This is a genomic window from Micromonospora matsumotoense, assembly GCF_050951065.1.
GTDB classification, from domain to species: Bacteria; Actinomycetota; Actinomycetes; order Mycobacteriales; family Micromonosporaceae; genus Micromonospora; species Micromonospora matsumotoensis.
In genome coordinates this window covers 4,342,794-4,400,464 of sequence record NZ_CP192025.1, presented here as the reverse complement: position 1 = coordinate 4,400,464, position 57,671 = coordinate 4,342,794, and the positions used below count along the sequence as shown (strand labels likewise).

The following is a 57,671-nucleotide window of genomic DNA, read 5'->3' as shown; positions in this document are numbered from 1 at the left end:
CTCCACCACCTTTCCGGCCGCCGCGCACCTGCCGGTGGTCACCCCGGCCGGGCACGACCTGTCCGCCGAGGCGGTGCTCGCCCTCGCCCCGACGGTGATCCTCGCCGACGACAGCATCGGTCCACCCGAGACGCTGCGGCAACTGCGCGCCGCCGGCATCCCGGTGGTCCTGGTGGCCGCCGAGCAGAGCCTCGACGCCGTCCCCGGGCACGTCCGGGCCATCGCGGCGGCGCTCGGTGTCGGCGCGGCCGGCGACCGGCTGGTCACCCGGATCGAGGGGGAGATCGCCGCCGCCCGCGCCGGGGCGCCCGACGGCCCGGCCCCCCGCGTCGCCTTCCTCTATCTGCGCGGCACCGCCGGGGTCTACCTGATCGGCGGGCGGGGCGCCGGCTCCGACGCGATGATCGAGGCAGCCGGGGGAGTGGACGCCGGCACCGCGATCGGCCTGGCGAAGTTCCGCCCGCTGACCAGTGAGGGCCTGATCAACGCGGCCCCGGACGTGCTGCTGGTGATGAGCGGTGGACTGGAGTCCGTCGGCGGCGTCGACGGACTGCTCAAGCTCCCCGGGGTGGGGCAGACCCCGGCCGGGGCCGCCCGCCGCGTCATCGACATGGACGACGGCGTCCTGCTCACCTTCGGCACCCGCTCCGGCCGGGTGGTGCGGGCCCTGGCCGACGCGCTGCACTGCCGGGGCCCGCGATGACCGCCACCGACACCCGACCGGCCACCGGGGACACCGGTGTCGGCCGGGACCGCCGCCGTCCGGTCCGGCGCGGGCCGGTCCTGCTCGCCGGGCTCACCGCCGGCCTACTGCTGGTCGCCCTGATCGCCGCCGGCCGGGGTCAGGTGGCCGTCGCCCCGGCCGAGGTGCTCGGCTCGGTGCTGCACCGCCTCGGCCTGGACCTCGGCCCCCGGCCCGCCGCCCCGCACGGCGAGAGCGCGCTGTGGCTGGTCCGCTTCCCCCGGGTCGCGCTCGCCGCCGTGGTCGGCGCCGCGCTCGGCTGTGCCGGTGCGGTGATGCAGGGGGTGTTCGGCAATCCGTTGGCCGAACCGGGCATCATCGGCGTCTCGGCGGGCGCGGCGGTCGGCGCGGCGCTGGCCATCGTCACCGGTGTCACCGTCCTCGGTGGCTGGACGGTGCCCGCCGCCGCGTTCGCCGGTGGCCTCGCCACCGCCTGGCTGGTCTACCTGCTGGCCCGCTCCGGTGGCCGGACCGAGGTGGTCACCCTGGTGCTCACCGGGGTCGCGGTCAACGCCGTCGCCGGTGCCGCCATCGGGCTGCTGATGTTCGTCGCCGACGAGTCGGGCGTGCAGGCCATCGCCTTCTGGAACCTCGGCAGCCTGGCCCAGGCGAACTGGTCGGCGGTCTCGCTGGCCGCGCCCTGCCTCGCGGTCGGGCTGCTCGCCACCCTCGCCGACGCCCGCCGGCTCGACCTGCTCGCCCTGGGCGAGCGGTCCGCCCGCCACCTCGGGGTCGACGTGGAACGGTTGCGGACCCGGATGATCGTGGTCACCGCGCTGCTCGGTGCGGCGGCGGTCGCCTTCACCGGCATCATCAGCTTCGTCGGCCTGGTCGTGCCGCACCTGGTCCGGATGGTCGCCGGCCCCGGGCACCGACTGCTGCTGCCGGCCAGTGCCCTCGGGGGCGCGATCGTCGTCATCGTCGCCGACCTCGCCGCCCGGACCCTCGTCGACTACCAGGAGCTGCCGTTGGGGGTGCTGTCCGCGATCGTCGGCGGGCCCGCCTTCTTGTGGCTGCTGCGGCGCACCCGGGACCGCGCCGGAGGTTGGGCGTGAACGGCTGCGGGGCGTCGACCCGTACCCACCCGGGGAGGCCGTGATGACCGTACGCGTACGTCGGCGGCGAGGTCCGCTGCGGCTGCTCGGCCGTCGGTCGGCGCCCCGGGTGCCGACCGCCACGACGTCGGGCAGCACCCGGGTCCGGGTCACCGGGGTCCGGGTCGAGCGCGCCGGCCGACCGGTGCTCGACCAGGTCGACCTCGCCATCCGCGCCGGTGAACTGCACGCCCTGCTCGGCCCGAACGGTGCCGGCAAGTCCACCCTGCTGGCCGCCGTCAGCGGTGACCTGCCGCTCGCCGCCGGGACCGTCGAGGTGGACGGTCGTCCGCTGGCCGAGTGGTCGGCCGTGGAGTTGGCGATGCGTCGGGCGGTGCTGACCCAGCGCAGCACCCTGAGCTTTCCGTTCGCGGTGGTCGAGGTGGTCCGGATGGGCCGGGTGCCCTGGGCCGGCCGCCCCGAGGAGGCCCACGATGATGCGGTCGTCGCCGAGACCATGCGACGCTGTGACGTGATCCGGTTCGCCGCCCGACCCTTCCCGTCGCTCTCCGGGGGCGAGCAGGCCCGTGCCGCCCTGGCCCGGGTGCTGGCCCAGCAGACCGGGGTGCTGCTGCTCGACGAACCGACCGCCGCCCTCGACCTGCACCACCAGGAGCTCGTCATGCGGATCGCCCGGGACCGTGCCGACGCCGGCGACGCGGTCGTGGTGGTGCTGCACGACCTCGCCCTGGCCGGGGCGTACGCGGACCGGATCACCCTGCTCGCCGACGGGCGGGTACGGGCCGCCGGCCCGCCCGACGCGGTGCTGACCGCGCCCCTGCTCAGCGAGGTCTACCGGCACGACATCGAGGTCGTGCCGCACCCGGACACCCGCCTGCCGCTGGTCGTGCCCCGCCGTCGGGGCCCGGCCCGGAACGTCCCCCTCACGGAGGAATAGATGGACACACCACCCATGCCGTTCTCGGCCCGGCTGCGGGCTGCCACCCAGGGGGCCCACTCCGCCGCCGAGAGCCAGCGCTACGTCTCCGCGCTGGTCGCCGGCGAGCTGGACATCGCCGGCTACGTCGACCTGGTGGTGCAGCACCACGCCCTCTACCAGGCATTGGAGTCGGCCGCCGAGGCGATGCGCGCGGACCCGCTCGCCGGTGGCTTCGTCGACGACGCGCTGACCCGCTTGCCCGCGCTGGAGGCGGACCTGACCCAGCTCGCCGGGCCGGACTGGGCGTTGCGCACCGCCCCGCACCCGGCGACGGTGGCCTACGCCGACCGGATCCGGGCCGTCTGCGGCACCTCCCCGGTGCGGTTCATCGCCCACCACTACACCCGCTACCTGGGTGACCTCTCCGGCGGCCTGTACATCGGGCGGGCGGTGTCCCGGCGGTACGGGTTGACCGACGGGTCCGGGGTGGCCTTCTACGCCTTCGACCGGATCACCCGGCCGAAGGCGTACAAGGAGGCGTACCGGGCGCGGTTGGACGCCCTGCCGTTGAGCGCGGCCGACGAGGCGGCGCTGCTGGACGAGGTGCTGGTGGCGTACCGGCACAACATGGCGGTCTTCTCCGCCCTGGCCCGGCACGTGCCGGACGGCCCGGAGATCACGGAGGCGGTGGCGTGACCGGGCAGCCGTTCGACGCCGACGTCGTCGGGGCGGTCAGCCGGCACATGAACGACGACCACGCCGGGGACTCGCTGCTGATCTGCCGCACCCTCGGTGGCTGCCCGGACGCCAGCCGGGCGCGGGTGACCGGGCTGGACGCCGACGGGATGGACTTCGCCGTCACCCTCGACGACATCGAGGTGCCGGTGCGGGTCCCGTTCGCCCACCGGCTCACCGAGCGGGCCGAGATCCGCCGGGAGGTGGTCCGGATGTACGAGCAGGCGTGCGCCGCGCTCGGTGTGCCGCCGCGTCGCGCCGACTGAGCGCCCACCCCCGCCGGCCGACGTCACGGGGGTCGGTCCTGCGCGGGCCTGTCCTGCGCGGGCCGGCCCCCGCGAGCGGGGTCGACCACGTCAGGTGGCGGGGCGGTGGGTGGCGGGGTGCCGCCGGCCGCCTCAGGCCCGGGTCAGCTGCTCCGGCAACGGCTTGCGGTGCAGGATGACCAGTTCGCCGACGGCCCGGGTCAGGGCGACGTAGAGCCGGTTCATCCCCCGGGGTTCGGCGGCGACGATGTCGGCGGGTTCGACCAGCACCACCCGGTCGTACTCCAGGCCCTTGACCTGACTGACCGGGATCGCGTGCAGGGCGGCGGCCAGGTGGTCGGGGGCGATGACCGTCCCGGTCTCCCGGGCCACCGCCTCGGCTAGGTCGTCGACCCGGCGGATCTCCAACCGGCCGCCGGGCCGGAACGACCGGGTCGGCGCGATGCCGGGCGGCAGGGCCCGGGCCGCGAAGTCGGCGATGACCTCGGGGACCCGGTAACCGGTGGGCAGGTCCAGCGTCCGGGCGGTCCGCTTGCCCAGCCGGTGCACCAGCTCCGGCCACGAGCCGGCGGCCAGCGGATGGGTCGCCTGGCCGAGGTCGCCCACGATGGTCATCGAGGCGTACGTGGCCCGGCGGGCGATCATCCGGCACTCCATCGGCGACAGGTCCTGCGCCTCGTCGAGGATGACGTGCTGGTAGGTGTCCTCGACGGGCTCCTCGGCCGCCGCCACCGGCAGCGGCTCGGACAGCACCGGCACGTGCCCCTCCTCGCCGTACGGGTCGAACCCGTCGACCCAGCCCACCACCTGGTGACCCTCCCGCAGGATGATCGCCGCCGCCCAGCGCTGGGCGCCCCAGTGGCCGCTGTCCAGCGACTGCCCGGACTGCGCGATGGGGGTGGCCAGGCCGGGCGCGAAGAGCTGCCACCCGTCGCCGAGGCTCAGGCTCAGCACGAAGGTCTCCGCCAGTCGGGCGCCGCTGCGCAGCTCCCGGCGCTGCCACTCGGGCCGGACCTCGGCCACCCGCTGCGGCCGACCGAGGATCTCGGCCAGCTCGTCGAGCAGCGGGACGTCGTCCACCGACCACTGGCCCTGTTGGGCGGGCAGGACGTCCTGCGGGGTCAGTGACGGCCACCAGGCGGTCAGGAAGGCGGCCGGGACCTCCCGGCCGTCCAGCAGCTCCGTGAGCACCGTCGCGGCCTGGGCCCGCGCGGCGTTGGGGGTGATCCCGGCGGCCTCGCACCTGCGGCGGACCTCCCGGCGGGCCCGCGCCAGGTCGTCGGCGTCGAGACCCCACAGCCGGTCCGGCGCGTTCGGCGGGGTGTCCCAGGCCAGGTCGGTCAGCACCCGCACCATCCGCAGGTCACCCTTGGTGCGGGCCACCTCGGCGTTGTCCCGTCGGGTGGCGACGACACCGTCGAACAGCTCACCGATCGCGCGCAGGTGGACGCTGTCCTCGCCGAGGCCGGGCAGCACCCGGCCGATGTAGGCGGTGAACACCGTCGACGGGCCGACCACCAGCACCCGGCCGTCGGCGAACCGGCCCCGGTCGCGATAGAGCAGGTAGGCGGCCCGGTGCAGGGCCACCTGCGTCTTGCCGGTCCCCGGACCGCCGGTGATCAGGGTGACCCCGGCGGCGGGTGCGCGGATCGCCTCGTCCTGTTCGCGTTGGATCGTCGAGACGATGTCGCGCATGTGTGCGCCGCGTTCCCGGATCAGCGACGCGAGCAGGGCGCCCTCGCCGACCACCCCGTCGACCGGCGTGTCCGTCAGCACCTCGTCGTCGAGGCCGACCACGGTACGGCCGGTGCAGGTGATCACGCGGCGACGAGCCACCCCGAGCGGTTCGCCGGGGGTGGCCCGGTAGAACGGCGCGGCGGCGGGGGCCCGCCAGTCCACCACCAGCGGCTCCCGGTCGGCGTCGCGGACCCCCAACCGACCGATCCGGTACGTCTCGTCGTCGTCGAAGTCGAGCCGGCCGAAGACGATGCCCTCCTCCTGGCCGTCGAGATCGGACAGTCGGGCGGCGGCGCCCAGCACCATGGCGTCCCGCTCGACCAGCCCGGCAACCGGTCCGCCGCCGGCCCGGCGGTGTCCCTCCTCGTTCAACTGTCTGGTCTGCGCGCGCATGACCTCCAGGCGGGCGTACACCGTGTCGACCACCTGTTGTTCGATGGCGATCTGTCGGGCCGTCTCGGACACGTGCTCCCCGTTCTCCCGCCGGGCCCTCCGGCACGGACCGGTCGAGCGTAGGCGTGGTCGCGGGGGCAAAAATCGTTATCTGGGACGATCTGGACGGCTTGACCGGCGCATATGATGAATGTGGCGGCCGGAAACGGGTGCCCCGTTTCCGGGGTCGGGCGTCGCGCCACCCCGCCACCCCGCCACGTTCATCCTGTCACCGGGCGCGGTCTGGGGCCGGCTCGTGCAGACCTCCACCACCCACGACGGCATCCGGGGCTACAGCGGGCGAACACCTCGGGGTGAGCCTGCGCCGGATTCTCATCGGTGCGGCGGTGGGCGTACTGGCCGGTCTCGTGCTCGGCCTGCTGATGGGCACCGTCACCTGGGTCCGGGTGGCCACCGGACCGGTGGTCACCTTCGTCCGGGCGCTGCCACCCCTGGCGTACTTCAGTCTGCTGATCATCTAGTTCGGCATCGACGAGACGCCGAAGCTGTGGCTGCTGGCGATCGCCGCCCTGCCCCCGGTCGCGGGTGTCGCACCCCGCGACGACCGGGCTGCGGCCCGTCGGTACGTCCGCCGTACCCGCCGTCGGTGCGGTGTTCACCCCCACCGGGCCGCAACCGGCCCCGGTGCCCCTGGCGCTCGACAGCACCGAGGTGCCGGAGCAGGCCCGGTCGTACGCGCTGGCGGCCCGCCGCGCCGTCGAGGCCGGCTTCGACGGGGTGGAACTGCACGGCGCGAACGGTTACCTGATCTCGCAGTTCCTGTCGGGCAACGCCAACCTGCGCACCGATGCCTACGGCGGATCGGTGACCAACCGCATCCGGTTCGCCGTCGAGGCGGTGGCCGCCACCGTCGACGCGATCGGTGGTCACCGCACCGGAATCCCGCCTCTCGCCCGGCGTCGGCTTCTGGGGCGTCGAGGAGGACGACGTCCCCGAGTTGTACGCCGCGCTCCTCACCGAACTCGCCGCCGTCGGTCCGGCGTACGTCCACCTCGAGGCCACCACCGACGAGGAGGTCCTGCGGGGGTTGCGTGAGGTGTGGCCGGGCACGCTGATCATGAACCCGGTCCTCCCGATGGGTCCCCGACAGACGGACCGGGCGGCGGCCGACCGCTGGCTGGGCTGGGGCGCCGACCTGATCAGCTTCGGCCGTGCCTGTCTCGCCAACCCGATCTGGTCGAGCGGCTCCGGCAGGGGCTGCCGATGGCGGCGCACGACGAGGCGACCTGGTACGCGGGCGGCGACACCGGCTATCTCACGCATCCGACCTTCCCGCATCCCGGCGCGGCTCCGTCGTCGGCCGGGCCGGACCCCGGCACGGCTGCGGCGCCGGCCGTAGCGGACCGGGCGTGACCGGGGTCCGTCGCGGACCGGAGGGATCCGTCGCGGACCGGCCGGGGCCGGGTGGTCCGTCGAGCTGCGGACCGGGAGCGTGCTCGCCCCGGTGCCCAGCGTCAGCGGGTCTTCTTCGTCGCCCGTTTGCGGGGCGGGGTCAACAGGTCGGCGATCGCGGCGATCGCGGCGGGCACCGTGCGGTAGTACGCCCAGACGCCACGCTTCTCGCGTTCGATCAGGCCGGCCTCGGTGAGGATCCTCAGGTGATGGCTCACCGTCGGCTGGGACAGGCCCAGCGGCGCAGTGAGGTCGGTGACGGACGCCTCGCCCTCCGGGGCCGACTGGATGAGGCTGAGCAGTCGTAGCCGGGCCGGGTCGGCGAAGGCCTTCAGCACTCCCGCCAGCCGCTCCGCGTCGGCGCGTTTGATCGGCTCACCGGCCAGCGGCGAGATGACAGGCGTATTGGTTTTCGCAGCTCCCACGTCCGCCATCATGGCAGCAAGAGGCACGTCGGGCCGCTCGTTCGACGATCGGCCACGACGAATTCGCGGATCGGGTGACTCCTGCCGGCGAGTCGGCCGACCCGCCGTCGCGGACCGGGCGACGCCCGGGGCCGGGTGCACCGGACGTCATTCCCGTGCACCCGGCCCCGCCTCGTGTTTCCTGGTGATGCAGCCGAACCGCGACCGGTCCGGTCAGCGGGTGGTGCAGGTGGGCGTCAGCCCGGACCCGCTGCCGTTGCCCTGGAAGCCGAATTCCGCCACCTGACCGGCGCCGAGTTGGCCGTTGTAGCTGACGTTGGTGAAGCGCACCGTCCCGGTGCTGCCACTGGCGGTGGCGTTCCAGGTGTTGGTGACGCTGGCCCCGCCGGGCAGGATGGTGCTGACGGTCCAGCCGGTGGTGCCGGAGGAGCCGGCGGTGACGCGTACGGAGGCGGTGAAGCCACCGGTCCACTGGTTCACCGACACCGTGGCGGTGCAGCCGTTACCACCGGGCGGCGGCGTGGTCGGGGTCGCGGGCGGGGTCGTCGGGGTGGGCGGCGGCGTGGTGGGCGGCGTAGTGGTGGGCGGCGGCGTGGTGGGCGGCGTCGTGCCGTCGAACTGGGTGAAGAAGCTCCACACCACCGGTCGCGTCCAGGACTTTTCGCCGGGCGCGTAGGGGTCGGCGGTGCCGTCCACGGCGTTGGGGGCGTGTCCGCCGTCGAACGGCGCCCAGGCGACCGGATAGCCGGCCCGGCAGCCGGAGTAGTAGGTGACGGTGTGCGTCAGGCTGCCCTGCGCCGGCTCCGGCGGGTTCTGCGGGGTGCAGCCGTTGTTCCGGACGAACCGGTCGCGCAGCGACCGCCCGGTCGCGATGGGGAGCACGCCGTCCCGCAGACCGTGGATGCCGATGTACGCGATCGGCTGGGTGCCGCCGTTGCACCCGCTGAGCTGGCCGCCGGAGTAGACGGCGACGGCGCGGAAGACCGTGGCCCGGGCGCAGGCGATGGCGTAGCTCATCCCGCCGCCGTAGCTGAAGCCCATGGCGAACCGCTGCGTGGTCTCGACGCACAGGGCGGACTCGATCTGGCGCATCATGTCGTCGACGAAGGTCAGGTCCCGGTCACCGCTGTTGGCCCAGCCGTTGCCGATGCCCTGCGGTGCGACGAAGATCGCGCTGTTGTTCGACAGTGCCCGGATGCCGTAGTAGGACCACGGGTATCCGCTCGTCCCGCCCGAGTCGACGTCGTTGGCGGTGCCGCCGTTCCAGTGGAAGCCGAAGATCAGCTTGTAGGGGTGGTTGCGGTCGTAGTTGTCCGGGATCCGCAGGATGTACGAGCGGTTCTGGCCGCCACTGGAGATGGTGCGGTTGCCGCTGGTCAGCGTGGGTGCCTTGCCGCAGCCGGCGGTCGCCGCGAGTGCGCCGGCGTCCTTCGCGTAGGCGGGCGGGCTGGCCCCGGCGGTGATCGCGGCGCCGCCCATGGCGAGGGCGAGCGCCGCGACCCCCGCGACGGCACCGGCTACGAGGCGGTGTCTCGACATCAGGAAGGGCTCCTTTCGGGAGCGGGGTGATGCGGTGAACGCGATCGACCGCCCGGGGCAGGGGTACGGCGGCCACGGACGCGGCGGCGCTAACTCTCGATCAACCCCGGCAGGTGATGATATGTATCGATGATTACAAACGTAATCCGTATGACGTATGATGTCAACGTGGGGGCGATCGGTGCCCGGAGCAGCGCAAACGGGTCAGTCATCCGAGGTCGTCTGTCCGACGAAGACCTGTCCGGCTACGCCGCGGGGCCGACGGTGCACGCGCCGCCGGCCCCGCGGCGGCCGGGAGGCCGGTCCTCCGGCATCCGCCGGAGGACCGGCTCACCAGGCCAGCGGCAGGGTGTTGACGAACCGGGTGAGCGCGCCGGCGAGGAGCTGGTCGTCGCGGCGGGAGGGGTGCCAGTCGCAGCCGAGCTTGTCCAGCCCCAGCGCGTTGTCGTCGTAGTAGAGCGAGCGGATCCGGGTGTCGCCCCGGCTGACGCGGGTCTGGACGATCTGCTGGACGGAGCTGGCGAGCGCGGTGGTGGGGGACAGGTCGGGGTAGGTGAGCACGATGAACGTGTCGGCCCCGTACCGGCTGCGGAGCTTGTCGATGAAGGCCAGGTAGGCGGTCCGGTAGTCGGCGGCGAGCTGGTCGACGGTGGACCACCGCTCACCGGGGTTGAGGGCGGTGGAGAAGTCGTTGATGCCCAGCCCGACCACGACCAGTTGCGGCTTCCAGGTGCTCGGCTTCTGCCACGTCGTGCTGTTCCACAGGGCCTGGAGATCCGTCTCGTAGTAGGTGCGGAAGTTGTCCGTGCCGCCACCGTTGTAGTTGCGCACCATGCCGAGGCCGGACCAGGCGGTGAGCTGGTAGTCGGCGTTCAGGCTCTGCGCGGTGAGCGCGCCGAAGGTGACGTCGGCGTTGGAGTTGCGGGTGACCCCGCCGTTGCTGTTGCAGTCCCGGGTGGTCGACATGTTGCCGTACCCGGCGGTCCATGAGTCGCCGATGAACTCGATCTGCCGGCTGCGGGGGGCGGGCCTGGCCAGGATCGCGCCGCCGGAGGCGGCGACCAGACCACCGAACTCGCCGGCGGCCCACGGGCTCTCGGTGCGCTTGGCCAGTCGTACGGTGTGCTCGGCGTTGGTGAGGTTCCGCACCCAGTAGGTGGTCCGACCCGGGGTGACCAGGGTGGCGACGGTCGCCCCGTCGATCTGCACGACGTAGTCGTTCTGCGAGTCGTTGAGGACGATCCCGACCCCGGTGCCGCGGAACCGGCCCTCGAAGTAGATGCCGGGCCAGGTGTACTGGGCGCTGGTCCCGACCGCCTTGACCCGCCCGACCGTCGACGTCTGGTCCAGCGCCCCGGATGCCGGCGGCGCGGTGGTCGGCGGCACCGTCGTGGGCGGCGCGGTGGTGGGTGGCGTCGTGGTCGGTGGCGTCGTGGTGGGCGGCGTGGTCGTCGGCGGCGCGGTGGTGGGCGGCGCGGTCGGGCTGGTGGTACGCCCGGTGCACGGCACCCCGTTGAGGGCGAAGTCGACCGGCACCGGGTTCGACGAGTTGTTCCACGAGGCGCCGAAGCCGAACTGGGTGCTCGCCCCGGAGCCGAGGTTGCCGTTCCAGCCGGCGTTGGTGACCGTGACCCGACCGGTGGCCTGGGTCACCGTGCCGTTCCACAGCTGGTCGATCACCTGCCCTGCGGCAAAGGACCAGGTCAGCTGCCAACTGGTGAGCGGATCGCCGAGGTTGGTGAGGTCGACGCTCGCGCCGAATCCGCCTGGCCACTGATTCGTCACCGCGTAGGTGACCCGACAGCCGGCGGCGGCCTGGGCGGGCGCGGTGCCGGCGAGCGCGGCGGTGGCGGCGACGGTGGCGGTGGCGAACAGCGACACCGCCAACCGGAACCGGGAACGGGTGAGTCGCATCGGTGGTCCTTCCACGAGGATGGCGGCGACAGTTGTCGGCCGTGGTGCTGGGACGGCTGCACCGGATCTCCCGTTCGGGGGCGGTGGCCGCGCGGATGTCGAGGGGATGCGCCGGGTGGTGACGTGCCGCCAACGGCCCTGATCCGCCGTCGGCCGGCTCACGTCGGTGGTGTCGTGCGGTGTCGCTCGCCCTGCAGCCAGCCCGGCTCCGCGGAGATTATCCCGCCCGGCTTTCACGTCCGTCAATCGATCTGGCTGCTGTCCTGGGCGTCGGCCCGGCGGCGTCCGGGCCCGTGCCCAGGTCGGCAATTTACTGAGATCCATCTATATTGACGCCGGGCGTCAGCAGCGGCAGGATCGCGGCACCACCCCCGTGATCTGCCCTGGAGGCGTCATGCCCCGTCCCCGCCTGCCGCTGCTGCGGTCCGCCACCCGGACGGTCGCGCTCGCCGCGGCCACCGCCGGTGTGCTGCTCGCCGCCGTGCCCGCCAGCGCCGCCGCCCCCACCGGTCGCTACGTCGCGCTCGGCGACTCGTACACGTCCGGTCCGCTGATCCCCACCCAGGTCGACCTGAACTGCCTGCGCTCCAACCGCAACTACCCGTCCCTGGTCGCCGCGTCCGCCGGCTCCTCGTCGTTCGCCGACGTGAGCTGCTCCGGAGCCACCACGGACGACATCCGTTACGGCGGCAGCGGCTCGTGGGGCGGCGCGCTGCCACCGCAGCTCAACGCGGTCACCCCGAACACGGACCTGGTGACGGTGCAGATCGGCGGCAACGACATCGGCTTCTCCAGCATCATCAGCGACTGCGCGCAGGCGAGCTTCAGCAGCCCGCTCGGCTCGCCGTGCAAGAACCGGTACACCGCCGGTGGCACCGACCAGTTGCAGGCCCGGATCACCGCCACCGCGCCGAAGGTGACCGCCGTGCTCCAGGCCGTCCGCCAGGCCGCGCCCGGCGCGCGGGTCGTGGTGCTCGGTTACCCGGCGATCGTGCCGGACTCCGGATACGGCTGCTGGCCGCTGGTCCCGATCGCCTACCAGGACGTGCCCTACCTGCGGGGTGTGGCCAAGTCGCTCAACGCGATGCTGGCCGGCGTCGCCGCCGCGAACGACGCCAGCTACGCCGACGTCTACACCCCGTCGATCGGGCGCGACACCTGCAAGAGCAGCGGCACCCGGTGGGTGGAGGGGCTGGTGCCGGAGAGCGCCGCGGCGCCCTTCCACCCCAACGCCCGGGGCGAGCAGGGCATGGCCACCGCCCTGCTGGCCACGTTGAACAGCTGAGCGGGCCGTGCGCGACGACTGACCAGGTGCCCTGCCGGATCGGGTCGGTGCCACCGATCGTCCTGCGGGGAGGAGGTTCCCCCTGTCATGAGCCGGCCCGGTACCGGGCCGGCTCATGACAGGGGTCCGCACGTCTGCGGGCGAGGGCCGGTTTCCCGGTCAGGCCACGCCGCACTCCTGGCCGTTGAGGGTGAACCCGGTCGGCTTGGCGTTGCCGCCGGACCAACTGGAGATGAAGCCGAAGTTGGCGCTGCCGCCGGGGCTGATGGTGCCGTTCCAGCCCACGTTCGTGGCGGTGACCTGCGCGCCGCTCTGGGTGTAGGTGGCGCCCCACGCCTGGTTGAGCTGCTGGCCGTTGGCGAACGACCACCGTAGGTTCCAGCCGTCGACCGCCGTGGTGCCGGTGTTGCGGACGATCACCTCGGCCTGGAACCCGTCCGGCCACTGGCTGCTGATCGCGTACGTGACCTGGCAGGACGCGGTCGACGGCGGCGGCGTGGTCGGAGCCGGGGTGGTCGGGGCCGGCGTGGTGGGCGTGGGGGTGGGCGTCGGGGGAGTGGTGGTCGGGGTCGGGGTGCTGGTCGCGCCGCTGACCCGATAGACGACGGTGCCGTGGCCCGGCACGCTGGCCGAGATGGTCCCGGAGGTGGTGCTGGTCGTGTTGCTCCACGCGTCGCGCAGGGTGAACGAGCCGCCCGACAGCCCGATCGCGGCCGGGGTGGTGCTGATCGTGGTGGTGGCCGTCCCCTGGTTGAACAGGGCGACCGCGACGTCCCCGTTGGCCAGCCGCTTGGCCAGCACCCGGCGGGTGCCGTCGAAGGAGACCTGGCTGGCCTGGAGCGCGAGCGGGTCCTGGCTGATGCCGAGGAGGTTGGCGTTCTTCAGGATCGTCTGGGTCGCCGCGTTCATGTTGCGCAGGTCGTTGCCGGCGATCATCGGTGAGGCCAGGACGGCCCAGAGCGCGAAGTGGCTGCGCATCTCGGTGTCGGTCATGCCACCGCGGCCGACCTCCATCATGTCCATGTCGTTGAACGCGCCGGGCTTGGCCCGCGCGGCGAGCGGCACGGTGACGTCGACGATGTTCTGGATGCCCATCGGGTAGCCGTTGGTCTGGCCGCTGTTCCAGGTGTTGGTGATGTCCTCGGTGGTGCGCCACATGTTCGACACGTCGCCCCAGTTGCGCTGTGGCCCGGTCTTGGCGTGGATGCTGTTCGAGTTGATGCTCAGCACGATGGGTCGACCGGCTGCGGCCAGCCCGTCGCGCATCTTGGCGAAGGCACGCACCTGGTCGTCGATGCTGCCGCTGGGCGAGCACCAGTCGTACTTCAGGTAGTCGACGCCCCAGGCGGCGAACTGGCGGGCGTCCTGGGCCTCGCGTCCCTGGGATCCGGTGGCCCCGGGGTAGCTGTTGAAGTACTGGGCGCAGGTCTTGTCCAGCGGGGCCTGGTAGATGCCGAACTTCAGCCCCCGGGCGTGGATGTAGTCGCCGAGCGCCTTCATGCCGGAGGGAAACCGGGTCGGGTCACCCTGGAGGTTGCCGGCCGAGTCCCGGTTCGGGTTCATCCAGCAGTCGTCGACCACGACGTACTGGTAGCCGGCGTCCTTCATGCCGGAGCTGACCATCGCGTCGGTCATCTGCCGGATCAGAGCCTCGTTGATGTTGCAGCCGAAGGTGTTCCAGCTGTTCCACCCCAGCGGCGGGGTGCGGGCCACCCCGTTGTCCAGGGCCAGCGCCGGGGAGGTCCGCAGCACCACCGCCGGGCCCGCCACCAGCAGCAGCCCGGCCGCCAGAGCGGTCAGCAGGCGACGCCCGCGGGTAGATGGTCTTCTCATGTTCTTCCGTCCGTTTCACAGAGGTGGGATCGTGCGCGCCGGCCGGGGGCAGGACGCGCGCCGCCACCTCGACCGGCCCGGGGGCGGGGCGAGGCGGCGACGCGCGTCCCACGCCGGTCAGGTCGTGGTGCAGGTGAGGTTCGTCGGTGCGTTGTTGGTGCCGTTCACCGTGCCGATGAAGCCGAACGTGGTGGAGGCGCCGGCGGCCAGCGCCCCGTTGTAGTCGACGTTCTTCACGGTCACGTTCGCGCCGCTCTGGCTGTGCGACCCGCCCCAGATCTGGCTGATGGTCTGTCCGTTGGCGAACGTCCAGGACACCGTCCAGCCGCGGATCGCGGTCGCGCCGGCGGTCACGGTGACCTCGGCCTGGAAGCCACCCGACCAGGAACCCGTCACCGCGTAGGTCGCCCGTGCGCCCGAGGGCGCGGGCGAACTGGTGGTCGGGACCGGCGTCGTCGGCGGCGGGGTGGTGGTCGGCGGGGGCGTCGTCGGCGGCGGGGTGGTCGGCGTCGGGGTCGCCGTGGGGGTGGGCGTCGGGGTCAGGGTCGGCGTCACGCCCGGCCGGGCCGCCCGGTAGGTGTGACCGGCGCGGACGGTGAACTGGACGACGTCGGTCTCTGGACGGGTGGTGGCCGGGGCGCTGTCGTCGGCGACGTCGACGAGGGTGAAGCTGCCGGTGAACAGCCGGGAGCGCAGCCGCAGCGTGCCGTCCCGGTCGGCGCGGATGCCGATCTGGTCGGGCTGACCGCTGCTCCACGCCACGCCGACGGTGTATCCGCCGCGCCCCCGCAGGCCGGCGACCTGGCCGGTGGGCCAGGCGCTCGGCAGCGCGGGCAACACGTTCAGCTCGCCGGTGTGGCTGTGCAGCAGCATCTCGGCGATGCCGGAGGTGGCGCCGAAGTTGCCGTCGATCTGGAACGGCGGGTGCAGGTCGAACATGTTCGGTGCGAGCCGGTCGGTGCGGACCAGGTCGCGGATGAGCTTGTGGGCGCGGGTGCCGTCCTCCAACCGGGCCCAGAAATTGATCTTCCAGGCGAGGGACCAGCCGGTCCCGTCGTCGCCCCGCAGCTCCAGCGTCTTACGGGCGGCCTCGTACAGCGCCGGGGTGCCCCGCTTGGTGATCTGGTTGCTGGGGTGCAGGCCGTACAGGTGGGAGACGTGCCGGTGGGTCCGTTCGGTCTCCACCCAGTCGGCCAGCCACTCCTGCACGTTGCCCCGGGAGCCGACCCGGCTCGGGGGCAGCCGGTCCTTGGCCGTGCGGACCTGCGACCGGAAGGTGGTGTCGACGCCGAGGGTCTCGCTGGCGCGGGCCGCGGCGTCGAACAGGTCCCGCAGGATCTGGTTGTCCATCGTCGGGCCCGCGCAGACGCTGGCGTTCGAGTGGTGCGGCAGCTCCGGCGAGTTCGACGGGTTCGTCACCAGGTAGCCGAGCGTCGGGTGGGCGACCAGGGTGTCGAGGAAGAACTGGGCGGCGCCCTTGAGCGCCGGGTAGTTGGCCTGGAGGAAGCCCAGGTCACCGGTGAACAGGTAGTGGTCCCAGATGAGGGTGCCCAGCCAGGCGCCACCGGTCTGCCACATGCCCCACAGCGCCCCGTCGACGACCGAGGCGCCCCGCCACGCGTCCGTGTTGTGGTGGGTGACCCAGCCACCGGCGCCGTACTGCGCCTGGGCGACCCGGGCACCGGTCACCGTCAGGTCCTTGACCATGTCGAAGACCGGTAGGAAACACTCGGCGAGGTTGGTGGTGTCGGCCGGCCAGTAGTTCATCGGCAGGTTCGCGTTGATGGTGTACTTCGAGTCCCACGACGGCGTCAGCGAGTCGTTCCAGATGCCCTGGAGGTTCGCCGGCTGGGTGCCCGGCCGCGAGGAGGAGATCAGCAGGTACCGCCCGAACTGGAACAGCAACGCGGAGAACTGCGGATCGTTGCCGCTCGCGTGCTGCGCGATCCGTACGTCGGTGGTCTGGTCGGCCGCGGCGGTACGCCCCAGGTTGATGCTCACCCGGTTGAACAGCGCCTGGTAGTCGGCGAGATGGCGGCTGCGTAGCTGTTCGATGGCGACGCTCTTGGCGGCGTTGAGCCGGGTGCGGGCGATGCCCTGGTAGTCGCCGTTGACGGTGCGGTAGTTGACGTAGCTGGAACCGATCGAGATCAGGATGGTCACGCTGGTGGCACCGGACACCCGCAGGGTGCCGCCGGAGCTGCTGACCGTGCCCCCGGTCGCCGCGGCGTGGGCCAGGGCCAGGAACCGCACCGAGCCGGTGACCCCCTCCTGGCTGCCGGAGATGCCGTCGAGCCCGATGGTGGCGGCGTCCGGGCTCGACACGGTGGTGCGTTGCGGGCTGTCGAAGGTGGCGGAGAACGTGATCGCGTTGGCCCGGTCAGCGGTCAACCGCACCACGATCACCTGGTCGGGCGCGCTGGCGAACACCTCCCGCTGGTGCCGTACGCCGCCCAGCAGGTAGGTCGTGGTGACCGTGGCGGTGGTCAGGTCGAGGGTCCGGACGTACTGGCTCGCCCCGCTGGCCGAGCCGAAGGCCAGCCGGAGGTTGCCCACGGTCTGGTAGGCGAGCTGACCACCCGGGTTGCCCATCATGGTCTGGTTGATCAGGTCCTGCGCCGAGGTCCACTGGTCGGCGAAGACCCGCCGCCGGATCTCGGCCAGGTTGGCCGCGCCCCGGGTGTTGGCGGAGTCGTACGGCCCGCCCGCCCAGACGGTGTCCTCGTTGAGCTGGAGCCGCTCGGTGTCGACGTTGCCGAACACCATTGCGCCGAGTCGTCCGTTGCCGATCGGCAACGCGCGGAGCCAGTCGGTGCCGGCCCCCTCGTCGTACCACAGGGCCAGGTCGTTCGCGGCCAGCACCTGGGGTGGCGCGGCCGAGCCGGCGCGGGCGGTGGCGGTCCAGGCGACCGGCAGCAGCGCGGCGCCGGTCCCCGCCGCCCCGGCCTTGAGGACGTTCCTTCGGGTGACTTCAGACATGATCACTCCCAGCGGTGCGGATCAGGGACGGGTGCGGGTGGGGGCGGGCGTCGTCGCCGAACCAGGTGCGGAACCGCCGCGCCCCGGGCCGTCGGGGCGGCGTGCCGGTGTCGGCCTGGCGTCTTGCCATGGCGTGACTCCTGTCGGTGGTGCGCGGTGGCGGGCCGGCAACAGCGCAGGGTGGGGTGTGTGTCGCCGTGGACCCGATCGGGGACACGGCCGATCGCCACCCGTCCCGAGCCGGTGTGGCGATCAGTCAGCAACGGAAACGCTGCTGTGAGCGTTAACAGGCGCGGCCCCTCGCACCCTGACGTCGGCATCCACGAATGCCACGACGGCGCGTCGAGCTCCCGACGGCGCACCATCTCGCCTTATATGGACTCTCGTGGATTCACGGGGCCCCGTCAAGATATGACCGTCATGTTGCGCGAATGTTCCTTGCCGGGTTTCGGCGGCCCGGGCGGTGTGCCGTACGCGGCCCCGCCGGGCCCGGCGGGTGCCCGGGTGGGTTGCCGGCCGGTGGGACGGCCACCCGTGCGCGGGCGTACTGCCAGATCAGGGCTTCTTCGCCGAGGTGGCGGGTGAACTGCCCCCGGTGCGGGGTGGGTCGGCACGCGGGGGGACCTTGAACCCGGGGCGGGCCTTCCGTAGCATTCAGGTTGCGAAATGTTATCGCAAACATTTCTGGACCGTGGCGGTGTCCCTGCCCCGCAGACGCCGTCTGCCGTGGCCGACGACCCAGGGAGGTGGCACCCGGTGTCCGCCGGACCGTCCTACCGCAATCCGGTCGTCCCCGGTTTCCATCCCGACCCGAGCGTCTGTCGGGTGGGCGAGGACTACTACCTGGTCTGCTCCAGCTTCGAGTACTTCCCGGGCGTACCCCTGCTGCACAGCCGCGACCTGGTCAACTGGCGGCAGATAGGCAACGTCCTCGACCGGCCGGGCCAGTGCGAACTGCCCCCGGACGCCGAGGCGTCCCGGGGCATCTTCGCGCCGACCCTGCGCCACCACGACGGGCGGTTCTGGTTGATCACCACCAACGTCAGCCTGGGCCGGCACCTCATCGTCACCGCACCGGAACCCACCGGCCCGTGGTCCGATCCGGTCTATGTCGACCTGCCGCACGTCGACCCCTCGCTGGCCTGGGACGACGACGGCAACTGCTGGCTGACCACCTCCGGCGTGGACGCCTACCGGATCGACCCCGACCGGGGGGAGGTGCTGGAGGGGCCGATCGCGCTGTGGTCGGGCACCGGCGGCCAGTACCCCGAGGCGCCGCACCTCTACCGGATCGACGGCTGGTGGTACCTGCTGCTCTCCGAGGGCGGCACGCACACCGGCCACGCGGTGTCCGTCGCCCGCTCGCGTAGCCCGCGCGGCCCGTTCACCCCCGCGCCCGCCAACCCGATCCTCACCCACCGCAGCAGTGACCGCCCGGTGCAGGCCACCGGGCACGCCGACCTGGTCCAGGCCGTCGACGGCAGTTGGTGGCTGGTCCTGCTGGGCATCCGGGCAAAGGGCCACTGGCCGCCCTATCACGTCCTCGGCCGCGAGACCTTCCTCGCGCCGGTGCGCTGGGTCGACGGTTGGCCGGTCGTCGACCCGGTCGAGGAGCTCACCGCCGCGCCCGCCGGCAGCGCCCCGGCCGACGCGGCCCCGGCCGACCCGGGCACCTACCGTGACGACTTCGACGCGACCGCGCTGGCACCCGGGTGGATCTCGCCACGCCGCCGACCCGCCGGGTCCTGGTCGCTGACCGCCCGGCCGGGCTGGCTCACCCTGTACGCCGCGGGCGCGACCCTCGACCTGGCCGGCGCGACGATCGTGGCGTTGCGGCAGCGGCACCACGACTGCCGGACCAGCGTCCGGATGGACCCGGACGGTGGCACCGCCGGGCTCACCATCCGGATCGACGAGGCGCACCACTACGATCTGGAGGTGCGGGCCGGCACGGTCCGGGTCATCGGCCGGGTCGGGCCGTTCCGGCAGGTCTTCGCCACCCACGCCGTACCGCCGGGGCCGCTCGTGCTGACGATCGCCACCCGCACCGACGACGTCTTCCCGCCGACCGTGACCTCCGCCGCCGAGCTGGCGGCCGAGACCGCGCCCCGGGGGGTACGCGCCGTCGGCTGCGACATGATCACGTTCGAGGTGACGGGCCCGGTCGGCCCGGTCGTGCTGGCCGAGTTGGACGGGCGCTACCTGTCCACCGAGGTGGCCGGCGGCTTCACCGGCCGGGTGATCGGCATGTACGTCACCCAGGGCAGCGCCGCGTTCGACTGGTGCGCATACCGGCCGGGGGCGCGTGCGCCGGACCCTGCGGAGGTCGGGCCCGTCGGCGCTCCCGGGGTCCGGATGGAGCACGCACCGTAGACTTCCCTTCGTGATCGAGGAAGGTCGACGCCGTGGCTCCCGCAAGCCCCGGCGGGGTGACCTGCCCATCGCCGCCATCGCCGAACTCGCCGGGGTGTCCCCACCGACGGTGTCCAAGGTGCTCAACGGCCGCCGGGGGGTGGGCGAGCAGACCCGCCAGCGGGTGGAGGCGCTGCTGCGCGACCACGGCTACCGCCGTCGACCGGCCGGCAGCGTGACGCCCTGCATCGAGGTGGTCTTCCATCAGATGCTCTCCTCGATCGCCATGCCGATCCTGCGCGGCGTGCAGGAGGTCACCGGCCCACGGGACCACACGGTCGGCTTCACCGACGTGCAGCACAGTCTGCGGGCGGGGCGGCCCTGGGTGGAGTCGCTGCTGCTGCGCCAGCCGGCCGCCGTGATCACGGTGTTCTCGCTGGTCACCGCCGAGGATGGAGCAAGATTCGCCGCCGTCGGCATTCCGCTGGTCGCGGTCGATCCGATCGGCAACCTGTTTCCCGTCCCCGCCGTCGGGTCGAGCAACTGGAGCGGGGCGCTGTCGGCCACCCGGCACCTTCTCGATCTCGGCCACCGGCGGATCGGGGTGCTCACCGGCCCGGTCCGGGACCTGTCGGCGCGGGCCCGCCGGGACGGCTTCCGCGCCGCGCTGGACTACGCGGGTGTCCCGTTCGACGAGCGCCTCGAACGCAGCGGTGTCTTCACCTTCGAGGAGGGCCGACGCCTCGGTGCCGAGCTGCTCGTCCGGCCGGAGCCGCCCACCGCCGTGGTCTGCGGCAACGACCTGCAGGCGTTGGGCGTCTACGCGGCGGCCCGGGAGGCCGACCTGCGGATTCCCGACGACCTCAGCGTCGTCGGCTTCGACGACGTGGACGAGGCGGCCTGGCTGACGCCAGCGCTGACCACGGTGCGGCAGCCATTCGGGGAGATCGGCGCCACCGCCGCGCGGCTGGCGCTGTCCCTGGCCGACGGCCACCCGCTCGCCCAGGACCGGTACGAACTCGGCACCTCGCTCGTGGTGCGGGGCAGCACCGCGCCGCCACGTTCCCGCTGACCCCGCCCGGCCCGATCACCCGGCGGTGGGGAGATCGTGTGCCGCCACACCGGGGATAAACTTGATTTGTTCCAGAACAGCGGACTAGGGTCGTACCATGACGGCCGACCTCGAGGCACGGTTGCGGGCGGCCTCGCTGCGCGTGACCCGGCCCCGACTGGCCGTGCTCGCCGCGCTGCGGGACCACCCGCACGTCGACACCGACACGGTGATCGCGTTGGTGCGGGCCGACCTGCCCACGGTCTCCCACCAGGCGGTCTACGACGTGCTGCGGGCGCTCACCGAGGCCGGTCTGGTGCGCCGCATCCAGCCGAGCCGGTCGCCCGCCCGCTACGAGTCGCGGGTGGGGGACAACCACCACCACGTCGTCTGCCGCTCCTGCGGTGCGATCGCCGACGTCGACTGTGCCGTCGGCCATGTTCCCTGTCTCACCGCCTCCGACGATCACGGTTTCGTGGTCGACGAGGCGGAGGTCGTCTACTGGGGCACCTGCCCCGACTGCGCGACCGACCGCACCTCCCAGTGATCCACCAGCTCGGAAGGAAGTTCATGAGCGACACCCAGGACAACGCCCCCGCCAGCGCGCAGGGCGTGGACCAGAAGGCGGCGGCCGGCTGCCCGGTCGCGCACGACTCGGTGACCGCGCACGGCAGCGAGAGCGAGAACCCGGCGATCGACTCGCCGACGCCGAAGACCGGTGGGCGTCCGCGTACCAACCGGGACTGGTGGCCCAACCAGCTCGACCTCTCGGTCCTGCACGCCCACTCGGCCAAGGGCAACCCGCTGGGGGCGGACTTCAGCTACGCCCGGGAGCTCGCCAAGCTCGACGTCGAGGCGCTCAAGCGGGACATCACCACGGCCCTCACCACCTCGCAGGACTGGTGGCCGGCCGACTTCGGCCACTACGGCGGCCTGATGATCCGGATGAGCTGGCACGCCGCCGGCACGTACCGGATCGAGGACGGCCGCGGTGGCGCCGGTGACGGCGGGCAGCGGTTCGCGCCGCTGAACAGCTGGCCGGACAACGCCAACCTGGACAAGGCCCGCCGGCTGCTCTGGCCGGTCAAGCAGAAGTACGGCCAGCAGGTCTCCTGGGCCGACCTGCTCGTGCTCGCCGGCAACGTGGCCCTGGAGTCGATGGGCTTCAAGACGTTCGGCTTCGGCTTCGGCCGGCAGGACGTGTGGGAGCCGGAGGAGATCTTCTGGGGCCCGGAGGACACCTGGCTCGGCGACGAGCGTTACGCCTCCGAGAGCGAGATGACGGCCGGTGTCGGGGCGACCGAGATGGGCCTCATCTACGTCAACCCGGAGGGCCCCCGGGGCAGCGGGGACCCGCTCGCGGCAGCGCACTTCATCCGGGAGACCTTCCGCCGGATGGCGATGAACGACGAGGAGACCGTCGCGCTCATCGCCGGCGGCCACACCTTCGGCAAGACCCACGGCGCCGGCATCGCCGACGACCACGTCGGCCCCGAGCCCGAGGGTGCCCCGCTGGAGGCGCAGGGCCTGGGCTGGCTGAGCACCCACGGCAGCGGCAAGGGCGGTGACACGATCACCAGCGGTCTGGAGGTGACCTGGACCGACCGGCCGACGCAGTGGAGCAACCGCTTCTTCGAGATCCTCTTCGGCTACGAGTGGGAGCTGACCACCAGCCCCGGCGGGGCGAAGCAGTGGGTCGCCAAGGACGCCGAGGCGATCATCCCGGACGCCCACGACCCGGCGAAGAAGCACAAGCCGACGATGCTCACCACCGACCTGTCGCTGCGCGTCGACCCGGCGTACGAGAAGATCTCCCGGCGCTTCCTGGAGCACCCGGACGAGTTCGCGCTGGCGTTCGCCAAGGCCTGGTACAAGCTGCTGCACCGCGACATGGGCCCGGTCAGCCGGTTCTTCGGCCCGTGGGTCGCCGAGCCCCAGCTGTGGCAGGACCCGGTGCCCGCCGTCGACCACGAGCTGGTGTCCGACGCCGACGTCGCCGCCCTCAAGGCGAAGGTCCTGGAGTCCGGCCTGACGACCGCACAGCTGGTCGCCACCGCGTGGGCCTCGGCCGCGAGCTTCCGGCACACCGACAAGCGCGGTGGCGCCAACGGCGCGCGGATCCGCCTCGAACCCCAGCGCAGCTGGGAGGTCAACCAGCCCGAGCAGCTCGCGACGGTGCTGGACACCCTGGCGGGGATCCAGCGGGAGTTCAACGCGGCCGGTGCGGCCACCATCTCCCTCGCGGACCTGATCGTGCTGGCCGGCTCGGCCGCCGTCGAGCGGGCCGCCCGCGAGGCCGGCGTCGAGGTGACCGTGCCGTTCCACCCGGGCCGCACCGACGCCTCGCAGGAGGAGACGGACGTCGAGTCCTTCGCCGTGCTGGAGCCGCGGGCCGACGGGTTCCGCAACTACCTGCGTCCGGGCGAGAAGACCCAGCCGGAGGTGCTGCTCGTCGACCGGGCCTACATGCTCAATCTGACCGCGCCGGAGATGACCGTCCTGGTCGGCGGCCTGCGTGCCCTCGGCAACAACGTGGGTGGCGCGTCGCACGGCGTGCTCACCGACCGGCCCGGCGTGCTCAGCAACGACTTCTTCGCCAATCTGCTCTCCCCGGGCACCCGGTGGAAGGCGTCGGAGTCCGACGAGCACGTCTACGAGATCCGGGACCTGGCCACCGACGAGGTGAAGTGGACCGCCACCGCGGTCGACCTCGTCTTCGGGTCCAACTCCCAGCTGCGGGCCCTCGCCGAGGTCTACGCCAGCCAGGACGCGGGCGCCAAGTTCGTGGCCGACTTCGTGGCGGCCTGGACCAAGGTCATGGAGCTGGACCGCTTCGATCTCTCCTGACCCGAGGTTGCTGCGCGGGCCCCGGCCGATCGACGATCGGCCGGGGCCCGTCCGTGTCGGGGCTTCCGGAGTCGGTCAGCCGGCGGTGTTTCATATTGGGCAAAAGCCCCAAATTTCCGATGGTGTCGTTCGTGCATCTTCTGGCAGCCCTGCTCGGTCCGTTGCTGCTCGTGGGTGGGGTGGCGCCGCCCGGTGCGGCGCCGGTCGCCCGCGTGCGGGCGTTGGCGTTGGTGGTCGGGCTCGACATCACCGTGCCCCTGCGGTGAGCCTCGGTGGGGACCTCGCGGGGAGCGCCCTCAGTGGGTCGTGGAGCAAAAAGTGCGCGGCACGTAATATTGCGTTCCGCGCACTTTTCTGTATGCTGGGTTCGTGAGCGGACTACGCGAGCGTAAGAAGACCGAGACCAGGGCGGCGCTGAGCTGGGCGGCCATCCGGTTGACCGTGACACGGGGCTTCGACAACGTCCTGGTGGAGGACATCGCCCAGGCGGTGGGCGTGTCCCCGCGTACGTTCAACAACTACTTCTCCAGCAAGGCCGAGGCGATCGCCTTCCGGCACCTCGACCGCAGTCGGCGGGTGGCCGAGGCGCTGCGCCAGCGGCCTGCCGACGAACCGCTCTGGGCGGCACTGATCGAGGCGACGCTGACCCGGTTCACCCCCGGTCCGGAGGTCGCGCAGTCACCGCCGGGCTCGCACACCGAGTGGGTCGACGGGCTCGCGGTGATGCTGGCCGAGCCGGCGCTGCAGGGGGAGATGCTGCGCGCGAGCGCGATCGCCGAGGCCGACCTGGCCGCAGCCGTCGCCGAACGCACCGGCACCGACCCTGAGCGCGATCTGTATCCCCATCTGGTGGCGGCCAGCGTGACCGCCGCCGTGAACGCGGCGATCCGGCACTTCCTCCGCGCCGATCCGCCCGTGGCGATGGAGCGGTTACTCCCCGACGCCCTGGCCCAACTCGCCGCCGGCCTGCCGGTCCCCACACCGCGCTGACCGCCCACCCCGCCCTGCGGCCCACCCCGAACCGCCGCGCGGACCGCTCACCCTGCACTGCTGCGGCCCACCCCGGACCGCTGCGCGGACCGCGCTGACCGCGCACTCCTGAAACATCCCCGGCAACGGCGCTGACCGCCCGCTCCGCACCGTCCGCGCGCGACTCGCCGCGTCCGCCGGCACCTCGTCGGGGTGTCCTGCCCTGTCCACGGCCCGCCACCTCGGCGGGCGGGTCGACCACGCCCTCAAAGGATCTTGCCATGATCGATGTCATAATCGTCGGCGCCGGCCCGAACGGCCTCATGCTCGCCGTCGAGCTGGCCCTGGCCGGCATCCGCCCGGTCGTGTGCGAGCGGCTGTCGGCACCCACCACCGAGCAGCGCGCCAACGGGTTGGTCGGTCAGGTGGTCCGGATGCTCGACCGGCGCGGCCTCTACCACCGCCTCGTCGACGATCCGGCCCCACCGCAACCCGCGCCCGGATTCGTCTTCGGGGCGTTGCCGCTGGACCTGCGGGCGGTGCCGGACAACCCGCTGCACCTGCTCCAGGTCCCGCAGGCACACCTGGAGCGGGTGCTCGCCGAGCGGGCCGCCGAGTTGGGCGTGCAGGTCCGCCGGGGGCACGAGGTGACCGGGCTGACCCAGGGGGTCGACGACGTACGGGTGGCATGCTCCGACGGCACCACCCTGCGCTGCCGCTATCTGGTCGGCGCGGACGGCGGGCACAGCGTCGTACGCCGGCTGGTCGGGATCGGCTTCCCCGGCGTGTCCACGGATCGCGCGGTCTCCCGTACCGCCCACGTCGGCCTGCCGGCGGAGCTGGTCGACGTGTCGACCGGGGGCCTCGCGATCCCCGGGTACGGCACCGTCCCGCCGTTCCGGCACACCCGTACCGAGCGGGGGCTGATCGTGTGGGCACCCTTCACCGGGCGTCCGCCGGGCCTCAGCACGATCGAGTGGCCCGACTCGGCGCAGTTCGACGGGCCACTGACCCTCGCCGAGCTGCGGGCCAGTGTCGCCCGGGTGCTCGGGGTCGACGTACCGATCGAGCCGCCGGCCGGGGCCGGGCCGCACCTGCTACGCCGCCTGGTGGGGGGCAACACCCGACTCGCCGAGCGGTACCGCGCCGGACGGGTGCTGCTGCTCGGCGACGCCGCCCACGTGCACTCCGCGATCGGGGGGCCCGGACTCAACCTCGGCCTCCAGGACGCGGTGAACCTGGGCTGGAAGCTGGCCGGACAGCTGCACGGCTGGGCCCCGGACGGGCTGCTGGACTCGTACGAGGCGGAACGCCACCCGGTGGCCCGGCGGGTGACCATGTCGACCCAGGCCCAGTCGGCGCTGATCGCCCCGGGCAGCGAGGTCACCGCGCTGCGCGTGCTCGTCGGTGAGCTGCTCGACCGGCCGGAGAACGCCGCCCACGTCGCCGCCCTGCTGGCCGGCGCGGACATCCACTACGAGATGGGAGAGCCCGGCGGGCCGCTGGTCGGGCGTTGGGCACCCGACCTGGTGCTGCACACCGACGCCGGCCCGGTACGGCTGGCGGAGCTGACCCGGCCCGCCCGTGCCCTGCTGCTCGACCCCACCGGCGCCCTCGCCCCGGTGGCCGCACCGTGGCGGGACCGGGTCGACGTCGTCACCGGGCGGACCGAGATCGGCACCGGACCGGCCGACCAGCCTCCCGGGCGGACCGACGGCGGCACGTCGACCGCTCTGCTGCTGCGCCCGGACTGCTATGTGGCCTGGCAGTCCACGGCGGACGGCGGGGACGGGGACCGGTTGCGGGCCGCGCTGACCCGCTGGTTCGGCCAGCCGCGTACCGACCGGTCCTGACGGTCGACGGCCGGCCCGGCGGAGAGGCCGGGCCGGCCGGTACGTGCTGCGGTGTCAGTCCCGTTGGATGACCATCCCGGCGCCGACGGTGCGGTTGGTAGCCTCGTCGATGATGACGAAACCGCCGGTGGTGCGGTTGCGCTGATAGTCGTCCACCAGCAACGGCACGGTGGTCCGCAACCGGATCCGCCCGATCTCGTTGAGCGCGAGTGCGGTGCTGCTCTCGTCCCGGTGCAGGGTGTTGACGTCGAGCCGGTAGTGCAGTTCGCGGACGATGGCGCGGGCGGAGCGGGTGGTGTGCTTGACGACGTACCTGCCGCCGACCTCCAGTGGGCGGGTCTCGTCCATCCAGCAGACCATCGCCTCGATGTCCTGGGAGACGGCGGGGGCGTTGTGCGGCCGGCAGATCATGTCGCCCCGGGAGACGTCGATCTCGTCCGCCAGTCGGACGGTGACCGACATCGGCGGGAACGCCTCGTCGAGCGGGCCGTCGGCGGTGTCGATCGAGGCGATCCGGCTGGTGAAGCCGGACGGGAGCACCATCACCTCGTCGCCGGGTTTGAGCACACCGGAGGCGACCTGACCGGCGTAGCCCCGGTAGTCGGTGACGGTGGTCGACTGCGGGCGGATCACGTACTGCACCGGGAACCGCACGTCGACCAGGTTCCGGTCCGAGGCGATGTGCACGTGCTCCAGGTGGTGCAGCAGCGACGGGCCCTCGTACCACGGCATGTTCTCGGAGCGGGTGGCGATGTTGTCACCCTGGAGCGCCGACACCGGCACCACCGCCAGGTCGGGTACGTCGAGCTTGGCCGCGAAGGCGGTGAACTCGTCGGCGATCTGCTCGAAGACCTCCTGGGAGTAGTCGACGAGGTCCATCTTGTTGACGCACAACACCAGGTGCGGCACCCGCAGCAGCGAGCACAGGAACGCGTGCCGCCGCGACTGCTCCACCAGCCCCTTCCGGGCGTCCACCAGCACCAGGGTCAGGTCGGCGGTGGACGCGCCGGTGACCATGTTGCGGGTGTACTGGGTGTGCCCCGGGGTGTCGGCGATGATGAACTTCCGCCTCGGGGTGGCGAAGTAGCGGTACGCCACGTCGATGGTGATGCCCTGCTCCCGCTCGGCCCGCAGACCGTCGGTGAGCAACGCCAGGTTGGTGTACTCGTCACCCCGGGCCGCGCTGACCGCCTCCACCGCCGCCAACTGGTCGGTGAACAGGGATTTGGTGTCATAGAGCAGCCGACCGATCAGGGTCGACTTGCCGTCGTCCACGCTCCCGGCGGTGGCGAACCGCAACAGGTCCATCGGTCGGGCCTCGGTCGGGGAACCGGCCGGTGCCAGCATGTCGGTGCTCATCAGAAGTAGCCCTCCCGCTTACGGTCCTCCATGGCGGCCTCGCTGACCCGGTCGTCGCCCCGGGTGGCGCCTCGCTCGGTGATCCGGGTGGCCGCGACCTCCTCGATGACCTTCTCCACCGTGTCCGCGTCCGAGCGCACCGCCGCCGTGCAGGAGGCGTCGCCGACGGTGCGGTACCGCACCCGCGCGGTGAACGGCTGCTCACCCGCCCGGGGCTGGAAGAACTCGTTCACGGCGTAGAACATGCCGTCGCGTTCGACCACCTCACGGTCGTGGGCATAGTAGATCGACGGCAGCGGGACCTGCTCCCGGGCGATGTAGTGCCAGATGTCCAGCTCGGTCCAGTTGGACAGCGGGAACACCCGGATCGACTCGCCCGGGTGGTGCCGGCCGTTGTACAACGACCACAGCTCCGGCCGCTGGTTCTTCGGATCCCACTGCCCGAACTCGTCCCGGAACGAGAACACCCGCTCCTTGGCCCGCGCCTTCTCCTCGTCCCGCCGCGCCCCACCGAACAACGCGTCGAACCGGTGCTTCTCCACCGCGTCCAACAACACCGGCGTCTGGATCCGGTTACGCATCCCGTCGCCGGACTCCCGCACCAGGCCCCGGGTGAGCGCCTCCGGCACGCTCGCCACGATCAGGTGCAGGTTCAGCTCGGTCACCCGGCGGTCCCGGTAGTCGAGCACCTCGGGGAAGTTGTGCCCGGTGTCCACGTGCATCACCGGGAACGGCACGCCGGCCGGGGCGAACGCCTTCTGCGCCAACCGGAGCATCACGATGGAGTCCTTGCCACCGGAGAAGAGCAGCACCGGCCGCTCCATCTCGGCGACCACCTCACGCATCACGAAGATGCTCTCCGCCTCCAGCTCGTCGAGCTGGGAGACCTGGTACGCAGCCGATCCGCTGCTCATCTCGGGTCCTTTCCGGGGTGGGGGGCGGGGGAGCCGGACGGGACCGCCGTACCGGCCAGCTGCCGTCGCAGCGCGGCCAGCAGTGGCGCGGCCAACTCGTCGCGACAGACCAGCAGGTCGGGCAGCCGGGGGTCCGCCTCGTTGTAGGTCAGCGGGGAGCCGTCGATGCGGGACGCGTGCAACCCGGCGGCCGTGGCCACCGCGACCGGCGCGGCGGAGTCCCACTCGTACTGGCCGCCCGCGTGGATGTAGGCGTCCACGTCACCGGTCACCACCGCCGCGATCTTCGCCCCCGCCGAACCCATCGGCACCAGCTCGGCACCCACCTCGTCGGCTAGGTCCGCCAGGAAGGCGGGGGGACGGCTGCGGCTGGCCGCCAACCGGAGCGCCGTGCCGGGTGGGGTCGGCGTGGCCGGCGGTGCGACCGGGACGTCGGTGGCCAGCACCCGCTGCTGCGCCGGCAACCCGACCGCCCCGGCGATCAGCCCGTGCGGGGTGGCCGCGTCGCGGGCCCAGAGCGCCACGTGCACCGCCCAGTCGGTGCGCCCCTGCTCGGAGAACTCCCGGGTGCCGTCGAGCGGGTCGATGATCCACACCCGGTCGGCGGTCCGCCGCGACACCCCGTCGCCGCCGTCGACCAGCCGGGAGCCCTCGTCCTCCTCGGACAGCACCGCGTCGGCCGGCCGCCACCGGGCCAGCTCGGCCCGCAGGAAGTCGTGCGACGCCCGGTCACCGGCGGCCTTCAACGCGGCGGGATCGGCGTGGCCGTGCGTGGCGCGTACCCGCAGCAGCAGCTCACCGGCGAGGACGGCGAGCCGGCGGGCGAGCGCCGCGTCGGATTCGGCGATGGTGGGGTCAACCATGGCAACTCCTCGACCTGTCGGGTACGGGCGTGGTGCGGGTGCGGTGCCGGGCGTGGCGGGTCACTGGATCGCCCGACGGCTGAAGCAGCGGACACTGACCCAGGTCAGCACGACGGCCACCCCGGTCAGCACGGTCAGGCACACCCACCCCGGCAGGTGCGGCACGCCGGGCAGCAACGCCCCGCGCACCCCCTCCGAGACGTACGTCATCGGGTTGAGCGCGGTGACCACCTGGTACCAGGGCACCGACGACAGCCGGGGCCACGGATAGTGGATGCACCCGGTCCAGATGATCGGGGTGAGGATCACCGAGAAGGTGACGTTGATCCGCTGCACCGGCAGGGTGGTGGCCAGGCTCATCCCGATCGCCCCGCCGATCCACGCGCCGAGCAGCGCCACCACGAACGCCAGCGGTAGCCCCGCCGGTCGCCACGGCGCGGAGCCGACCATCAGCGCCCCGAGTGGGTAGATCAGCACGGCCGCGAGCAACCCCCGGATGGTGGCGATCACCAGTTTGCCGATCGCGACGTACCCGGTCGGCAGCGGCGCCATCAGCCGGTCCTCGATCTCCATGGTGAAGCCGAACTCCTTCACCAGCGGCAGGGCCACGCTCTGCAACGCGGTGGTGAGGGCGGCCAGCGCGATGATGCCGGGCAGGAACACGTCGGCGAAGCCGCGCCCGACGAGGCCCTGGCTGCCCAGGACGGTGTTGAAGACGAAGAGCATGAACAGCGGCGTCAGCCCGACCTGCACCAGGATGACCCAGAGTTCCCGGCCGGTGACCATCAGGTCGCGGCGCAGCACCGCGGCGAACACCCGCCCGGTCCCGGGGCGGGAGCGCGGCGCGATGGTCGGGCGCAGCGGGGTCGGGGTGTCGAGAGCGGTCACCTCGGTTGCCTTCCGGTGAGTTCGATGAAGACGTCCTCCAGGCTGGGTTCGCCGATGTCGACCGCATTGATCGCCGCCGACCGGGCGGCGAGCACGGTCACCGCCGGGCCGAGCAGGGTGGCGGCCTCGCCGGCCAGGTGCAGCCGGATGCGCAGCCGGCCCCGGCCGCCGTTGCCCGCCGCGCCGCCGCCGCGCCCGAGCAGGCCCGCGCCGGCCAGGGCGGCCAGTCGGCCGGCGCCGGGACGGCCACCACCGGCCCCGGCGGCGAGCGCGGCCAGCATGCCGGCGCCACCCGCGCCGACCCCGGCCAGCCCGGCACCGCCGCCACCCGGTCGCCACCCGGCCGGCCCGGTCGGCGTCGCCAACCGTTCCGCCTTGCGGACGCCGGTCAGCTCGCCGAGGGCGGCGCAGATCGCGTCCGGGTCGTCGCCACCGGCCGGGGTGACCGTGAGGTCGAGCAGCGCGTCCCCGGCCAGGCCCCGGACCAGGTTGGTCGGGGTGTCGAGGGTGAGCAGCCGGCCGTGGTCGACGATGCCGACCCGGTCGACCACCCGGGCCGCCTCGTTCATCGCGTGCGTGGTCAGCACGATCGCCACCCCGCGGGCCCGCAGCTCGCGCAGCTGCCCCCAGATCAGCAGGCGGGTCTGCGGGTCGAGGGCGTTGGTCGGCTCGTCGAGGAAGAGCACCGTCGGCTCGTGGGTCAGCGCACGGGCGATCATCAACCGCTGCGCCATCCCGCCCGAGTACGCCTCGATCCGCCGGTCCGCCCGCTCGGTGAGGCCGAACCGCTCCAGCAACTCCGCGGCGCGGGCCTGCGCCTCCCGTCGCCGTACCCCGTGGTAGGTGGCGTGGTAGACCAGGTTCTGCCGGGGGGTCAGGGCCCGGTCCAGGTTGTTGTGCTGCGGCACCACGGCCAACTGGGCGCGGGCGGCGGCCGGGTCCCGGCCCACGTCGACCCCGCCGACCGTCACCCGGCCGCCGGTGGCTCGCAACCGGGTGGTCAGGATGCCGACCGTGGTGGACTTGCCGGCCCCGTTCGGCCCGAACAGCCCGAAGATCTCGCCCGGCGTGACGGTGAACGACAGCCCGTCCACCGCGTTGGTGTCGGCACGGGGATAGCGCTTGACGAGATCGTGGACCTCGACCACTGCCGGCCCGTCTCTGCTGGGCATCTCAACTCCTGTTCTGGGGGTGCGGGTGCCGGCGGGGCCGGCGGTGGTGCCGTCAGCCGCCGGAGGGCTGGGGGTGCGCGGCGAAGAACCGCCAGATGGTGTCGGTGGCGTTCAGCGCGGTGGAGGGGGGATCGAGGTCGAGCAGCTTCTCCGCCCGGGGCGGGTTGGGCCGGCCGCCGGGCCACTGGTGTCCCGCGTCGGCGACGGTGATCAGCTCGACGGCGCGGCCCTGGGCGCAGCTGGCCGTCGACCGGGTGACCGGCCCGTCGGTGGTCACCTTCGGTGCGCCACAGGAGTCGACGGACCGCCACCGGGCGGACAGCTCGGGGGCGGGCGGGCCGTCGATCTTCACCGGGTTGCGGCCGGTGCCGCCGTTGTCCCGGCGACCGGGGCCACCGCCGTACGGCATGGTCTGGTCCTGCCGGCCGTGGATGTGCAGCACCGAGACCGGCTTCGGGTCGGCGCACTGCCCGGTCAGGGTGCTCGCCACCGCGCCGATCGCGGCGAACGTCGTGGTGTCGCAGACCAGCTTGTACGCCAGCAGCCCACCGTTGGAGATCCCGGTGACGTACCGGCGGGCCGGGTCGACCGGCAGCTCCCGACCGACGGTGGCGACCAGTTCGGTGATGAAGCCGACGTCGTCGACACCCTCCCGGGCGGGTGCGCCGCAGCACTGTGGACCGACGGCCCAGGCCCGGTTCAGCCCGTCCGGGAACAGCACCAGGAAACCGTCCCGGTCGGCCTGGGCCGTCCAGCCGTACGCCTGCTCGGCCTGCTCGCCGGTGCCGGCCGCGCCGTGCAGCATCACCACCAGCGGGAGCGGCTTCGCGAGGTCGGCCGAGGCGGGCCGGTACAACCGGTAGCCGCGCTCGCGTCCGTCCACGGTGATGGTGTGCGTGGAGCTGCCGACGGGGACGCCCGGTGCCGGCCGTGCGTCGCCGGAGGACGGGGCGTCGGCCGACGGGCCGGTGGGGGAGCCGGTGTCCTCCCGACCGAGGCTGCATCCGGCGGGGGCGGTCAGGGCGACGAGCAGGGTGAGCGTCCCCACGAGCCGGCCGGTCGAGCGGCCCGGTCGACGGAAGCGCGGCCCGACTTCAGGGCGAAAAACGGTAAAAGGCATCATATCAATACTTTCGCCCGGGAATGTTCGAGCAACGTCAGGGACGCGCCAGGATTCGGCAAGAGGCAGGGAGGGGTCGCCGGCCCGGCGACGGTGCGGTCACCGGGCCGACGCCCCGGTTTCTCAGTAGCCCCGGAGCCGGAGCAGTTCCCAACCACCCTCGGGAACGTCGTCGGTCGGGTCCGCCCGCAGGTTCATCGGGTTCGCCATCCCCAGGTAGAGGGTGGGACCGTCGGCGACCATGTTGCGGATGCCGTAGTTCAGGTAGTTGCCCAGCCCGGTCTTGTCGACCGTCGTCGCCGGTTTCGTCGGCGACGGGAAGGCGTACAGGTCACCGCCGTAGACCGCCTCCGGCAGGGCGCTGGCCCGCATCCCGGCCGCCGCCATCGGCGCCTCGGCCAGCTCGTCCGCCAGCTGCGGCAGGCCCAGCTCGGTGGCGGTCTCCTTGCCCAGTTCCTTGGCCAGGTAGCTCCAGTCCATCGTGCCGACGTACAACTTCCCGCCGGCCACCACCATCTTCCAGGTGTAGTTGTTGTACGGGTTGCCGAAACCGGCCGGCCCGAACTTCGGCGTCTGGTGCGTCGACTGCAACGCCCAGGCACCGACCCCACCGTTGGCCGCCGGGTCGAACGCGGGCAGCTCGGTCGCGCCGTACAGCAGCTCGACCTTCTCGAAGTGGGAGCCGAAGTTACGGCCCCGGTAGATGCTGATCGACCGCTGGGTGTTCTGGATGGTGGCCTGGGCCGCCGCATCGTCCGCCGGCGGGTAGGTCGTCATGTGCACAGTGGTCGCCTTCATCGGCACGTGCATCGTGCCCCAGTAGAGGAAACCGCCGTAGGAGGCCAGGCCGCCCAGGGCGTACGCGCGGGCCACCACCGGGTCCGGCTCGTACGCCGACGCGGTCCACACCTGCTGCCAGCCGTCGGCGTCCTCCGGGTTGAGGCCCGGGGTGCCCGACGCCAGCAGCGGGCTCATCCAGACCGCGGCGATGCTCGGCGGCGGGGCGGCGGCACCGGCCGTCGCAGCGGCGGCACCGGCCGTCGGCCCGGCCAACTCGGCGTCCGAGCCCGGCCAGGTGGTGACGAAGAGCCGTCCCTGGTGGACGGTGAGGTCGGCGGCCTGCGCCGGCAGGTTCGCCACCACCGTGAACGCGAACGGGTCGGACTTGCTGCCCGCCCAGCGCAGCACGTGGCCGCGTTCACCCCCGTTGGCCCCGACACCCACCCCGGCGTACAGCGCGTCACCGGCCACCGTGAAGTGCCGGATGTTGCCGTACATGGGGAAGTTGCGCGAGCCGAGGAACGCGCCGGTGTCGGTGTCGAACGCGAACAGGTTGACGCTGGTGCCCAGCGCCGGACCACCCAGCAGGGCCACCCCGCCGAAGCTCCCGGCCGCCCGGATGCCGGCCGTGGTCTGCAACCGGTTGGCGTCGTCGGTGGAGGCCGCCTTGATCAGGTCGGTCTTCTCGGTCAGCTTGTTGGCGCGGGTGTCGTAGGTGTAGAGGCGCGGCTGACGGTGGTCGCCGAGGATGGGGGGCAACTGCGGGTTGCGCTTGGCGACCTGGCTCTCGCCGTACTCGCAGACCCAGTCGTCGTTGACCGTCGGTGTGGTGTTGCGCAGGGCCCGTCCGCTGGTCAGACAGTTGACGTTCGCTCCGGTGCCGAACCACAGCATCTTGCCGACCCGGGTCATGCCCCACAGGTACGCCTGGTTGACCTTGGTCTTGCCGGTGGCGCACGGCGGACCGGCCGGGTACGGCAACCCGATCCCGGCGAAGCACTCGTCCGGCTGGGCCTTGGCGAGCAGCTGCGGGCTGCTCTGCTGTGCGCTGGCCGTGCTGGCCGCGCTGCCGGTGTCGGCGGCGTCGAGTGGCGCACCGAGCGCCGCCGAGGGTACCGCCAACACCGACCCGAGCCCGAGTACGGCGACGGCGGTCGACAACCGCCGTGCGGAGAACCGGAGTGGATTCACCAACTGTCTCTCTTTCGAAGGAAGGGGAAGACCCGCCCCCGGGCCCGGCGGACCGGGCCCGGGGTGGGCAGGGACAAACAGGGGACCGCTCAGACGGGGGCGGGCAGCTTCCGAGTCGCCGGGGCCACGACCCGCGACGCCATCCGCTCGGCCCACCCGGCCGGGTCGGGGAAGTCCAGGAACCGGCCGAGACCGGTCAGCTCGGCCACCGGGTCGGCGACCAGGTCCTCGTACGACATCCGCAGCAGGTGCGCCGGGGGGACGTCCCGCAGCGCCTGGTCGGCCTGGCTGCTCATGAAGGCGCACAACCCGAGGTAGCGGCGCAGGTCCTCGCCACGCTCGCGCAGCGCGTCGGCGGTCAACCGGTCCGGCAGGAACCGCTGGAGGTCCTCCGGCACCGCCTGGTCCGCGCCGACCCGGAACGGGTCCAGGCCGCACCGGCCGAGGAACTCCACCCGCAACTGGATGAGCTGGAACGACGAGTGCCGGCTCATCGACCGGGCGGTGTCCTCCCAACTGCGGGTCAGGTAGACGACCTTGCAGTCCGGGAACCCCCGCAGCAGGTACGGCGCCACGTGGCTGGAGCCGCCGGAGCGTTCCACCCACCGGGTCTTGCCGGTGAGCACGGCGAGCAGGTCCAGGAAGTCGTGGTGGTGCTGGGCCACCGACTGGGTGCGGAACTGCGGCACCCGCTCGGCGAGCTGGTCGAACAGCGCGTCCGGGTCGGCGGTGAGCTTCGACAGGGTGATCGCCAGGATGCGGGGCAGCTCGACCAGCCGGTCGGCCCACCGGCCCGTCGACGGGTAGCGGACCTCCTTCGGCGGCAGCCCGATCCGGAACAGCGTGGACAGCTCCGCCTTGGGGCTGGCCAGCACCGCCCAGTACTCGTCGCCGGTGAGCACCTCGGCGCTGCGTGCCCACGGCGCCACCGACATGAAGAACTCCTGGGCCGACAGGGTGTCCGGCTCCTCGTGGATCAGGTCGGACAGCAGCGTGGAGCCGCACCGACCGTTGCTGATGATGATCGACCGGCCGGTGATCGGGGTGTCCATCGGAAGTCCTCCTGCGTGTCGCGTCGTCATGCGGTGGTGGGTTGGGCCACGTCGAGCGAGCAGTCCTCGGCGAGCCAGGCGAAGACCAGCCGGCGGACCTCCTCCGGCCGGTCGATCAGCACCGTGTGCTTCTGGTCGGGCAGCACCACGACCCGGGTCTGCGGCAGCAGCCCACGGACCGTCGGGGCCAGCTCCACCACCGCCGAGTCGCCGCCGTAGAGACAGAGCACCGGGCAGCCGATCGCGGCCAGCGCCCCGGCCGTCGGCAGCGGGCTCGCCGGCAACTCCTGCGCCAGGCTGGTGTCGGTGAGCATCCGCTGCGTCTCGGCGGCCCGTTGGGCGGCGACCCGGCCCCGCCGGGCCCCGATCTCGGTGACCGCCCCGGCCCGGGGCAGCCGGGCGGCGACCCGGGCGAGCCGCTCGCGGACCCGGCGCATCCACTCCGGGACCGGCGGCCCGGACTCCACGGTCACGATGCCGGCGACCCGGTCCGGGTGCCGGGCGGCGTAACCGAAGGCGATGGTCCCGCCGAACGAGTTGCCCAGCAGCAGCAGCGGACCGGTGACGTCCAGGCTGTCCAGCAGCGCCGCCAGGTCGTCGACGAAGTCGTCCAGGGCGTACCCGGTGGCGGGGCGTTCGCTGCGCCCGTGGCCGCGCAGGTCGTACAGGACGGTCGGGAAACCGGCCCGGGACAGCGGCTCGGCCAGGGTGAAGTACCAGCTCGCCATGGTGTCCGAGGCCATCCCGTGGATCAGGACGGCGGTCGGCGTCGGCCCGGTCCGGCCGTCGACGGCCGGACCGGGGGGATCGAGCCGCTGCGTGTGCAGGGTGATCCCGTTCGCCCGGACCATGGTCACCGGCTGCCCGCCCCGACCTCGTCGGCCTGCCCCAACGAATCGGCGATGTGCCCGACGAGCTGTCCGACCTTCAACTCCCGGACGGTCTCCAGGTCCAGCTTGGCGACGAAGTGGGCGAAGTTCACCGTGTCGCCGTAACGGGACTGGAGCCGACCGGCGAGCGCGACGACGTCGATGCTCTCCATCCCCAGGTCGGCCGAGAACGTGGTGTCCATCGTGACCACCTGGTCGTCGGCGAAGTCGCCCAGTACGGCGTCGATCATCTCGGTGAGCTCGGCGAGGATGGTGTCCTGGGCCGGGGGCATGATCGTTGCTCCTTCTGCTGATCGGATGGGAAGGGCGGTGCTGCGCACCGGGTGCCGGTTCACGGCCGGGACACCCCGGGCGGGGTCGCGGGTGCCGGCTCCGGCCCCCAGGTCCAGGCGACGACGTAGCGGCGTGGCGGCAGATCCTCGGGGTTGGCCACGTCCCGGTGACCGACCCGGTACGCCCGCCCGCCGATCTGGACGGTCATCCCGACGTCGGTGGCCGAGTAGACCCGGAACCGGCGCGGTGAGCCGTCCAGCCCGGTGCCCTCGGCCTTGGCGACCGCCTCCTTGGCCGCCCAGAACCGGGTGAACCACAGCCGCCGGGCCTCGGCGTCCGTGCCGGCCAGGGAGGTCAGCAGGGTCAGCTCGGCCGGGGTGAGGGCGAAGGTGAAGGTGCTCTCCGGATGGTCGGTGACCTCCGCGACGTCGATGCCGACGCCGGGTCCGCCGGGCACCGCGTCGGGTGCCCGTCGGCGGGCGATCGCCACCCCGATCTCCGCGCAGTGCGCCAGCGAGACGTCGCAGTCGCCGAGGCCCCGGCCGGGCCGTCCGCGCACCCACGGCCGACCGTCCGGGTCGTTGCCGACGGTCAGCTCGATCGGGTAGATGTCGGTGTGGCCGTCCTCCCAGAGCCGGGCCCGCACCGCGTCCTTGGCCGCGATCCGGCCCAGCATCCACTGCTTGCGGTTCTTCGCCGGGTGCCGCTCGTACTCCGCGTAGGCGGCGCCGCCGAGGATGCCCCGGGCCGCCATCCCCCGGGTGACCAGGTCGGTCCAGCAGTCGAAGGCCATCGTCCAGCCCTCGGGCTGCAACAGCGACATCGGGTGCCGCTCGGGGAACCGTTCCGCCACCCGGGCCTGCGGGTGGCTGTCGAACCGCCGGTCCACCGCCCCCTCGATCTCCGACCACACCCGACCCTGGTAACTGAGCTGGGTGTCGGCGACGAGCTTGCCGTCGTCGATGACGCGGACCCGGGCGACGCACTCGAACGCCCGGCCGGCCGGTGGGGGCGGCCCGTAGAACCGCACCTGGCCGAGCCCGACCGGCAACGCGACCGTCCGGAACGGCTGGGTGGTGATCAGCCAGTTGCCGATGAGCTGGAGGGCGTTGTCCAGCAGCGCCCCGGGCGGCACCGGGGCGGTGACGATGCCCCGCACGTGCATGTCGCCGAGCGCGTGCACCTCGGTCACGCCCTGGAACTGCGGGCCGTGGAACATCAGCCGCTCCGCGTACATCTCGGCGGCGCCGAGGGTGGGCGGCCGTTCGGTGGCCGGGTCGTGGGTCCAGACCGGCGGCGGTGCCGGATACGCCGTGCCGACCTCGATGGTCGCCCGGGCGTACCCGGCGAAGGCGACCGCGTACCGGTTCGGGCCGGCCGCGCGGACCACGATCTCCACGTCGGTGGCCGGCTCGGCGATCAGCCACCTGTTGAACTTGGCGTCGTGCACCGCCACCACCGGGACGCCGGGCACCAACTGCTCCACGGCCTCCATCATGTGGGCGACCAGGGCGGTCGCCGGCACCACCGGCCACCGGTCCTCCGGGTCCGGCCAGTCGTCGGGCTGCACGAAGAAGCAGTGGTCCAGCAGGTAGGGCATGGTCTCCAGAGAGATCCGCCGGGTGATCCGACCGATCTCCGCGCCGACCGCGGCGACGGTCGCCGGGGCGGCCGGCGTCGCCGGCAGGCTCGCCGTCGGCGCGGTGGGCGTCCTCCCCGTCGGTGCGGCGGGTGCGGGGGACGGCGCGGGTGCCGCGGGCCGGGGCGGCGTCGCGGTGCCGTTGCCACCGGTGGCCGTCTGCCGGCTCATGGTGTCCCGGGTGTTCTCCCGCAGCAGGGCGGCGAACTCGGCTGCGGCGCTGGACCCGCCGGAGAGCCGGTGCAACGCGTCCAGCGCGGCGGCCGGCGCACCGGCCGGCGTGGCGACGGCGGGCTGTGCCGTGCCGCCCGGCCCGCCGGGCTGTCCGGCCACCCGCGCGGCCGGGGCCGGCGCGGTAGCGGGTCGGGCAGCTGCGGCGGGCACGGCGGTCGGCCGGGCGGCGGGCGTCGGTACGACCGGTCGGGTGACCGGGGGCGGTACGGCGGCCGGCGTCGACGCGCCGCCCTGGCCGGCGGCGGGGCGACCGGCTCCGACGACGGCCGGCCGGGCCGCGCCGTTTCCGTTGCCCGGCGTGGACAGCGGCCCGTCCGGCGAGGCGGTCACCCCGAGCAGGCCGGCGGCGTCCGCGCCGAGGCGGACCAGCGGCCCGCCGAGGTCGAGCTTGATCCGGGGACCGCGTCGGCCGGTGCCCACCCCGGGCTTCGTGGGGCCGTCGGTGCCGGCCGCCGCCGGGGTACGACTGGCGGTCGTGGCCGCCGTCGTCGCCCGGTCCACCCTGTTCAGGGCACCCAGATCCGGGGTGCCACCCTCCACCCACAGCGCGGTGGCGACCCGGCGCAGCTGGTTCAACCCGCTGCGGTGCGCGGTGTTCACCGGCATCGCCAGGTGGTCGCGTCCGCGCAGGTTGTCACCGATCAGCGAGGCGAGCTGCCCCGCGCCGACCTGGAGGAACACCCGGAACCCGGCGGCGTACATCGCCTCGACGGTCTGCCGGAACCAGACCGGCTCCATCATGTGTCGGACGAAGATCCGGTTGACGTCCTCCTCGTCGGCGGGGAACGGCGCGTGCAGGGTCGCCGACCAGACCGGCATCCGGGTCGGGTGCACCTCCCAGCGGCCCAGGGCGGCACCGATCGAGGTGAGCCCGTCGGCGAAGGCGGGGGTGTGGAACGCCGAGCGGAACGGCAGCTTCTGGCACAGGATGTTGCGGGTACGCAGCGCCTCGACGAGCCGGTCGACCTGCGGCTCCGGGCCGTTGACCACCGACTGCGCCGGGGCGTTGTCGTGCGACAGGACCACCCCGGGAAAGTCGCCGAGCAGCGGGGTGACCCGGTCCGCGCCGGCCCCGACGGCGGCGAAGACGTACCCGGAGACCTCCACCGAGTCGGCGTTGAACAGGTCGAGGAACTCGTCCATCGCGGCGGTGCTGACCTGGCCGCTGACCGCGGCGGCGGTCCACTCGCCGATGCTGTGCCCGGCGACCGCGTCGGGTCGTACTCTGATCCGGGCGAGGGCGTCGTCGAGCAGCTTGCCCACCTCGATCAGGCCGGCGCCGTGCCGGCCCAGGTCGGCGGCGGACCACTCGCGGTCCGGCAGGCCGAAGTGGGCGGCCAGGTCGGCGGTGCGCGGGGCGAACTCCGCCTCCAGGCCGGGGAAGACGAAGGCGAGCTTGCCCGCCCCCGCGCCGAGCAGCGGGCGGGGGCTGAACCAGATGTCCCGCCCGCCCCGCCAGGCCTGCCCCCGGGCCACCGTCTTGCGGGCCACCGCGAGCAGCTTGTCCGTCGGGTTGACGATGCCCAGCCGGGCCGACCCCGGGGTGTCACCGCCGGAGCGGGCGGCCAGCTCGACGCCGAGCCGGCGTACCTCGTGGTCGTCGCGGGCCAGCAGCTCGGCGAGCCCGGCCGGGTCCGGCGCGGCCAGCCAGAGCACCTGGTCCGGCTCGTCGACCACGGCGCGGCCGGCGGCCGGGGCGGTCAGCGCCACCACCGGCTCACCCACCGACACGGGTGCCTGCTCGATGATCAGGTGGGCGTTGATCCCACCGAACCCGAACGCGTTGACCCCGGCCCGGCGCGGCCCGTCGCTCTCCCACGGCCGGGCGGTGTCGATCGGCGCGAACCGGGTCGCCGCCATCTCCTTGCGCGGCGTCTCGCAGTGCAGGGTGGGCGGGAGCACCCCCCGGTGCACCGCGAGCGCCGCCTTGATCAGGCCGGCCACCCCGGCGGCCGGCATGGTGTGCCCGATCATCGACTTCACCGAGCCGATCACCGGGCGGGGACCACCGGTGTACGGGCCGAACACCTGCGCCACCGTGGTCAGCTCGGCGGCGTCCCCGGTCGGGGTGCCGGTGCCGTGCGCCTCCAGCAGCCCCAGCGCGTCCGGGGCGGTCGGGTCGAGCCCGGCGGACTCCCAGGCCCGCTTGATGGCCAGCACCTGACCGGAGACCGCCGGGTTGAACATGCTCGCCGACTTGCCGTCGCTGGACACCCCGCTGCCCCGGATCACCGCGTAGACCCGGTCGCCGTCGCGCACCGCGTCGGCGTACCGCTTGAGCACCACCACGCCGGTGCCCTCGCCGATCAGCAGCCCGTCGGCGGCGGCGTCGAACGGCCGGATCTCACCCTGCCGCGACAACGCCCGGAGCTGGTTGAACACCGACCAGAAGCTGATGTCGTGCACGTGGTGCACGCCACCGGCGAGCACCGCGTCCAGCCGGCCGTTGTTGAGTTCGGTGATGCCCTGGTCCACCGCGATCAGCGAGGAGGCACAGGCCGCGTCGATGGTGTACGCCGGGCCACGCAGGTCGAGCCGGTTGGCCACCCGGGAGGCGGCCAGGTTGGGCACCAGGCCGATCGTCCCCTCCGGCTGGTACGGCCCGAGCCGCTCGTCGAACTTCTTGCGCAGCAGCTCCAGCCGGGCCGGGTCGACGTCGGGGATCAGCTCCCGCAGGATGCTGACGACCTGGCTGGACATCCGCACCCGCTGGGCGTAGCGGGCCTGGGCGGGGCTGAGGATGCCGCCCCGGCCGAGGATCACGCCGATCCGGTCGCGGGCCGGGAGCCGGTCGCCGCCGCCCGCGTCGTCGATCGCCGCGGCGGCCACCTCCAGTGTGATCAACTGGTCCGGCTCGATGTCGCCGACGGAGGCCGGCATCACCCCGAAACGCAGCGGCTCGAAGGTGGCGTACTCGTCGACGAATCCGCCGCGCCGGCAGTACATCCGGTCGGCCCGGTGGGACTGCTCCGGGTCGTAGAACTCCTCGTCCCAGCGGTGCGCGGGGACGTCGGTGATCGCGTCGACCCCGCTGATCAGGTTGCGCCAGTAGCTTTCCAGGTCACCGGCGGAGGGCATCAGGGCGGCCATCCCGACGATCGCGATCTGGCCGGGCGCAGCGGCGCCGTTGTTCATCGGTTCCTCCGGCTTGCGGGGCGGGCGGGGGCGGGGCGGCACATCGACGCCGTCACCACCCGGAGGCGGTGTAGACGACCGAGGTGACCGACGCGTCGGCCCAGGCCAGCTCGCGCAGCAGGGCCAGCGCGCCCTCCTCCGGGTCGATCAGGCCGATGCCGCGCCGGGCGTACTCCCGGCTCAGCTCGGCGGTGACCATGCCACCGTGGCCGACACCCGGGGCCCACGGCCCCCAGTGGACGGTCACACAGCGCACCCCGGTCCGGGCCGCGTACCGGGTGCCGATGGCGTCCAGGGCGTCGTTGGCCGCCGCGTAGTCGGCCTGGCCCCGGTTGCCGTAGGCGGCGGCGATGCTGCCGAAGAAGACCACGAACCGCGGCGCGGTGGGCAGCGCGTCGAGGCCGGTGAGCAGGCCCCGCGCCCCGTCGACCTTGGTGTCGAAGACCCGGGTGAACGAGGCCGGGTCCTTCTCGGCGATCAGCTTGTCCTCGATGATCCCGGCGGCGTAGACCACGCCGTCGAGTCGGCCGTACTCGGCGTGGATCCCGGCCAGCAGGCTGCGGGTCGCCGCCGCGTCCCGGACGTCCAGGGCGTGGTAGCGGACCTCCCCGCCCAGCTCGGTCAGCTCGGCGATGGTCGCGGCCACCTCCCGGGCGGCCAGGATGCGCTGCGCGGTCCGGGCGATCTCGGCCGGCGAGGACAGTCCGCGCCGGGCCAGCACACCGACCAGCGCGGCCCGGTCGACGGCGCCCGCCAGCTCCGGGTCCTCCGGGCCGGACGGCAGCGGGGTACGGCCGACCAGTTCGATGCGGCACCCGGTGGCGGAGGCGAGTGCCCGGGCGAACCACGGGGTGATGCCCCGCGCCCCGCCGATCAGCACCACCACCGAGTCGCGTTCCAGGCCGATCGCGGCGGCCTCGGACACCCCGTCACCGGCCGGTCCGGCACCCCCGGCGGCCAGCGCGCCCAGCTCGACCGGGACCAGGTCGGCGACGTACCGGTCGACGCCGCGTCGGGCGACCACCGGGGCGTCGGAGGCGGTGAGCAGCTCGTCGAGGAGCTGCCGGGCGAGGACCTCCGGCGTCGCGGCCGGGTCCACCGCCACGAAACGGGCGGTCAGCTGCGGATACTCGCGGGCGATCGTGCGGAACAGGCCGGGCATCCCGTCGGCCGCGCCGGTGACGTCCTGCGCCCCGGCGGCGAGCAGCCAGCGCGGCCCGGCAGCCAGGGCCCGCTGCAACAGCGGGAACACGTCGGGCAGCAGCGGCTCGTCGAGGTTGGTCAACCCGTCGAGCACCAGCACCCCGTCGAACCCCTGGTCGGCCTGGTCGCTGTCGAGCACGCCCAACTGCCCGCCGGCACCGTGCGCGCCGAGCAGTTCGGCCAGGTACGCCCCGACCGGGCCGCCCCCGGTGATCAGGAAGCGCATGCCGGCGAGCGTGGTCGCCGGGTCGATCTGCTGTCCGGCCTGGACGCTCTCCAGGGCGACCAGCCGCTTCGGCGCGATTCCCACCCCGACCTCGGTCGGCGCGGGCGGTGCGGCGGCGACGGCCGTGGTCATGGTCGGGCCGGCGGTGACGGCGGGCGTCGGGGTCACGGTGACCGTGGCGCTCATCTTGTGGTCGAGCCAGGTGACCATGGCGCGGACGGTGCGGGCCTTGACGAGGTCTTCGAGTTCGCTCTCGTCGCCTTCGACGGCGAGGGAGAGTCGTTGGGCGACCTCGCCGGCGACTTCGGCGCGTTTGATGGAGTCGATGGAGAGGTCGGCTTCGAGGTCGAGGTCGAGTTCGATGAGGTCGACCGGGTAGCCGGTGCGCTCACTGATCACCGTGAGGATCGCCTGCTGGAAGTCCGCCAGGCTGGTACCGGCCGGCGGCGCGGCCGGGGCACCGGCAGGCAGCGCGGCCGGTGCGGCAGGGAGCGCCGCGACGGGGGCGGGCGCCAGCGGGCCGGTCGTGGTGGCCGAGACGTGGATGGTGCCGCTCATCTTCTGGTCGAGCCAGCTGACCATGGCGCGGACGGTGCGGGCCTTGACGAGGTCTTCGAGTTCGCTCTCGTCGCCTTCGACGGCGAGGGAGAGTCGTTGGGCGACCTCGCCGGCGACTTCGGCGCGTTTGATGGAGTCGATGGAGAGGTCGGCTTCGAGGTCGAGGTCGGGCTCGATGAGGTCGACCGGGTAGCCGGTGCGCTCACTGATCACCGCCAGGATCGCCTGCTGGAAGTCGGCTGCGGTGACGCCGACCTGGTCGCCGGAGGGGAGCGCGGCGGTGAGGGTCGCGGTGGCGGTGACCGTGCCGCTCATCTTCTCGTCGAGCCAGCTGACCATGGCGCGGACGGTGCGGGCCTTGACGAGGTCTTCGAGTTCGCTCTCGTCGCCTTCGACGGCGAGGGAGAGTCGTTGGGCGACCTCGCCGGCGACTTCGGCGCGTTTGATGGAGTCGATGGAGAGGTCGGCTTCGAGGTCGAGGTCGAGTTCGATGAGGTCGACCGGGTAGCCGGTGCGCTCACTGATCACCGCCAGGATCGCCTGCTGGAACTCGGCGATGCCCGGCCCGGCCGGGGCCGGAGCCACGACCACGGCGGGGGCGGGGGCGACGACCAGGCCGGCCGGGACGACGCCGCCGACCGCGGGAGAGACGGGCATGACGTCCGGGGTGACCGGTGCGGGCCGGGTGATCACGGGTGCGGTGGCCAGCGCGGTGCCGCCGTTCGATCCCGCCACGGTGGGCATCGCCGCCGGGGCCGCCGCAGATCGGGGGCCGGGGCGGGCATCGGGGTCGGCACCACGGCCGGGCGGGGAGCCGGCGCGGGCGTGGCGGCCGGGGTGGGCATCGGCGTCGGGCCGGCGGGCAGCGCGGTGTACCCCTCGACCCGGTACGTCTCGGTGGGCTGCCAGCCCGGCCGGCCGCCTCCGTCACCGGAGTCGCCGAGGAAGGCGAGCATCACGTCCCGCTGGGTGGCGATCATCTCCCGGGTGGTGCGCAGGTACTCGCTGAGCAGCTCGCCCCGGATGTCCCGGACGGTCGCCGGCTCGGGGCCGGTGACGGTCCGGACCTCCCGGACGGTCACCGGCTCGGGGGCGCTGACGGTGCCGGTGGCGGTGCCGGGGGTGGTGGCGGTGCCGTTGGCGGGGGTCATCGACAACTCCTTGATCCGTCGGGGTGGGGTCATGCCACCGGGAAGACAGTTGCCGTGCTGGTCCCGGACGAGTTGACCGTCGACCGTCCAGAGCGGACGACGGCTCGGTGCGGTGGTGGTGGAGTCGTCCGCGACCCGGCCGTGGAAGAGCCAGTCGGGGCGGACCGGCGCGCCGGCGCAGGCGAGCTCGGCCACCGAGATCAGGAATCCGCGCAGCCCGTCGGACGGGCCGCGTTCGCAGGCGACCGTCTGGTGGGGTCGGTCGCCGAGCACCGCCTGCACCAGCCGGCTGAGCACCTGACCGGGACCGACCTCGACGAACAGGCGGGCGCCGGCGGCGTACATCGCCTCGATCTGCTCGACGAAGCGCACCGGTGCGCCGATCTGCTCGGCGAGGTGGTGCCGGACCTGGCTGGCGTCGCCGGAGTACGGCGCGGCGGTCAGGTTCGACCAGACCGGGATGCGGGGTTCGGCGATCGGCCGGGCGGCGAGCACCTCGGCGAAGGTCTCCACCGCCCCGGCCACCACCGGGCTGTGGAAGGCGCAGGCCACCGGGATGGCCCGGGCGGACAGGCCGGCCTCCTTGAGCGCGACCACCGCCGCCCGCACCTTCGCGGTCGGGCCGGAGACCACCACCTGCTGCGGCGCGTTCCGGTTGGCCAGCACCACCTCGCTGGTCAGGCCGGCGCTGGCGAGCACCTGGGCGACCTGGTCGGCGGTGGCGTTGACCGCCGCCATGGTGCCCGGGTCCTCGCCGCAGGCGCCGAGGATGGCCGCCGCCCGTTGCCGGCTCAGGTCGAGCAGGGTGGCGGCGTCGAACGCCCCGGCGACGCAGAGCCCGACGAGTTCGCCGTAGCTGTGGCCGGCGGTCATGTCGGGGCGGACCCCGAGGCGGCGCAGCAGGTGGTCCATGGCGAGACCGCCGATGCCGAGCACCGGCTGGGCGGTCCGGGTGTCGCGTACCCGGTCCTCCTGGGCGCGCCGGGAGTCCTGGTCGAAGGCGGTCGGCGGGAAGAGCAGCTCCGCGGCGGCCGGGTCGAGTTCGAGGTAGTGCCGCAGCTCGGGGAAGGCGACGAAGAGTTCCCCGAGGGCGCCGGGACGCTGGCTGCCCTGGCCGGGGAAGAGGAACGCCAGCTGGCCGGGCCCGACCGGGTCGACCCCGGTCGGCTGGACCAGGCCCCGGGCCGGGTCGTGCTCGCCGGCCAGCGCCCGGTGCAGCAGGGTCTCCAGCTCGGTCAGGTCACGGGCGACCACCGCGACCTGGGTCGTCCCGGGCCGGTTGGCGGCCCGGGCGGCGACCGACGCGGCCAGCTGGGCGAGCCGGGCCGGCCGGTCCCCGGCGGCGTCGCCGGCCAGGCTCTCCAGCAGTTGCCGGACGGCCTGGTGGGCGGCGGCCCGGTCCGCGCCGCGGAAGCAGAACAGCTCCGCCGGCCAGATCCGTTGCGCGTGCCGGGGTTCGGCCGCGTTCGGGTAGGCGCTGAGCACGACGTGGAAGTTGGTGCCACCGAAGCCGAACGCGCTGACCCCGGCGATCCGTTCGGCGGCCGGCACCGGCCACGGGCGGGCCTCGGTGAAGAACGCGAACGGGCTCTGCTGGGGGTGCCAGGCCGGGTTGGGCCGTTCCAGGTGGATGGTGGGGGGTCGGATGCCGTGGTAGAGGGCGAGCGTCGCCTTGATCAGCCCGGCCAGCCCGGCGGCGCACTTGGTGTGCCCGATCTGGGACTTCACCGAGCCGAGCGCGCAGCCGCCCGGCTCGGCGCCGGCCTCGACGAACATCCGGGTCAGCGTCTCCAGCTCGGTGCGGTCGCCGACCACCGTGCCGGTGCCGTGCGCCTCCACCAGCCCGACCTCGCGGGGCGAGATGCCGGTGCGGTGGTAGGCCCGGTCCAGGGCCCGCCGCTGCCCGTCCGGGCGCGGCGCGGTCAGGCCGAGGGCCCGCCCGTCGCTGGCCCCGCCGAGCCCCTTGATCACGCCGTAGATCCGGTCGCCGTCGCGCTCGGCGTCGGACAACCGCTTGAGTACGACGCACGCGACGCCCTCGCCGAGGGCGATCCCGTCGCCGGTGCTGTCGAACGGGCGGGACCGGCCGGTGGGGGACAGCGCGTGCGCCGAGGTGAACATCAGGTAGTCGTTGACCCCGTTGTGCAGGTCGGCGCCGCCGCAGATCATCAGGTCGCTGTCCCCGCTGGCCAGCTCCTTGCAGGCGGCGTCCATCGCGGCCAGGGACGAGGCGCAGGCCGCGTCGATGGTGTAGTTGGGCCCGCCCAGGTCGAGCCGGTTGGCGACCCGGCCGGCGATCACGTTGGCCAGCACGCCGGGGAAGCTGTCCTCGGTGACCGTGGGCAGCAGCTCCTGCATCTGGTCGGGCACCTCGCCGAGGTACGCCGGGAGCATGGTGCGCAGGGTCTGCGCGTGCCCCATGTCGCTGCCGGCCTCCGCGCCGAACACCACCCCGGTCCGGGCGTGGTCCGCGCCCGGGGCGTCGTAGGCGTAGCCGGCGTCGACGAGCGCCCGGTGGGAGACCTCCAGGGCGAGCAGTTGGGTCGGGTCGATGCTGCTCAGCGCGGCCGGCGGAATGCCGTAGCCGATGGCGTCGAAGGGCACCGGGTCGATGAACCCGCCCCACTTGGAGACGCTGATCCGGCCGGTCTGCCCGGGCCCGACCTCGGGGGCGTAGTAGTGGTCGGTGTCCCAGCGGTCGGCCGGGACCTCGGTGACGGTGTCGACGCCGCTGAGCACGGTACGCCAGAAGCTGTCCAGGTCGGGGGAGCCGGGCAGCATGCAGGCCATCCCGACGATGGCGATGTCCAGCGGGGCGGGCGCCTGGTCGATGTCGGCGGCCGGCGGGGTGAGCCGGGCCCGCAACGTGTCGAGCCGGCCGGCGTGGAAGCCCCGTACCTCGGTGGTGACCTCGTCGTGCAGCGCGGCGACGGTGGTGGCGACGGTGCGCAGCACGGCGACCTGGCCGGCCATGAAGAGCCCGTCGCTGGCCTGGATGCTCTCGTCGACGGCCTCGACGACGTCGCCGGAGCGTCGCAGGCCCTTGCTGGCGATCCGGAGCCGGCCCACGTTGAGCAGCTCCAACTGCTCCCACACCTGGCGGTTCTCCGCCCCGGCGCCCTCCAGTTGGGTGCGCAACTCGTGGAAGTCGTCGACGAACGGGGTGTGCAGGCAGCGGGTGGCGTGCCCGGGGGCGGTCTCCAGCAGCGCGGTGTGCTCGGCGGTGAGCGCCTCCCGCTGGAACAGCGGCTGGACCGCGCCGTGGGTCACCGCCTCCTCGGTGAACAGGTAGGCGGTGCCCATCAGCACGCCGATCCGGGCGCCCCGGCGGGCCAGCGGCGCGGCCATCGTGGCGACCATCGCCGCCGACCGGGCGTCGTGCACCCCACCGGCGAAGAAGATCTGCAGCTGTGCGCCGGCGGCCGGATCGGCGTCGAGGTACTCGTCGAGCACCGCCAGTTGGGCCTCCCACAGCGGGAAGCTCGCCCGGGGACCCACGTGCCCGCCGCACTCGGCGCCCTCGAAGATGAACTTGCGGGCGCCGGAGCGCAGGAACTGGCGCAGCAGGCCGGGGGAGGGCACGTGCAGGAAGGTGCTGATCCCCTGCTCCTCCAGGGCGCGGGCCTGCGGTGGCCGGCCACCGGCGATGATGGCGCAGGCGGGGCGGATCTCGCGGATGACGTCCAGTTGCGCCGCGCGCAGCTCCTCGGGGGCGAAGCCGAGCACCCCGACGCCCCAGGGCTTGTCGCCGAGCTGCGCGGCGGTCTCGGTGAGCATCCGGCGGCACTGGTCGGCCGAGTTGAGGGCGAGCGCGACGAACGGCAGCGCGCCACCGTCGGCGACCGCCGCGGCGAAGGCGGCCTCGTCGCTGACCCGGGTCATCGGACCCTGGGCGACGGGCACCCGTACCCCGAGGGCCGCCGCGAGGGGAGCACCGGGCTGGAGCAGGTCGGCGGCGTCCGGGCCGTCGACGGCGTCGAGCATCGCCGCGCGCATTCCGCGTACGGCGGCGGCGGTGTCCGGCCAACGGTCGGCGAAGGCGGCGGCCAGCCAGCCGTCCTGGCCGACGGGGAGCAGTTCCGCGTCGGCCTGGTGGGGGCCGCCCCGGCGGATGCCCCGCACCCCGGCGCGCAGGACGGTTTCCGAGCCGTCCATCCGCCGGATCACCGCCTGGACGTCGACCGGCAGCTCCGACTCGGGCATCAGGGCGAGCTGGGTGTCCAGGACGACGCCGGCCGCGCCGCCGACCAGGCAGGCGCCGGCGGTACGCGGGCCGATCCCGCCGGCCACCCAGACCGGCAGGTCGAGGGTGTCGTCGGCGACGAGCTGCTGGAGCAGGACGAACGAGCTGAGTTCGCCGACCCGGCCGCCGGCCTCCATCCCCCGGGCGATCAGTCCGTGCGCCCCGGCCGCCGCTGCGGCGTGCGCCTCGGCCCGGCTGGTCACCTCCACGAGCACCCGGTGGTGCCCGGTGATCTCGGCCAGCGGCCACGGGCTCGTCGGCTCGACCACGACCAGGTCCACCCGGCCGGCGGCGACGCGTGCCACGTCGGCGGGGGTGGCCTGGCAGCCGGCGGGCACCCGGATGCCGATCGGGTCGGCCGACCAGTTTGCCGCCCGGGCGAGTGCCCGCAACGCCCAGTCGTCGCCGGTGGCGAGGTCGATGATGCCGCGCCCACCACCGACGGCGGTGGCGGCCGTGATCCGTGGGCCTGGTTCCAGGACGCCGACCGGATTGACGACCAGGATCAGGTCACGCGTGTACGGTGCGCTACTCATCGGGCTCCCACTTCGGTCGCGAAGGATCGCGTGGTGACGGGGGGATTTGCCGGCCGAACGCCAGCGAGTGCGGTTCTGATTTGCGGCAGTCAATGTCGCGCTGAGTCACAATCTAGCGCTGCCCAGTTACGGCCCGGTTAAATCCAACCATCGGCGCCGCTTCGGTGAAGATTTCCTACCAAGGCTACCGGATATGCCGTCGGGGTAACCAGGCAAAATGACGGTCGATGAGTCGACGCTGTCGTCAGATCGTGCCACGGTAAGTTGCCAGTTCATTTACGGGCTTATTTCCAAACTGTTTTCTGCTGAACGTGAAGTTCCTGGTAGCAGAGATCAACTCGCCGCGCGTCCCACTGTGTGGAACGGGTCTTGCCATGGATTGCGGTGAACATCAAGGATCCGTACCGGCATTCTTGGCGTCATTACCCATCGATTTGATGTGGCATTCGTGAGGCGAGGTGGGATTGGTCTCGATCATCAGATTCCCTGGTCAAGGACCGGGTGTTCACCGCCCGAGCCCTCGCCTCGCCCATCGCCGCTGACCTCGGCAGTGACCGCCGACCGGGCGAAGATGCCCCGAAGGTGTCGCCGATAACGGCTCTGGGCTGGTCAAACGTCAAGCGTTGACGACAGTCGACGTACTCACTTAACGAACGTTTCACGCGCTGTCTGCCGGGCCGTCCTACGAGCCGGCACCAAGCGACCTGCGGGGGCGATTCCTCCAGCAGCACCGCCCCCCACACAGGCCCCGACCAGCCGGGACGTCCGTCACCGCCACGGTGATCCGCCCTAGCCGGGCCGACCTTCCCATTCATCTTCCGGATCGGCGGTAATTGTGCGAAGCCTGCTTCTTCTTGCCCTCGTCGGCCTCGGTGCGCAACTGGTCGACGGCAGCCTCGGGATGGCGTACGGCGTGACATCCACCACATTGTTGCTGGCCCTCAACACAGGTGCGGCCAGCGCCTCGGCGACCGTTCACCTGGCCGAGATCGGCACCACCCTGGTCTCGGGGGCCGCGCACTGGCGGTTCGGCAACGTCGACTGGACGGTGGTCCGCCGGGTCGGTGTGCCGGGTGCCGTCGGGGCGTTCGCCGGCGCGACCTTCCTGTCCAGCCTCTCCACCGAGACCGCGGCGCCGATCATGTCGCTGATCCTGTTCACCCTCGGCCTGTACGTGCTGATCCGGTTCACCGTCGCCGGACTGCCCCGGGACCGTGTCGGGCTGCCCCTGCGCAAGCGTTTCCTCGGGCCGCTGGGGCTGGTCGCCGGTTTCGTCGACGCCACCGGCGGCGGGGGCTGGGGCCCGGTCGGCACTCCCGCGATCCTGGCCAGCGGCCGGCTGGAACCCCGCCGGGTGATCGGCTCGATCGACACCAGCGAGTTCCTGGTGGCGGTCGCCGCCAGCCTTGGCTTCCTGGTCGGCATCGGCTCCGCCAACATCAACTTCGCCTGGGTGGGTGCGCTGCTGCTCGGCGGCATGATCGCCGCGCCGATCGCCGCCTGGCTGGTCCGGATGGTCCCGCCCCGGGTGCTCGGCTCCGCCGTCGGCGGGGTCATCGTCCTGACCAACACCCGGACCCTGTTGCGCAGCGACTGGATCGGCGCTCCGGACGCCGTCCGCTACGGCTGCTACCTGATCGTCGTGGCGCTCTGGGTGGCGGCGGTGAGCTGGTCGCTGCGCCGGCACCTGGCCGACCGGCAGGCCACGCCGGTCACCGTCGGACCGGAGGCCGGCGCCGGGGAACACGCCACCACGTCCAGCTGACCGGACGGCCGGCGGCTCCTACACCTCCGGGTCCCAGGCCACGAGCAGGTCGAAGAGCCGCCGGTCGCCGTCCAGTTCCAGGGGCGTCCACCGGAATCCGGCCGTACGGCGCCGGGACCAGATCGCTGGCCGTGCCCCGGGCGGAGGCGTCGGCCGCCGGCGCATCCGGGGGAGTGCCGGACCCGGATAGGCGGGCCGCCCGTACGCCGTCGGCGGAGAGCCGGAGCCGCAGGAACGACCCTCGGTAGCATGGTGGTCGACGGCGGCCGGTGCGTGCGGTCAGGCCGCCGTCGTGGCGCAGCAGGTGAACAGGAAATCCTCGACGCCGTCGAGGGCCACCTCGGCGGGCAACGGCTGCGGGGGCGCCCACGGTGAGCTGGGCGTCGTAGGTGTGCACCGCGATCTCCTGGAGTTGACGCCGGGCGACCTCGCCCTCGGTCGCGGTGGTGACGGGCACGATAGCGCGGGCGGTCTCCAGTGGAGGGCCGGGCCCGGGCCGGTTCTCCCCACCGCGCCCCTGCTACCGATTCGTCGGTGCGAGCGCGGTGGTGCACCGGACCGGACACCGGGTCGGGCGGTCCCGGGTGATCTACGATCCTGCATGGCGTCAACGGGGCGCCGGAGCGTGGAGAGGTCGTCGGATGAAGCTGATGCGGGTGGGCCCGGCCGGCGCGGAGCGGCCGGTGCTGCACGTCGACGGTCGGCACTTCGACCTGTCCGGGCTCACTGCGGACATCGACGCCGCCTTCCTCGCCTCCGACGGTCCGGCCCGGGTCCGGGCGGCGCGGGACCTGCCGGAGGTGGACGTCACCGGCCTGCGGGTCGGCGCTCCGGTGGCCCGGCCGGGCGTGGTGCTCTGCGTCGGGCAGAACTACGCCGCACACGCCGCCGAGTCCGGCGCCGCCCCACCGGAGACCCCGATCATCTTCTACAAGGCACCCAACACCGTGGTCGGCCCGTACGACGACGTGCGGGTGCCGCGCGGGGCGACCGCCACCGACTGGGAGGTGGAGCTGGCCGTGGTCATCGGACGGCGGGCCCGCTACCTGGAGTCGCCCGCGCAGAGCCTGGCCCACGTCGCCGGCTACCTGGTCTCCAACGACGTGTCCGAGCGCGACTTCCAGCTGCGCGACTCCGGCGGCCAGTGGTCCAAGGGGAAGTCCTGTGAGACCTTCCAACCGCTCGGCCCGTGGCTGGTCACCCCGGACGAGATCGCCGATGTGCAGGACCTCGGGTTGCGTTCCTGGGTCAACGGCGAGCCCCGGCAGGACTCCCGCACCGGGGACATGGTCTTCGACGTGGCGTACCTGATCTGGCATCTGTCGCAGTACACGGTGCTCGACCCCGGTGACGTGATCAACACCGGTACGCCGGAGGGGGTCGCCCTCTCCGGCCGGTTCCCCTACCTGCGGCCCGGTGACGTGGTGGAGGTCGAGGTGGACGGCTTGGGCCGGCAGCGGGTCACCATGACGGCGGCCTGACCGCCGGGCTGCCGGCCGCCGGGCTGCCGGCCGGCCGGATCAGCGGACCAGCCGCAGGCCGGACATGCCGCCGTCGACGGCCAGCGCGGTGCCGGTGGTCGCCCCCGACAGCGGGGAGGCGAGGAACGCCACCGCCTGGGCGACCTCGTCGGCGGTGACCAGTCGACCGGTGGGCTGTCGGGCGGCGAGCCGGCGCTTCTCCGCGGCCGGGTCCCCGGCTCCGGCGAGCAGCCGGGCCACCCACGGGGTGTCCACCGTGCCCGGTGCCACCGTGCACACCCGGATGCCGTCGCCCACCAGGTCCGCGGCCATGGCCAGGCTGAGCGCGTGCACCGCGCCCTTGGTGGCGGAGTAGACCGCCCGGTCGACCAGCCCCGCCGTCGCCGCGATCGAGGTGATGCTGACGATGGCCCCGCTGGACGAGCGGCGCAGGTGGGGCAGGGCGGCCCGGCAGGCCCGGGCGACCCCGACGACGTTGACGTCGAGGCAGCGGTGCCACTCGGCGTCGTCGGCGGCCTCCACCGCCCCGACCGCGCTGACCGCCGCGCAGTTCACCAGCACGTCGAGACCACCCAGGGTTGCCGCGACCCGGTCCATGGCCTCTTCCAAGGGGCCGGTGACGTCGGCGGTGAGCCGCAGGTGCGCTCCGCCGGCACCGGGGTCGCGATCCAGGACGGCGACCCGGGCCCCGCGCGCGGCCAGCAGGTCGGCGACCGCCGCGCCGATGCCCGAACCGCCGCCGGTGACCGCCGCCACCAGACCGTGGAAATCCGTCATCTCGGCACCTCGTACCCACGGGCGGCGGGGACCGGGGGGACACCCCCACCCGCACCGGGCGTCCACCGGGGCCGGTACGCCGCAGCGATCGGCGGGCCAGCGGCCCGCCCCGGCCGACGAGACCGCAGGACGTCGCACCTCGCACCGAACTCCATAGATCATATACGATTCGTCAAACACGGCCGGGGACGGCGAGGGGGCTCGGTGCGCATCGCGTTGTTCGTCACCTGCCTCAACGACGCGTTCTTCCCGCGCGTCGGCATCGCCACCGTGACGGTGCTGGAGCGACTCGGCCACACCGTGACCTTTCCCGCCGGGCAGAGCTGTTGCGGCCAGTTGCACGCCAACACCGGCTACCCGGACCCGGCCCGGGTGCTCGAGCGGAGCACCGAGGCGGCGTTCGCCGGCCACGACGTCGTCGTCTCCCCGTCCGGTTCCTGTGTGGCCCACCTGCGGGCGCACACCCGGTTGCCGGTGCACGAGCTGTCCGAGCTGCTGGTGGACGTGCTCGCGGTGACCGACGTGGGGGCCCGCTTCCCCCACCGGGTCACCTACCACCCGACCTGCCACGGGCTGCGGATGCTGCGCCTGGGCGACCGGCCACGCCGACTGCTCGGCGCGGTGCGCGACCTGGAGCTGCTGGACCTGCCCGAGCCGGAGCAGTGCTGCGGCTTCGGTGGCACCTTCGCGCTGAAGAACGCCGCCGTCTCCGGCGCCATGCTCGACGACAAGTGCGCCCACGCGGTGGCCACCGGCGCCGACTACCTGGCCGCCGCCGACAGCTCCTGCCTGGCCCACATCGGCGGTGGCCTGGCCCGCCGGCCCGGTGCCCCGCGCCCCGTCCACTACGCCGAGATCCTCGCCGCGACCGGGCCCGGGACGGGCCCGTGACGCCCCGACGCCATCCGGAGGGCCCGCGATGAGCCGGCAGTTGCCCATCGTGGCGGTCACCCCCTTCCCCCGGGCGGCGGCCGGCGCGCTGCGGGACGCCCAGCTCCGGGCGAACCTGGGTCGCGCCACCCGTACCATCCGGGACAAGCGGGCCGCGGTGGTGGCCGAGGTGCCCGACTGGGACCGGTTGCGCGACCGGGCGGCCCGGGTCAAGGACGACGTGATCGACCGGCTGCCCGAGCTGGTGGCGCAGTTCGCGCGGGCGGCCACCGCCGCCGGGGCGACCGTGCACCACGCCGTGGACGCCGCCGCCGCCGACGCGGTGGTCACCGAGCTGGTCCGGGCGCAGGGCGTCGACCGGGTGGTGAAGGTCAAGTCGATGGCGACCCAGGAGATCGGCCTCAACGAGGCGCTGGCGGCGGCCGGGGTGACGGCGGTGGAGACCGACCTGGCCGAGCTGATCGTCCAACTCGCCGACGACACCCCGTCGCACATCCTGGTGCCGGCGATCCACTACAACCGGGGGCAGATCCGGGAGCTGTTCGCCCGTCGGATGCCCGGCTTCCACGCCGACTCGGACGACCCCGCGGTGCTGGCCGGCGCCGCCCGGGAGTATCTGCGGCGGACCTTCCTGGCGGCCCGGGTCGCGATCTGCGGGGCCAACTTCGCGGTGGCCGAGACCGGCTCCCTGGTGGTCGTCGAGTCCGAGGGCAACGGCCGGATGTGCCTGACCCTGCCGGACACCCTGATCGCCGTGGTCGGGGTGGAGAAGCTGCTGCCCCGCTTCGCCGATCTCGGTGATTTCCTGCGCCTGCTGCCGCGCTCGTCGACCGGTGAGCGGATGAACCCGTACACCTCGATCTTCACCGGGGTGACCCCCGGCGACGGGCCGCGCCGGCTGCACGTCGTGCTGCTGGACAACGGTCGACGCCGGATGGCGGCGGACCCGGTGGGCCGGGCGGCGTTGCGCTGCATCCGCTGCTCGGCCTGCCTGAACGTGTGTCCGGTCTACGAGCGGGTCGGCGGCCACGCCTACGGTTCGGTCTATCCCGGGCCGATCGGGGCGATCCTGTCGCCCCAGCTCACCGGGCAGGACGCCGGCCACAACGCGACCCTGCCGTACGCCTCGACGCTCTGTGGGGCCTGCTACGACGTCTGTCCCGTCAAGATCGACATTCCGGCGATCCTGGTCCACCTGCGCCAGACGGGACCGAAGCCGGCGGCCGAACGCGCGGCGATGGCGTGGCTTGCCTGGACGATGCGCGACCGTCGCCGGTGGCGGGCGGCGCTGCGGACGGCCCGCGCCGGCGGTCGGCCCCTGCGGGTGCTGACCCGGCGGCACGGCGGGCGGCTGCGCCGGGCACCGTGGCCGCTGTCGGCGTGGACGGCGCACCGGGACGCCCCACTGCCGGCCGCCGAGTCCTTCCGCGACTGGTGGCACCGGACCCATGACTCCTGAACTGTCCGCGCTCTTCGCCGCCCGGGCCGGGGACTACCGTGCCGGGGTGCACCACTGCACCCCGGCGGAGCTGCCCGACCTGCTCGCCACCCTGCTCGCCGGGGCTTCCGGGGTGGTGCTGCCGGCCGGGACACCACCGGAGTGGACCGCCCGGCTGGGCCGGCCCACCCTGTCCGGCGACACGCTCACCGCCGCCCAGCTGGACGCCCCCGGGCTGGCCGTGCTCACCGGTTGCGCGCTCGCCGTCGCCGAGACCGGCACCCTGGTGCTCGACGGGGGCGCGGCGCAGGGCCGCCGGTTGCTGACCCTGGTCCCCGACCACCACGTCTGCGTGGTCCGCGCCGCGCAGATCGTGGCCGACGTGCCCGACCTGGTGATCGCGCTGCCCGACCCGACCCGCCCCCTGACGATGATCTCCGGACCCTCCGCGACGAGCGACATCGAGCTCAACCGGGTGGAGGGCGTGCACGGCCCCCGCCGCCTGGACATCGTCTGCCTTCCCCCGCACCGGTAGCGGGGCGGCGAGCGCGCTGCGGCTACCCTCGCCGCCGTGGACGCTGTGGAGATCGAAGCCCCCGTGGTCGCCGTCACCGTGTATCCGGACCGGGCCCGGGTCACCCGCCGGGGCGGCACCCGGCTGACCGCCGGTGAGCATCGGATCCGGATCGCGCCCCTGCCGTTACGGCTGCGCCGGGACTCCCTGCGCATCGGGGGCGGAGGCGCGGTCACCGTCCTGGGGGTGGAGGTGAGCACCTGGCGGCAACCCCGTAGCACCGACGGTCAGGTCGGCGAACTGACGCGGCGGGCCCGGGAGTTGGCCGACGAACTGGCCGAGGTCGACGACGACGCCGAGGTCGAGACGCAGCGGCGGCAGTTCCTCACCCGGCTGGCCGAGCGGGCCGGCAGCACGTACGCCCGCACGCTGGCCGCCGGTGACACCGGCCCGACCGACGTGGCCACCTTCGCCGACTCGGTGGCCGCCCAACTCGCCGAGTCGCACCGCCGCCGACGCGGGCTGGCCCGGCGGCGCACCGCGCTGACCGAGGACCTGTCGGCCGTCGAGCGGGAGTTGGCCGCCGCAGGCGGCAAGCAGGAACCGGACCGGTTGGCCGCCGAGGTGACGGTGGCGGTGGACGCCGACGACACCGAAGTGGACCTGGAGCTGAGCTACCTCGTCGACGGGGCCCGCTGGGAGTCCTCCTACGACCTGCGGCTGGTCGAGGAGACCATGACGGTCACCTGGTTCGGTCTGGTCACCCAGGACACCGGCGAGGACTGGCCGGAGTGCGCGCTCCAGCTCTCCACCGCCCGCCCGGCGGCGGCTGCCGACGTACCCGAGTTGTCGCCCTGGTATCTCGACCGGGTCCGGCGGGCGCCCGCGCCGGCGGACCTGCCGGTGGCGAGTTTCGGCGCGCCGCCACCCCCGGCGCCCGGCGCGGCACCGGCGGGCGGCGGTGGTGGCCCGCGGGGCGCACCACGCCCGGCGATCCGCCAAGCCGTGGCGGAGGTCGCGCAGGGGGTCAGC

The 57,671-nt window shown here is 73.3% G+C and carries 42 protein-coding genes and 1 pseudogene (2 of these 43 cut by a window edge); 22 read left to right on the top strand and 21 right to left on the bottom strand.

The annotated features are described in order from the left end of the window. The 5 genes in view from ACQP1S_RS19220 to ACQP1S_RS19200 are tightly spaced (at most 43 nt apart) and all read left to right on the top strand, a layout consistent with a single transcriptional unit that may run on beyond the window. On the top strand, positions 1 to 703 hold the 3' portion of the coding sequence (locus ACQP1S_RS19220) for a heme/hemin ABC transporter substrate-binding protein (protein WP_432897271.1). Its footprint begins 314 nt before the window's first position; only the last 703 of its 1,017 coding nucleotides appear in the window; its start codon lies off the left edge, out of view; it ends in the stop codon at positions 701 to 703. Further along, on the top strand, positions 700 to 1,797 hold the full coding sequence (locus tag ACQP1S_RS19215; protein ID WP_432897268.1) for a FecCD family ABC transporter permease: 1,098 nt from the start codon (positions 700 to 702) through the stop codon (positions 1,795 to 1,797). The genes ACQP1S_RS19220 and ACQP1S_RS19215 overlap by 4 nt, the downstream gene beginning before the upstream one ends. A 43-nt stretch (positions 1,798 to 1,840) precedes the next feature. Further along, positions 1,841 to 2,734: a heme ABC transporter ATP-binding protein gene (locus ACQP1S_RS19210; protein ID WP_432897265.1), complete on the top strand. Its 894-nt coding sequence runs from the start codon at positions 1,841 to 1,843 to the stop codon at positions 2,732 to 2,734. Beyond that, the gene (locus ACQP1S_RS19205; RefSeq protein ID WP_432897262.1) at positions 2,735 to 3,412 is read left to right on the top strand and encodes a heme oxygenase (biliverdin-producing); all 678 of its coding nucleotides are present in this window, start codon (positions 2,735 to 2,737) and stop codon (positions 3,410 to 3,412) included. Next, complete coding sequence (locus tag ACQP1S_RS19200) at positions 3,409 to 3,717, top strand: DUF2470 domain-containing protein (RefSeq protein ID WP_245722435.1); 309 nt, start codon at positions 3,409 to 3,411, stop codon at positions 3,715 to 3,717. The genes ACQP1S_RS19205 and ACQP1S_RS19200 overlap by 4 nt, the downstream gene beginning before the upstream one ends. A 132-nt stretch (positions 3,718 to 3,849) precedes the next feature. Here ACQP1S_RS19200 and ACQP1S_RS19195 read toward each other — a convergent pair whose 3' ends face one another. Beyond that, entirely contained in the window at positions 3,850 to 5,919 is a 2,070-nt protein-coding gene (locus tag ACQP1S_RS19195) for a HelD family protein (RefSeq protein ID WP_432897258.1), read from the bottom strand. A 281-nt stretch (positions 5,920 to 6,200) separates the two neighbouring features. On the opposite strand from ACQP1S_RS19195, the gene ACQP1S_RS19190 reads away from it, so the two are divergent. The 3 genes and pseudogenes from ACQP1S_RS19190 to ACQP1S_RS19180 all read left to right on the top strand — a co-directional run bounded on the left by ACQP1S_RS19190 (position 6,201) and on the right by ACQP1S_RS19180 (position 7,246). Next, positions 6,201 to 6,368, top strand: a complete 168-nt coding sequence (locus ACQP1S_RS19190) for a hypothetical protein (RefSeq protein ID WP_432897255.1) — start codon at positions 6,201 to 6,203, stop codon at positions 6,366 to 6,368. Positions 6,369 to 6,432: 64 nt separating this feature from the next. Continuing rightward, positions 6,433 to 6,726, top strand: a pseudogene (locus ACQP1S_RS19185) (alkene reductase); the annotation flags it as partial. 43 nt (positions 6,727 to 6,769) lie between these two features. Continuing rightward, on the top strand, positions 6,770 to 7,246 hold the full coding sequence (locus ACQP1S_RS19180) for a hypothetical protein (protein ID WP_432908505.1): 477 nt from the start codon (positions 6,770 to 6,772) through the stop codon (positions 7,244 to 7,246). Between the two features lie 115 nt (positions 7,247 to 7,361). Here ACQP1S_RS19180 and ACQP1S_RS19175 read toward each other — a convergent pair whose 3' ends face one another. From ACQP1S_RS19175 to ACQP1S_RS19165, 3 genes are all read right to left on the bottom strand, one after another. Further along, positions 7,362 to 7,733 carry an ArsR/SmtB family transcription factor gene (locus ACQP1S_RS19175; RefSeq protein ID WP_176738918.1) on the bottom strand — a complete coding sequence of 124 codons (372 nt, stop codon included), beginning with the start codon at positions 7,731 to 7,733 and terminating at the stop codon, positions 7,362 to 7,364. A 204-nt stretch (positions 7,734 to 7,937) separates the two neighbouring features. Further along, on the bottom strand, positions 7,938 to 9,263 hold the full coding sequence (locus ACQP1S_RS19170; RefSeq protein WP_432897252.1) for a cellulose binding domain-containing protein: 1,326 nt from the start codon (positions 9,261 to 9,263) through the stop codon (positions 7,938 to 7,940). A 330-nt stretch (positions 9,264 to 9,593) separates the two neighbouring features. Next, positions 9,594 to 11,177, bottom strand: coding sequence for a cellulose binding domain-containing protein (locus ACQP1S_RS19165; RefSeq protein WP_432897249.1), 1,584 nt, complete (start codon positions 11,175 to 11,177; stop codon positions 9,594 to 9,596). A 394-nt stretch (positions 11,178 to 11,571) separates the two neighbouring features. On the opposite strand from ACQP1S_RS19165, the gene ACQP1S_RS19160 reads away from it, so the two are divergent. Beyond that, on the top strand, positions 11,572 to 12,462 hold the full coding sequence (locus ACQP1S_RS19160; protein ID WP_432897246.1) for an SGNH/GDSL hydrolase family protein: 891 nt from the start codon (positions 11,572 to 11,574) through the stop codon (positions 12,460 to 12,462). A 159-nt stretch (positions 12,463 to 12,621) separates the two neighbouring features. Here ACQP1S_RS19160 and ACQP1S_RS19155 read toward each other — a convergent pair whose 3' ends face one another. The 3 genes from ACQP1S_RS19155 to ACQP1S_RS19145 form a co-directional block, all read right to left on the bottom strand. Further along, positions 12,622 to 14,295: a cellulose binding domain-containing protein gene (locus ACQP1S_RS19155; protein WP_432897243.1), complete on the bottom strand. Its 1,674-nt coding sequence runs from the start codon at positions 14,293 to 14,295 to the stop codon at positions 12,622 to 12,624. A gap of 117 nt (positions 14,296 to 14,412) precedes the next feature. Continuing rightward, positions 14,413 to 17,274, bottom strand: coding sequence for a glycosyl hydrolase family 95 catalytic domain-containing protein (locus ACQP1S_RS19150; protein WP_432897239.1), 2,862 nt, complete (start codon positions 17,272 to 17,274; stop codon positions 14,413 to 14,415). Then, positions 17,267 to 17,404 carry a hypothetical protein gene (locus tag ACQP1S_RS19145; RefSeq protein WP_432897237.1) on the bottom strand — a complete coding sequence of 46 codons (138 nt, stop codon included), beginning with the start codon at positions 17,402 to 17,404 and terminating at the stop codon, positions 17,267 to 17,269. Before ACQP1S_RS19145 ends, ACQP1S_RS19150 begins: the two co-directional genes overlap by 8 nt. Before the next feature lie 626 nt (positions 17,405 to 18,030). Between ACQP1S_RS19145 and ACQP1S_RS19140 the strand changes: the two genes are divergently transcribed. The 7 genes from ACQP1S_RS19140 (at position 18,031) to ACQP1S_RS19110 (ending at position 26,346) form a co-directional block, all read left to right on the top strand. Beyond that, positions 18,031 to 19,647, top strand: coding sequence for a glycoside hydrolase family 43 protein (locus ACQP1S_RS19140; protein WP_432897234.1), 1,617 nt, complete (start codon positions 18,031 to 18,033; stop codon positions 19,645 to 19,647). Between the two features lie 10 nt (positions 19,648 to 19,657). Continuing rightward, complete coding sequence (locus ACQP1S_RS19135) at positions 19,658 to 20,698, top strand: LacI family DNA-binding transcriptional regulator (protein ID WP_432897232.1); 1,041 nt, start codon at positions 19,658 to 19,660, stop codon at positions 20,696 to 20,698. Positions 20,699 to 20,795: 97 nt separating this feature from the next. After that, positions 20,796 to 21,224, top strand: a complete 429-nt coding sequence (locus ACQP1S_RS19130; protein WP_091243559.1) for a Fur family transcriptional regulator — start codon at positions 20,796 to 20,798, stop codon at positions 21,222 to 21,224. A gap of 23 nt (positions 21,225 to 21,247) precedes the next feature. Next, on the top strand, positions 21,248 to 23,524 hold the full coding sequence (katG, locus tag ACQP1S_RS19125) for a catalase/peroxidase HPI (protein WP_432897228.1): 2,277 nt from the start codon (positions 21,248 to 21,250) through the stop codon (positions 23,522 to 23,524). Positions 23,525 to 23,655: 131 nt separating this feature from the next. Further along, a complete protein-coding gene (locus tag ACQP1S_RS19120) occupies positions 23,656 to 23,790 on the top strand; it encodes a hypothetical protein (protein ID WP_432897225.1) in 135 nt (44 codons plus the stop codon). Between the two features lie 103 nt (positions 23,791 to 23,893). Continuing rightward, positions 23,894 to 24,514, top strand: a complete 621-nt coding sequence (locus ACQP1S_RS19115; RefSeq protein ID WP_432897222.1) for a TetR family transcriptional regulator — start codon at positions 23,894 to 23,896, stop codon at positions 24,512 to 24,514. A gap of 260 nt (positions 24,515 to 24,774) precedes the next feature. Then, positions 24,775 to 26,346: an FAD-dependent monooxygenase gene (locus ACQP1S_RS19110; RefSeq protein WP_432897219.1), complete on the top strand. Its 1,572-nt coding sequence runs from the start codon at positions 24,775 to 24,777 to the stop codon at positions 26,344 to 26,346. Between the two features lie 54 nt (positions 26,347 to 26,400). Here the strand turns inward: ACQP1S_RS19110 and ACQP1S_RS19105 are convergent, their stop codons facing one another. From ACQP1S_RS19105 to ACQP1S_RS19045, 13 genes are all read right to left on the bottom strand, one after another. Further along, on the bottom strand, positions 26,401 to 27,705 hold the full coding sequence (locus ACQP1S_RS19105) for a sulfate adenylyltransferase subunit 1 (protein ID WP_432897216.1): 1,305 nt from the start codon (positions 27,703 to 27,705) through the stop codon (positions 26,401 to 26,403). Then, positions 27,705 to 28,619 carry a sulfate adenylyltransferase subunit CysD gene (gene cysD / locus ACQP1S_RS19100; protein WP_432897213.1) on the bottom strand — a complete coding sequence of 305 codons (915 nt, stop codon included), beginning with the start codon at positions 28,617 to 28,619 and terminating at the stop codon, positions 27,705 to 27,707. The genes ACQP1S_RS19105 and cysD overlap by 1 nt, the downstream gene beginning before the upstream one ends. Beyond that, positions 28,616 to 29,482, bottom strand: coding sequence for a 3'(2'),5'-bisphosphate nucleotidase CysQ (locus tag ACQP1S_RS19095; protein WP_432897210.1), 867 nt, complete (start codon positions 29,480 to 29,482; stop codon positions 28,616 to 28,618). Before ACQP1S_RS19095 ends, cysD begins: the two co-directional genes overlap by 4 nt. Positions 29,483 to 29,542: 60 nt before the next feature. Continuing rightward, positions 29,543 to 30,370 carry an ABC transporter permease gene (locus tag ACQP1S_RS19090; protein ID WP_245722434.1) on the bottom strand — a complete coding sequence of 276 codons (828 nt, stop codon included), beginning with the start codon at positions 30,368 to 30,370 and terminating at the stop codon, positions 29,543 to 29,545. After that, positions 30,367 to 31,542, bottom strand: a complete 1,176-nt coding sequence (locus ACQP1S_RS19085) for an ABC transporter ATP-binding protein (RefSeq protein WP_432897207.1) — start codon at positions 31,540 to 31,542, stop codon at positions 30,367 to 30,369. Before ACQP1S_RS19085 ends, ACQP1S_RS19090 begins: the two co-directional genes overlap by 4 nt. Positions 31,543 to 31,594: 52 nt before the next feature. Continuing rightward, on the bottom strand, positions 31,595 to 32,590 hold the full coding sequence (locus tag ACQP1S_RS19080; protein ID WP_432897204.1) for an extracellular catalytic domain type 1 short-chain-length polyhydroxyalkanoate depolymerase: 996 nt from the start codon (positions 32,588 to 32,590) through the stop codon (positions 31,595 to 31,597). 195 nt (positions 32,591 to 32,785) lie between these two features. Further along, entirely contained in the window at positions 32,786 to 34,633 is a 1,848-nt protein-coding gene (locus ACQP1S_RS19075) for a hypothetical protein (RefSeq protein WP_432908138.1), read from the bottom strand. An 89-nt stretch (positions 34,634 to 34,722) separates the two neighbouring features. Next, positions 34,723 to 35,685 carry a sulfotransferase domain-containing protein gene (locus tag ACQP1S_RS19070; protein WP_432897201.1) on the bottom strand — a complete coding sequence of 321 codons (963 nt, stop codon included), beginning with the start codon at positions 35,683 to 35,685 and terminating at the stop codon, positions 34,723 to 34,725. Between the two features lie 26 nt (positions 35,686 to 35,711). Next, the gene (locus tag ACQP1S_RS19065) at positions 35,712 to 36,536 is read right to left on the bottom strand and encodes an alpha/beta fold hydrolase (protein ID WP_357898602.1); all 825 of its coding nucleotides are present in this window, start codon (positions 36,534 to 36,536) and stop codon (positions 35,712 to 35,714) included. Positions 36,537 to 36,538: 2 nt separating this feature from the next. Next, entirely contained in the window at positions 36,539 to 36,847 is a 309-nt protein-coding gene (locus ACQP1S_RS19060; protein WP_091243523.1) for an acyl carrier protein, read from the bottom strand. A 59-nt stretch (positions 36,848 to 36,906) separates the two neighbouring features. Next, positions 36,907 to 41,856, bottom strand: a complete 4,950-nt coding sequence (locus ACQP1S_RS19055; RefSeq protein WP_432897198.1) for a beta-ketoacyl synthase N-terminal-like domain-containing protein — start codon at positions 41,854 to 41,856, stop codon at positions 36,907 to 36,909. A 52-nt stretch (positions 41,857 to 41,908) separates the two neighbouring features. Beyond that, on the bottom strand, positions 41,909 to 44,578 hold the full coding sequence (locus ACQP1S_RS19050; protein WP_432897195.1) for an SDR family NAD(P)-dependent oxidoreductase: 2,670 nt from the start codon (positions 44,576 to 44,578) through the stop codon (positions 41,909 to 41,911). Beyond that, the gene (locus ACQP1S_RS19045; protein WP_432897192.1) at positions 44,533 to 49,773 is read right to left on the bottom strand and encodes a beta-ketoacyl synthase N-terminal-like domain-containing protein; all 5,241 of its coding nucleotides are present in this window, start codon (positions 49,771 to 49,773) and stop codon (positions 44,533 to 44,535) included. Before ACQP1S_RS19045 ends, ACQP1S_RS19050 begins: the two co-directional genes overlap by 46 nt. A gap of 835 nt (positions 49,774 to 50,608) precedes the next feature. Between ACQP1S_RS19045 and ACQP1S_RS19040 the strand changes: the two genes are divergently transcribed. Together ACQP1S_RS19040 and ACQP1S_RS19035 are read left to right on the top strand one after the other, a co-directional pair. Next, positions 50,609 to 51,538, top strand: coding sequence for a sulfite exporter TauE/SafE family protein (locus ACQP1S_RS19040; RefSeq protein WP_432897189.1), 930 nt, complete (start codon positions 50,609 to 50,611; stop codon positions 51,536 to 51,538). A gap of 641 nt (positions 51,539 to 52,179) precedes the next feature. Further along, positions 52,180 to 53,019 carry a fumarylacetoacetate hydrolase family protein gene (locus ACQP1S_RS19035; RefSeq protein ID WP_432897186.1) on the top strand — a complete coding sequence of 280 codons (840 nt, stop codon included), beginning with the start codon at positions 52,180 to 52,182 and terminating at the stop codon, positions 53,017 to 53,019. Between the two features lie 39 nt (positions 53,020 to 53,058). Here the strand turns inward: ACQP1S_RS19035 and ACQP1S_RS19030 are convergent, their stop codons facing one another. After that, on the bottom strand, positions 53,059 to 53,796 hold the full coding sequence (locus tag ACQP1S_RS19030) for an SDR family NAD(P)-dependent oxidoreductase (protein WP_432897183.1): 738 nt from the start codon (positions 53,794 to 53,796) through the stop codon (positions 53,059 to 53,061). 204 nt (positions 53,797 to 54,000) lie between these two features. Here ACQP1S_RS19030 and ACQP1S_RS19025 point away from each other — a divergent pair, with 204 nt between their 5' ends. The 4 genes in view from ACQP1S_RS19025 to ACQP1S_RS19010 are tightly spaced (at most 36 nt apart) and all read left to right on the top strand, a layout consistent with a single transcriptional unit that may run on beyond the window. After that, entirely contained in the window at positions 54,001 to 54,687 is a 687-nt protein-coding gene (locus ACQP1S_RS19025) for a (Fe-S)-binding protein (RefSeq protein ID WP_091243509.1), read from the top strand. A gap of 28 nt (positions 54,688 to 54,715) precedes the next feature. Next, positions 54,716 to 56,146, top strand: a complete 1,431-nt coding sequence (locus ACQP1S_RS19020) for a lactate utilization protein B (RefSeq protein ID WP_432897180.1) — start codon at positions 54,716 to 54,718, stop codon at positions 56,144 to 56,146. Continuing rightward, entirely contained in the window at positions 56,136 to 56,660 is a 525-nt protein-coding gene (locus tag ACQP1S_RS19015) for a LutC/YkgG family protein (protein WP_432897177.1), read from the top strand. The genes ACQP1S_RS19020 and ACQP1S_RS19015 overlap by 11 nt, the downstream gene beginning before the upstream one ends. Positions 56,661 to 56,696: 36 nt before the next feature. Next, on the top strand, positions 56,697 to 57,671 hold the 5' portion of the coding sequence (locus ACQP1S_RS19010) for a DUF4139 domain-containing protein (protein ID WP_432897174.1). The gene runs 612 nt beyond the window's last position; only the first 975 of its 1,587 coding nucleotides appear in the window; the start codon lies at positions 56,697 to 56,699; its stop codon lies beyond the right edge, outside the window.

What these genes read in the sequence shown, in the direction of transcription:
- ACQP1S_RS19020 (WP_432897180.1), top strand. Translation starts at nt 54,716, where the DNA reads ATGAGCCGGCAGTTGCCCATCGTGGCGGTCACCCCCTTCCCCCGGGCG.
- ACQP1S_RS19070 (WP_432897201.1), bottom strand. Translation starts at nt 35,685, where the DNA reads ATGGACACCCCGATCACCGGCCGGTCGATCATCATCAGCAACGGTCGG.
- ACQP1S_RS19155 (WP_432897243.1), bottom strand. Translation starts at nt 14,295, where the DNA reads ATGAGAAGACCATCTACCCGCGGGCGTCGCCTGCTGACCGCTCTGGCG.
- ACQP1S_RS19130 (WP_091243559.1), top strand. Translation starts at nt 20,796, where the DNA reads ATGACGGCCGACCTCGAGGCACGGTTGCGGGCGGCCTCGCTGCGCGTG.
- cysD (WP_432897213.1), bottom strand. Translation starts at nt 28,619, where the DNA reads ATGAGCAGCGGATCGGCTGCGTACCAGGTCTCCCAGCTCGACGAGCTG.
- ACQP1S_RS19035 (WP_432897186.1), top strand. Translation starts at nt 52,180, where the DNA reads ATGAAGCTGATGCGGGTGGGCCCGGCCGGCGCGGAGCGGCCGGTGCTG.
- ACQP1S_RS19095 (WP_432897210.1), bottom strand. Translation starts at nt 29,482, where the DNA reads ATGGTTGACCCCACCATCGCCGAATCCGACGCGGCGCTCGCCCGCCGG.
- ACQP1S_RS19060 (WP_091243523.1), bottom strand. Translation starts at nt 36,847, where the DNA reads ATGCCCCCGGCCCAGGACACCATCCTCGCCGAGCTCACCGAGATGATC.
- ACQP1S_RS19175 (WP_176738918.1), bottom strand. Translation starts at nt 7,733, where the DNA reads ATGGCGGACGTGGGAGCTGCGAAAACCAATACGCCTGTCATCTCGCCG.
- ACQP1S_RS19150 (WP_432897239.1), bottom strand. Translation starts at nt 17,274, where the DNA reads ATGTCTGAAGTCACCCGAAGGAACGTCCTCAAGGCCGGGGCGGCGGGG.
- katG (WP_432897228.1), top strand. Translation starts at nt 21,248, where the DNA reads ATGAGCGACACCCAGGACAACGCCCCCGCCAGCGCGCAGGGCGTGGAC.
- ACQP1S_RS19055 (WP_432897198.1), bottom strand. Translation starts at nt 41,856, where the DNA reads ATGAACAACGGCGCCGCTGCGCCCGGCCAGATCGCGATCGTCGGGATG.
- ACQP1S_RS19030 (WP_432897183.1), bottom strand. Translation starts at nt 53,796, where the DNA reads ATGACGGATTTCCACGGTCTGGTGGCGGCGGTCACCGGCGGCGGTTCG.
- ACQP1S_RS19015 (WP_432897177.1), top strand. Translation starts at nt 56,136, where the DNA reads ATGACTCCTGAACTGTCCGCGCTCTTCGCCGCCCGGGCCGGGGACTAC.
- ACQP1S_RS19145 (WP_432897237.1), bottom strand. Translation starts at nt 17,404, where the DNA reads ATGGCAAGACGCCAGGCCGACACCGGCACGCCGCCCCGACGGCCCGGG.
- ACQP1S_RS19205 (WP_432897262.1), top strand. Translation starts at nt 2,735, where the DNA reads ATGGACACACCACCCATGCCGTTCTCGGCCCGGCTGCGGGCTGCCACC.
- ACQP1S_RS19045 (WP_432897192.1), bottom strand. Translation starts at nt 49,773, where the DNA reads ATGAGTAGCGCACCGTACACGCGTGACCTGATCCTGGTCGTCAATCCG.
- ACQP1S_RS19165 (WP_432897249.1), bottom strand. Translation starts at nt 11,177, where the DNA reads ATGCGACTCACCCGTTCCCGGTTCCGGTTGGCGGTGTCGCTGTTCGCC.
- ACQP1S_RS19105 (WP_432897216.1), bottom strand. Translation starts at nt 27,705, where the DNA reads ATGAGCACCGACATGCTGGCACCGGCCGGTTCCCCGACCGAGGCCCGA.
- ACQP1S_RS19160 (WP_432897246.1), top strand. Translation starts at nt 11,572, where the DNA reads ATGCCCCGTCCCCGCCTGCCGCTGCTGCGGTCCGCCACCCGGACGGTC.
- ACQP1S_RS19170 (WP_432897252.1), bottom strand. Translation starts at nt 9,263, where the DNA reads ATGTCGAGACACCGCCTCGTAGCCGGTGCCGTCGCGGGGGTCGCGGCG.
- ACQP1S_RS19110 (WP_432897219.1), top strand. Translation starts at nt 24,775, where the DNA reads ATGATCGATGTCATAATCGTCGGCGCCGGCCCGAACGGCCTCATGCTC.
- ACQP1S_RS19085 (WP_432897207.1), bottom strand. Translation starts at nt 31,542, where the DNA reads ATGCCCAGCAGAGACGGGCCGGCAGTGGTCGAGGTCCACGATCTCGTC.
- ACQP1S_RS19215 (WP_432897268.1), top strand. Translation starts at nt 700, where the DNA reads ATGACCGCCACCGACACCCGACCGGCCACCGGGGACACCGGTGTCGGC.
- ACQP1S_RS19065 (WP_357898602.1), bottom strand. Translation starts at nt 36,536, where the DNA reads ATGGTCCGGGCGAACGGGATCACCCTGCACACGCAGCGGCTCGATCCC.
- ACQP1S_RS19210 (WP_432897265.1), top strand. Translation starts at nt 1,841, where the DNA reads ATGACCGTACGCGTACGTCGGCGGCGAGGTCCGCTGCGGCTGCTCGGC.